This window comes from Desulfohalovibrio reitneri (assembly GCF_000711295.1).
In the GTDB taxonomy this organism is placed as follows: Bacteria; Desulfobacterota; Desulfovibrionia; order Desulfovibrionales; family Desulfovibrionaceae; genus Desulfohalovibrio; species Desulfohalovibrio reitneri.
Genome location: NZ_JOMJ01000003.1, coordinates 2,480,309 through 2,531,670, shown reverse-complemented (window position 1 = coordinate 2,531,670; position 51,362 = coordinate 2,480,309). Strand labels below are relative to the sequence as shown.

At 67.3% G+C, this 51,362-nt stretch carries 40 protein-coding genes and 3 pseudogenes (1 of these 43 cut by a window edge); 23 read left to right on the top strand and 20 right to left on the bottom strand.

Annotated features, from left to right (window positions below):
* From N911_RS18900 to N911_RS0112515, 12 genes and pseudogenes are all read left to right on the top strand, one after another.
* A pseudogene (locus N911_RS18900) lies at positions 1-147 on the top strand (hydrogenase iron-sulfur subunit); the annotation flags it as partial.
* 12 nt (positions 148-159) lie between these two features.
* Positions 160-1,099, top strand: a pseudogene (locus N911_RS17035) (ferredoxin family protein).
* Positions 1,099-2,145 (top strand): annotated as a pseudogene (locus N911_RS19205) (4Fe-4S dicluster domain-containing protein). Before N911_RS17035 ends, N911_RS19205 begins: the two co-directional pseudogenes overlap by 1 nt.
* Positions 2,146-2,166: 21 nt before the next feature.
* Complete coding sequence (locus tag N911_RS0112555; protein ID WP_029893258.1) at positions 2,167-2,997, top strand: FAD/NAD(P)-binding protein; 831 nt, start codon at positions 2,167-2,169, stop codon at positions 2,995-2,997.
* Positions 2,998-3,039: 42 nt separating this feature from the next.
* Positions 3,040-3,528 carry a ferritin-like domain-containing protein gene (locus N911_RS0112550; protein ID WP_029893257.1) on the top strand — a complete coding sequence of 163 codons (489 nt, stop codon included), beginning with the start codon at positions 3,040-3,042 and terminating at the stop codon, positions 3,526-3,528.
* Positions 3,529-3,547: 19 nt separating this feature from the next.
* Positions 3,548-5,092 (top strand): aldehyde ferredoxin oxidoreductase N-terminal domain-containing protein, encoded by a 1,545-nt coding sequence (locus N911_RS0112545; protein WP_051694275.1) that lies wholly within the window; start codon positions 3,548-3,550, stop codon positions 5,090-5,092.
* A gap of 96 nt (positions 5,093-5,188) precedes the next feature.
* Positions 5,189-6,838 carry an L-aspartate oxidase gene (locus N911_RS0112540; RefSeq protein ID WP_138774420.1) on the top strand — a complete coding sequence of 550 codons (1,650 nt, stop codon included), beginning with the start codon at positions 5,189-5,191 and terminating at the stop codon, positions 6,836-6,838.
* A 488-nt stretch (positions 6,839-7,326) separates the two neighbouring features.
* The gene (locus N911_RS0112535; protein WP_051694273.1) at positions 7,327-8,310 is read left to right on the top strand and encodes a sensor histidine kinase; all 984 of its coding nucleotides are present in this window, start codon (positions 7,327-7,329) and stop codon (positions 8,308-8,310) included.
* Positions 8,310-9,767 carry a TolC family protein gene (locus N911_RS0112530; RefSeq protein ID WP_051694272.1) on the top strand — a complete coding sequence of 486 codons (1,458 nt, stop codon included), beginning with the start codon at positions 8,310-8,312 and terminating at the stop codon, positions 9,765-9,767. The genes N911_RS0112535 and N911_RS0112530 overlap by 1 nt, the downstream gene beginning before the upstream one ends.
* A 43-nt stretch (positions 9,768-9,810) precedes the next feature.
* Positions 9,811-10,083: a YHS domain-containing protein gene (locus tag N911_RS0112525; RefSeq protein ID WP_029897630.1), complete on the top strand. Its 273-nt coding sequence runs from the start codon at positions 9,811-9,813 to the stop codon at positions 10,081-10,083.
* A gap of 67 nt (positions 10,084-10,150) precedes the next feature.
* Entirely contained in the window at positions 10,151-12,838 is a 2,688-nt protein-coding gene (locus N911_RS0112520) for an efflux RND transporter periplasmic adaptor subunit (protein ID WP_081859198.1), read from the top strand.
* A 3-nt stretch (positions 12,839-12,841) separates the two neighbouring features.
* Positions 12,842-16,804 (top strand): efflux RND transporter permease subunit, encoded by a 3,963-nt coding sequence (locus tag N911_RS0112515; RefSeq protein WP_051694270.1) that lies wholly within the window; start codon positions 12,842-12,844, stop codon positions 16,802-16,804.
* Between the two features lie 101 nt (positions 16,805-16,905).
* On the opposite strand, the gene N911_RS0112510 is transcribed toward N911_RS0112515, so the two are convergent.
* Positions 16,906-18,801, bottom strand: coding sequence for a BCCT family transporter (locus tag N911_RS0112510; protein ID WP_081859197.1), 1,896 nt, complete (start codon positions 18,799-18,801; stop codon positions 16,906-16,908).
* A gap of 224 nt (positions 18,802-19,025) precedes the next feature.
* On the opposite strand from N911_RS0112510, the gene N911_RS0112505 reads away from it, so the two are divergent.
* Positions 19,026-22,739 (top strand): PAS domain S-box protein, encoded by a 3,714-nt coding sequence (locus N911_RS0112505; RefSeq protein WP_029897621.1) that lies wholly within the window; start codon positions 19,026-19,028, stop codon positions 22,737-22,739.
* 10 nt (positions 22,740-22,749) lie between these two features.
* On the opposite strand, the gene N911_RS0112500 is transcribed toward N911_RS0112505, so the two are convergent.
* From N911_RS0112500 to N911_RS0112455, 10 genes are all read right to left on the bottom strand, one after another.
* Positions 22,750-25,110 carry a putative bifunctional diguanylate cyclase/phosphodiesterase gene (locus N911_RS0112500; RefSeq protein ID WP_051694269.1) on the bottom strand — a complete coding sequence of 787 codons (2,361 nt, stop codon included), beginning with the start codon at positions 25,108-25,110 and terminating at the stop codon, positions 22,750-22,752.
* Positions 25,100-26,323, bottom strand: coding sequence for an HDOD domain-containing protein (locus N911_RS0112495; RefSeq protein WP_029897616.1), 1,224 nt, complete (start codon positions 26,321-26,323; stop codon positions 25,100-25,102). The genes N911_RS0112500 and N911_RS0112495 overlap by 11 nt, the downstream gene beginning before the upstream one ends.
* A gap of 101 nt (positions 26,324-26,424) precedes the next feature.
* Positions 26,425-26,793 carry a hypothetical protein gene (locus N911_RS18505; RefSeq protein WP_161781631.1) on the bottom strand — a complete coding sequence of 123 codons (369 nt, stop codon included), beginning with the start codon at positions 26,791-26,793 and terminating at the stop codon, positions 26,425-26,427.
* Positions 26,790-28,235 carry a tetratricopeptide repeat protein gene (locus tag N911_RS17025; protein WP_029897612.1) on the bottom strand — a complete coding sequence of 482 codons (1,446 nt, stop codon included), beginning with the start codon at positions 28,233-28,235 and terminating at the stop codon, positions 26,790-26,792. Before N911_RS17025 ends, N911_RS18505 begins: the two co-directional genes overlap by 4 nt.
* A gap of 367 nt (positions 28,236-28,602) precedes the next feature.
* Positions 28,603-29,526, bottom strand: a complete 924-nt coding sequence (locus N911_RS0112480; protein WP_029897609.1) for a YitT family protein — start codon at positions 29,524-29,526, stop codon at positions 28,603-28,605.
* Between the two features lie 185 nt (positions 29,527-29,711).
* Positions 29,712-30,752: an ABC transporter ATP-binding protein gene (locus tag N911_RS17020; RefSeq protein WP_035104789.1), complete on the bottom strand. Its 1,041-nt coding sequence runs from the start codon at positions 30,750-30,752 to the stop codon at positions 29,712-29,714.
* Positions 30,749-31,531, bottom strand: coding sequence for an ABC transporter permease (locus N911_RS0112470; RefSeq protein ID WP_029897606.1), 783 nt, complete (start codon positions 31,529-31,531; stop codon positions 30,749-30,751). The genes N911_RS17020 and N911_RS0112470 overlap by 4 nt, the downstream gene beginning before the upstream one ends.
* A 66-nt stretch (positions 31,532-31,597) precedes the next feature.
* A complete protein-coding gene (gene wtpA / locus N911_RS0112465) occupies positions 31,598-32,584 on the bottom strand; it encodes a tungstate ABC transporter substrate-binding protein WtpA (RefSeq protein ID WP_029897604.1) in 987 nt (328 codons plus the stop codon).
* A complete protein-coding gene (locus N911_RS0112460) occupies positions 32,560-33,867 on the bottom strand; it encodes a hypothetical protein (protein ID WP_029897602.1) in 1,308 nt (435 codons plus the stop codon). The genes wtpA and N911_RS0112460 overlap by 25 nt, the downstream gene beginning before the upstream one ends.
* A gap of 271 nt (positions 33,868-34,138) precedes the next feature.
* Positions 34,139-34,738, bottom strand: a complete 600-nt coding sequence (locus tag N911_RS0112455; protein ID WP_029897600.1) for a flavodoxin family protein — start codon at positions 34,736-34,738, stop codon at positions 34,139-34,141.
* Between the two features lie 120 nt (positions 34,739-34,858).
* On the opposite strand from N911_RS0112455, the gene N911_RS0112450 reads away from it, so the two are divergent.
* On the top strand, positions 34,859-35,308 hold the full coding sequence (locus N911_RS0112450) for a winged helix-turn-helix transcriptional regulator (RefSeq protein ID WP_051694268.1): 450 nt from the start codon (positions 34,859-34,861) through the stop codon (positions 35,306-35,308).
* Between the two features lie 6 nt (positions 35,309-35,314).
* Here N911_RS0112450 and N911_RS0112445 read toward each other — a convergent pair whose 3' ends face one another.
* From N911_RS0112445 to N911_RS0112430, 4 genes are all read right to left on the bottom strand, one after another.
* On the bottom strand, positions 35,315-36,649 hold the full coding sequence (locus tag N911_RS0112445; RefSeq protein WP_051694266.1) for an amidohydrolase family protein: 1,335 nt from the start codon (positions 36,647-36,649) through the stop codon (positions 35,315-35,317).
* 151 nt (positions 36,650-36,800) lie between these two features.
* Positions 36,801-39,956 carry a multidrug efflux RND transporter permease subunit gene (locus tag N911_RS0112440; RefSeq protein WP_029897594.1) on the bottom strand — a complete coding sequence of 1,052 codons (3,156 nt, stop codon included), beginning with the start codon at positions 39,954-39,956 and terminating at the stop codon, positions 36,801-36,803.
* A 2-nt stretch (positions 39,957-39,958) separates the two neighbouring features.
* The gene (locus N911_RS0112435) at positions 39,959-41,218 is read right to left on the bottom strand and encodes an efflux RND transporter periplasmic adaptor subunit (protein WP_081859195.1); all 1,260 of its coding nucleotides are present in this window, start codon (positions 41,216-41,218) and stop codon (positions 39,959-39,961) included.
* Between the two features lie 120 nt (positions 41,219-41,338).
* A complete protein-coding gene (locus N911_RS0112430) occupies positions 41,339-41,977 on the bottom strand; it encodes a TetR/AcrR family transcriptional regulator (RefSeq protein ID WP_029897591.1) in 639 nt (212 codons plus the stop codon).
* Between the two features lie 268 nt (positions 41,978-42,245).
* On the opposite strand from N911_RS0112430, the gene N911_RS0112425 reads away from it, so the two are divergent.
* Both N911_RS0112425 and arsB read left to right on the top strand, forming a co-directional pair.
* Positions 42,246-42,593: an ArsR/SmtB family transcription factor gene (locus N911_RS0112425; RefSeq protein ID WP_029897590.1), complete on the top strand. Its 348-nt coding sequence runs from the start codon at positions 42,246-42,248 to the stop codon at positions 42,591-42,593.
* A 22-nt stretch (positions 42,594-42,615) separates the two neighbouring features.
* A complete protein-coding gene (gene arsB / locus N911_RS0112420; protein WP_029897589.1) occupies positions 42,616-43,728 on the top strand; it encodes an ACR3 family arsenite efflux transporter in 1,113 nt (370 codons plus the stop codon).
* Positions 43,729-43,731: 3 nt separating this feature from the next.
* On the opposite strand, the gene N911_RS0112415 is transcribed toward arsB, so the two are convergent.
* The 3 genes from N911_RS0112415 to N911_RS0112405 form a co-directional block, all read right to left on the bottom strand.
* Positions 43,732-44,589, bottom strand: coding sequence for a carbon-nitrogen hydrolase family protein (locus N911_RS0112415; RefSeq protein WP_029897587.1), 858 nt, complete (start codon positions 44,587-44,589; stop codon positions 43,732-43,734).
* Between the two features lie 220 nt (positions 44,590-44,809).
* Entirely contained in the window at positions 44,810-45,511 is a 702-nt protein-coding gene (locus tag N911_RS0112410) for a PP2C family protein-serine/threonine phosphatase (protein ID WP_029897585.1), read from the bottom strand.
* Between the two features lie 79 nt (positions 45,512-45,590).
* A complete protein-coding gene (locus N911_RS0112405; RefSeq protein WP_029897584.1) occupies positions 45,591-45,773 on the bottom strand; it encodes a ferredoxin in 183 nt (60 codons plus the stop codon).
* A gap of 249 nt (positions 45,774-46,022) precedes the next feature.
* Here N911_RS0112405 and N911_RS0112400 point away from each other — a divergent pair, with 249 nt between their 5' ends.
* The 5 genes from N911_RS0112400 (at position 46,023) to N911_RS0112380 (ending at position 49,622) form a co-directional block, all read left to right on the top strand.
* A complete protein-coding gene (locus tag N911_RS0112400) occupies positions 46,023-46,658 on the top strand; it encodes a dimethylsulfonioproprionate lyase family protein (protein WP_029897582.1) in 636 nt (211 codons plus the stop codon).
* 104 nt (positions 46,659-46,762) lie between these two features.
* Positions 46,763-47,929, top strand: a complete 1,167-nt coding sequence (locus N911_RS0112395; RefSeq protein WP_029897580.1) for a multidrug effflux MFS transporter — start codon at positions 46,763-46,765, stop codon at positions 47,927-47,929.
* Positions 47,930-47,996: 67 nt separating this feature from the next.
* The gene (locus tag N911_RS0112390) at positions 47,997-48,482 is read left to right on the top strand and encodes a DUF302 domain-containing protein (protein WP_029897578.1); all 486 of its coding nucleotides are present in this window, start codon (positions 47,997-47,999) and stop codon (positions 48,480-48,482) included.
* A 1-nt stretch (position 48,483) separates the two neighbouring features.
* Positions 48,484-49,305: a nitroreductase family protein gene (locus N911_RS0112385; protein ID WP_029897576.1), complete on the top strand. Its 822-nt coding sequence runs from the start codon at positions 48,484-48,486 to the stop codon at positions 49,303-49,305.
* Positions 49,302-49,622, top strand: a complete 321-nt coding sequence (locus N911_RS0112380; protein ID WP_029897574.1) for a transcriptional regulator — start codon at positions 49,302-49,304, stop codon at positions 49,620-49,622. Before N911_RS0112385 ends, N911_RS0112380 begins: the two co-directional genes overlap by 4 nt.
* Positions 49,623-49,695: 73 nt before the next feature.
* Here N911_RS0112380 and N911_RS0112375 read toward each other — a convergent pair whose 3' ends face one another.
* Complete coding sequence (locus tag N911_RS0112375; protein WP_029897572.1) at positions 49,696-50,109, bottom strand: hypothetical protein; 414 nt, start codon at positions 50,107-50,109, stop codon at positions 49,696-49,698.
* Positions 50,110-50,446: 337 nt separating this feature from the next.
* Here N911_RS0112375 and N911_RS0112370 point away from each other — a divergent pair, with 337 nt between their 5' ends.
* Together N911_RS0112370 and infA are read left to right on the top strand one after the other, a co-directional pair.
* Positions 50,447-50,710: an RNA recognition motif domain-containing protein gene (locus N911_RS0112370; RefSeq protein ID WP_029897570.1), complete on the top strand. Its 264-nt coding sequence runs from the start codon at positions 50,447-50,449 to the stop codon at positions 50,708-50,710.
* Between the two features lie 68 nt (positions 50,711-50,778).
* The gene (gene infA / locus N911_RS0112365; protein ID WP_029897568.1) at positions 50,779-50,997 is read left to right on the top strand and encodes a translation initiation factor IF-1; all 219 of its coding nucleotides are present in this window, start codon (positions 50,779-50,781) and stop codon (positions 50,995-50,997) included.
* Between the two features lie 104 nt (positions 50,998-51,101).
* On the opposite strand, the gene N911_RS17660 is transcribed toward infA, so the two are convergent.
* Positions 51,102-51,362, bottom strand: partial view of a PP2C family protein-serine/threonine phosphatase gene (locus N911_RS17660; protein WP_138774400.1) — the 3' end only. The gene runs 1,056 nt beyond the window's last position; the window shows 261 of its 1,317 coding nt (coding positions 1,057-1,317); the start codon falls outside the window, past its right edge; the stop codon is at positions 51,102-51,104.

The following is a 51,362-nucleotide window of genomic DNA, read 5'->3' as shown; positions in this document are numbered from 1 at the left end:
CGAGTACACCTGGGTCTCGGCCTCGGAAGGCAAGAAATGGCAGACGGTGGTGCACAAGTTCACCGAGCCATCCACGAACTCGGCCCGCCCCGCCCTGAGCGAAGCGCAGGTGGCCCGGCGCAAGCCGTGGCGGCGGACGCCCGCTGACCCGGAGGAAGCATGTCCCTTCTGGATGAGATGAAAGGCCGCATCAAAGAGCGGCTGCCCGAGCTGGACGTGGTCATCGGCTGCAGCGGGATTCGATCCCCTGCACGCCACGCCGCTGTTCATGCGCGGCGAGGAGGACGTGGACCGGCTGTGCTGGATCCCTGTGCGTGCACAACCTGGCCACCTACCTCACCGGCCTGCGGGACAAGAAGGTGGGCGTGGTGGTCAAGGGCTGCGACAGCCGCTCGGTCATCGAGCTCTTGCAGGAAAAGCTTCTGGACGCGAAAAACATCACGGTATTCGGCTTTCCCTGCGAGGGGGTGGTCAGCCTGAAGAAGATCGCCCGCGAGGTCGACCTGGACCTGGTGGAGGACGCCCGGGTCGAGGGCGACACCGTAAAAGTGACCGTGGACGGCGGGGAGAAATCGTTCCCCCTGGCCGAGGTGGCCGCGGACAAGTCGGCCGCTGCCGCTACCACAACGCCCTGCTCTCGGACGAGTTCGTGGGCGAGCCGGTGACCGAGCCGGAGGCGGACGAGTACGCCGACGTGGCCGAGTTCGAGTCCAGGCCGCTGGAAGAGCGGGCCGGCACTGGCGTGAGGCCATGCAGCGCTGCATCCGCTGCTACGCCTGCCGCAACGCCTGCCCCCTGTGCGTCTGCCGCGACCACTGCGTGGCCACTGCCGCGACCCGCACTGGATCACCGAGCAGGACACGGTGGACGAGAAGTGGTTCTTCCAGGTCATCCACGCCATGCACCTGGCCGGGCGCTGCACGAGTGCGGCGAGTGCGAGCGGCCTGCCCGTGGGCATTCCCTCCTGCTGCTCAAGCGCAAGCTGAACAAGGAAGTCGAGGAGCTGTTCGACTACCGCGCTGGCACCAAGGTGGAGGCCACGCCGCCGCTGATGGCCTTCCAGGTGGAAGAGGAAAACATCAACGAGAGGGGGTGGTGATGGAAGCCAAGTTCATCCCCGGCGACAAGGTCCCGGCCTGGCTGGCGGAGCTGGCCAAAGAGCGCCGGACCGCCGTCCCCCGCCGCGAGGGCGAGGCCGTGGTCTTTCGGCCCTTCGCCCGGACCAGCCGGTTCCCTGGGCCGCCAAGCCACCACGCCGCCCAAGGGCTCGGTCTTTCCCCAGTGCGAGCCGCTGATGGTCTTTCGCTACGAGAAGGACCCGGCCAGCCCGGACACAAGCCAGGTGCGGGTCAAGGAGACCATCGACGAGACGCCGAGGCTGGTGTGGGCGGCCGCCCTTGCGACGCGCGCGGCTTCGCCACCTTCGACCGGGTGTACGACGCCGAGGACGTCAAGGACCTCAACTACCTGGCGCGGCGCGAGCACACCGCCTTCATCACCATGGCCTGCCCCAGGCCCTCCTCCACCTGCTTCTGCCACTGGTGGGCTCCGGCCGGCGGACACCGAGTGTTCCGACGTGCTCATGACCCCGGTGAGGCGGCTACGTGCTGGAGCCGGTGACCGAAACCGGCGGGGAGCTTCTGGCAGCGGCCTGCTGGAGGACGCCGGGAAGCGGCTGGACGAGGCGCACGTCGTGCACAAGCGGGCGGCCGAGGGCCTGGGCGAGGCCCCGGATCTTTCGGAGACGCCCGGCAAGCTGCTGGAGCTGTTCGACGACATGGGCTTCTGGGAGGAGGTCTCGGCCAAATGCATCAGCTGCGGGGCCTGCACCTACCTCTGCCCACCTGCTACTGCTTCAACATCACCGACGAGGCGTGCGGGGCGGAAGGGGCCAGGCTGCGCACCTGGGACAACTGCATGTCCTACCAGTTCACCATGGAGGCCAGCGGCCACAACCCCCGCCCCACCAAGGCCCACAGGCTGAAGAACCGCGTGGGGCACAAGTTCAGCTACTACCCCACCATCCACGGCGGGGCCATCGCCTGCTGCGGCTGCGGCCGCTGCATAAAGCACTGCCCCGTGTCCGTGGACATCCGCGAAATCGTTCTCAAAGCCACGGCCGCCGAGCCGGCCGAGCAGGAGTAGCCCGTGCTCAAGGAACGCGAAATGCAGCCGCTCAACCCCTACCTGCCGGACGTGGCCACCATCACCGAAATCATCGACGAGACCCCGGCCATCAAGACCTTCCGCGTGGTGCTGGGCGAGAAGCGCATGAAGGAGTTCTCCTTCAAGCCCGGCCAGGTGGGGCAGCTGTCCGTGTTCGGCACGGGCGAGTCCACCTTCGTCATCAACTCCCCGCCCTCCCGCATGGACTACCTGCAGTTCAGCGTCATGCGCGCCGGGGAGGTGACCTCCAAGCTGCACTCCATGTCACCGGGCGACCAGATCGGCGTGCGCGCCCCCCTGGGCAACTGGTTCCCCTACGAGGATCTCAAGGGCAAGAACATCGTCTTCGTAGGCGGCGGCATCGGCATGGCGCCGCTGCGCACCCTGCTGCTCTACATGCTGGACAACCGGGGCGACTACGGCGACATCTCTCTGCTCTACGGCGCGCGCACCCCGCAGGACATGGCCTTCCAGTACGAGTTGCCGGACTGGCTGGGCCGCGACGACCTGAAAACCCAGCTCACCGTGGACGTGGAGTCCGAGGGCTGGGAACACTCCGTGGGCCTGATCCCCAACGTGCTCCTGGAGATGGAGCCCTCGCCGGAGAACACCGTGGCCGTCACCTGCGGCCCCCCCATCATGATCAAATTCACCATCCAGGCCTTGCATAAACTCGGCTTTCAAGACAATCAGATCATAACAACCCTGGAAAAACGCATGAAATGCGGCGTGGGCATCTGCGGCCGGTGCAACATCGGCACCAAATACGTCTGCAAGGACGGACCCGTCTTCACCTACGAAGAACTCAAGCAGCTGCCCAACGAACTGTAGGCGGGACCGGGGGAGACGAAAAGACAGCAAACGGGAGAAACCATGGCTCACTTCTTCCACGCCAACGAGGTCGCCAAGGCGGCCGTTGAGATCGAACAGAAGGGACGGGAGTTCTACCTGCGGGTGGCGGACAAGGCCCAGAACGAGGAACTGCGCGACTTCTTCCGCTACCTGGCGGACGAGGAGAGCAAGCACGAGGAGATATTCGCCAACCTGCTGGAACGGCTCGGCAGCGTCGAGCTGCCCGCCTGGTCCACCAAGGAGGAGTACGCCGACTACCTGCGCTCGCTCATCGAATCCCATTCCCTGTTCAACGGCGGCCTGGCCGAGAAGTACATGAGCGACGCGGATGACGCGGACACCGCCATCCGGATGGCCATGGGCTTCGAGAAGGACACCATCCTGTTCTTCATGGAGATGCGGGACATGGTCCCGGCCAAGGAGCGCGGCGCGGTGGAGCGCTGCATAGACGAGGAGCGCCTGCACCTGCGCAGGCTCGACGAGATGCTGACACGCATGCGCCAAAGCTGACCGACCGCCTGGAGCCGTGGTGGAGACGATCCTGCGCATCGACTTGTCCGCCGAGGGCGGCCCCCGGGCCGTCCGGCACCCCTTGGGCAAGTACGCCGGCCTCGCCGGACGCGCCCTGACCACGGCCATCATCGCCAACGAAGTGCCGCCGGACTGCGAGGCCCTGGGCCCCGCGAACAAGCTGGTCATCGCGCCGGGCCTCATGTCCGGCACGGCCGCCAGCAACTGCGGCCGCCTCTCCGTGGGCTGCAAGAACCCCTGGACCGGATTGCTGGAGGAAGCCAACCCCGGCGGCCGGGCAGCCCAATATCTCGGACGGCTCGGCGTTGCGGCCGTGGTGCTTGAAGGCGCGCCGCCGGGTGGCGCCCTGTACGCCGTGACCATCGGCGAGGACGGCGTTGGGGTGGCCGGGGCCGATGACTTGCGCGGGGTGACCAACCACACCCTGTGCCGTTGGGTCGGGGAACGGCGGAGCGGCGCGGCCTGCCTCTGCATCGGCCCCGTGGGAGAGATGCGCCTGGCTGGGGCCACCATCGCCTCCACCGACCGCGAACTCCGCCCCGTTCACCACGTCAGCCGGGGCGGCGTGGGCGCGGTAATGGGCCGCAAGGGCGTCAAGTGCGTGGTCATCGACCCGGGCGAGGCGGAAACGCGCCCCCCCGCCGAGCCAGAGGCGTTCCGGGAGGCCAGCGCGCTCTTCCTGCAGGGGCTGGCGGTCTACGCCGCCACCGGGCGGGCGGATTCGCCCCACGCCGCCGGCCCGGGCGGGGCGGGCCATGCCTGCGCCCAGGAATGCGGCGCGGTCTCCTGCGCCACCTTTTCCGCCGGAAACGGCCGCCTGGCCGCCCGGCACGAGACCGCCTGGTCCCACAGCGCCGAATGCGGCATCAGCGACCCCGACGCCCTGGCCGAACTGGACCACCTGGAAGCGGACTTCGGCCTGGACCCGGTGGAAACGGGCCGCGCGCTGGGTCTGGCCATGCGAGCCGGGGTCATCGACTTCGGCGACGCCGAAGGGGCGGCGCGGCTGGTGCGCGAGGCGGGCGAGGGCACGCACCTGGGCCGCATCCTGGCTTCCGGCCCGTCCACCATGGCCGCCTGTTTCGGGCTGGAGCCGCCCAGCCCCCATCCGGCCTGGCCCCGCAGCGACCAAGCCCTCCGCGAGGACGCGGACGGGAGGGAGGCCGCCGAGCGCCTCCGGTCCTCGAACGACGGTTCCCACCTGCTTTCACCCAAGAGCCGGGAGCAAGTCTCCCGGAACCTGCGCATCGCCTCCGCGGCTATGGACTCCACCGGCTTCTGCCGCTTCGTGGTGCTGGCCATCCTGGAACAGGGGCGGACCTTCGAGGCCATGGTGGACACCATAAACGCCATGCACGGCCTGCGCCTCACCCCTGACGACCTGGTGGAGCTGGGCAGAAACATTCTGGAGACCGAGCACAACTTCAACCAGCGTGTCCGCTCGCCCGCGCCCGACGTCCGGCCCCGTGGCCCCCTGGCCGGGGCCTTCTGCCGGCCTTCGGGCGCCGAGCCGGAGCGCCGGGAGGAAACCGGCCATGCCTGATCGGCCAGCGGCTCACGCCAGCCCCGGAAACGACGCCCCGCACCGTTCCCCGAGCCGGAGGCCGTCTTGACCGGCCCCAGGCGGACCACAAGGGCCATGGTCATTGGCGCGGGCGTGGCCGGAGCAACCTGCGCCCTGACCCTGGCCGCGCGCGGCGTGGAGGTCTGCCTGCTGAGCGCGGGCAAGGACGTGGACGACGGCAACACGGCCCGCGCCCAGGGCGGCATCGTGCATCGCGGTCCGGACGACTCCCCGGCCAAGCTGGCGGATGACATCCTCACCGCCGGCTGGCGGCGCAACGACGCCGAAGCCGTGCGGCTGCTGGCCGAGGCCGGGCCCCGCGCGGTGGAGGAAATCCTGTTGGAGCGGCTGCGGATTCCCTTCGCCACCCGTCCGGACAACAGTCTGGACCTGACCCGGGAAGGCGGGCACAGCGTCAAGCGCATCCTGCACTGCGCCGACTACACGGGCCGGGCCATCATGGACGGGCTCAAAAAGGCCCTGGCGGACGACCCGCTCATCCAGACGCTGACCAGCCGCACCGCCATGGAGCTGCTGACCAGCACCCGCCACTCCCGCCTGCACGCCCACCCGGCGTGGCAGGGCAACCAGTGCCTGGGCGCTTACGTCCTGGACCGGACAACCGGGCGGGTGGAAACCATCCTGGCCGATCTCACCGTACTGGCCACCGGCGGCATCGGCGGCCTCTACCCCCACTCCACCAACGCCCCCTGCTCGGTGGGCTCCGGGCTGGCCCTGGCCCACGCCGCGGGCGCGCGGCTGCGCCATGCGGAGTTCGTGCAATTCCACCCCACGGCCATGTACCACCCCTCGGGCCAGCGCTTCCTCATCACCGAGGCCATGCGCGGCGAGGGGGCACACCTGCGCAACAGCCGGGGCGAGCGGTTCATGCTCCGCCACGACGAACGGGCCGAGCTGGCCCCGCGCGACATCGTCTCCCAGGCCATCGTCAAGGAGCTGCACCACAGCGGCGACACCTGCGCCTACCTGGACTGCCGCTCCATCGAGCACGACCTGTACCAGCGCTTTCCCACCATCGCGGCGCGGTGCGGCGAAATAGGCCTGGATATCCAGGCCGACCCCATCCCCGTGGTTCCGGCGGCGCACTACCACTGCGGCGGCGTGCAAAGCGACCGGCGCGGCCGCACCGACATGCCGCGCCTGTACGCCATCGGCGAGTGCAGTTGCACCGGCGTGCACGGGGCCAACCGGCTGGCCTCCACCTCCCTGCTGGAGGGACTGCTGTGGGGCAAAAGCGCCGGGGAGGACATCGTCCACCGCCTCCGCGAGGGCGACACGGCCCCAGCGCGGCTGCTGGAGTCCGTGCCCGACCGGCCCTCGTCCGGCGGCGGCGAGGCCGACCCCGATGGCATCCAGCGGGAATGGCGTTCCCTGCGCCGCGCCATGTGGGAGCATGTGGGCATCGTCCGCGACCGGCGGGACCTGGCCAGGGCGGAGTGGGAACTGCGCGGGCTGGCGGAGCGGCTGCGCAAAACTGTGGCGGACACCCGGCCGACCAAGCCGCTGGTGGACCTCGTGCACGCAGGCGAGGCGGCCCTTCTGCTGACCCGGGCCGCGCTGCGCAACACCCAGAGCATAGGCTGCCACGCCATCCGCCAGGACGTGCCCGCGGCGGTCAACCTGGAGGCGGCCCACGGCCGACACCATTACGGCTTGCGCCGGGAGCACCTGCGCGCGTTGCGGCAACACGGCTCCATTTCCTGAACCCCACGGGCACCGTGCCGCCAGCGCGGAATGAATCGCGTCATGGGACGCGCCAATTCCAATACCCGCCCCGGGATGCCCTCTTCGCCGTGATGAGCGGCGGCGGGCCAAGTCCGGCGGCGCGGGCAACCGGGTGTATTCCGTGCCGATCCCGTACCGGCCGCCGCTTGGGTGCACATCCATTCGCCGACGCTGCACATCTTGCACATTTATTGTGCAATAAACGGCACTCCCCCGGTCCCGCACCTGCTTGAAACGACGGCGGCCAAAGCTTGCCGGTCCCGTCCGGGCAGCTCTTTTCAGACTTTTTTAATCCAAAATGCTCGCCTTGGCCTGCCGCTTGCTTTATAAAGCCTGAATTGGCTGGGGTCATGCCGTTTGCCGCGGAATCGGGCCAACCTTCCCATCGATCAGCCGCTCATGATATCCAATGGTGGAAACTCCGGCTGCTTCCTCTGGAGCCGCACCGGAACGACAAGGGGGATCACATGGCGCACACGACCTTCAAGGGCTCCCTGATCATCATCCTCACGGCTGCGGTGACAGCGCTGCACTTCGCCGGGGGGGACATGGAACTGCACGTGGTGCACAGGGAGTTGTACTTCGTCCCGATCCTCCTGGCCGCCTACTGGTACGGCCTGAAGTGGGGGCTGATAACCGCGGGCGCGGCCGGGGTCCTCTACCTGGCCGGGATGCTCTTCGCGCCCATGGACCACGCCGTCTTGGTCATGGTCTCCCAAATCGCGGTCTTTGTGCTGGTGGCCCTGGTGCTGGGCTGGCTCACGGACCATAACCGCCGCAGGCAGGAACGTCTCATCCAGGCCGAAAAACTGGGCGCCCTGGGCAGCGCCTCCTCCGTCATCGGCCACGAAATGCGCGACATCATGGGCGCGCTGAATTCCCTGTTCCAGCGCTCCGGCGGACTGGCCGACTCCGGCCTGAACGACGACTTCCAGAAGGAGATGTCCCGCATGGGAAGCCTGGTGGAAACCCTGGCGGGATACGTGCCGGAGCGCGAACTGAAACTCCGCACGGCCAACCTCAACGAGGTGGTCGAGGAGGCGGTGCGCCGCAACCAGGAACAGATCGACGCCAAGGAAGTCCGCCTGGACGTCCAGCGGGACGAGGTGGGCTGCCCCACCAAGGTGGACCCCGAGGCCGTGCGCTGGGTGGTCGCCAGGCTCGTCGAGAACGCCCTGGACTTCACACCGCGCGGCTCCACCGTGACCGTGACCTCAACCCGCTCCGGGGACGACTGCACCATCCGCGTGGCCGACCAGGGCCCCGGCATCAAGCCGGAGCACAGGGAGAAGATGTTCTCCCCCTTCTTCACCACCCGCCGGGGCGGCACCGGGCTGACCCTGCCCAGCTGCCGCAAGACGGTGCGCAACTTCGGCGGCGACCTCACCTTCGAGAGCGAGCCGGGGCAGGGCGCGACCTTCATCGTGCGCATCCCCAGGGGGGAAGGCTGATGCGACGTCCTCCCAACGCCCTCTCCATCGCGCCGCCACGCCGTCCCGAACGCTCCGCCGCCTTTTTCCTGGCCTGGATCACGGGATTCATGCTCTGCCTGTGGGCGCTGCTGGCGCCGCCCGCCAACGCGCAGGAGCCCGAGACCACCGCCGTGGTCGGCAACGCCACCATGGCCGCGGAGGAACTGGCCGACCTCAACGCCTACCTGGCCGAAGCCGCCGAAAAGAACCCCGAGCTGCGGGCCGCCTTCGAGCAGTGGAAGTCGGAGCTGGAAAACGTGCCCCAGGTGGGCAGCCTGCCCGACCCCACCTTCAAGTACGGCTACTACGTCCAGCCGGTGGAAACCCGCACCGGCCCCCAGCGCCACCGCTTCGGGCTGACCCAGTCCTTCCCCTGGTTCGGCACCCTCTCCACCCGGGAACGGCAGGCCGCCCTCAAGGCGGACGCGGCCTACGCCCGGCTGGAGTCCCAGCGGCTGGAGGTCTACCGCCGGGTCAAGGACGCGTACTACGAGTACGCCTACCTGGCCCAGGCCATCGCCATCACCGGCGAGAACATCGAGCTGTTGCGCTACCTGGAGGAGGTGGTCACCACACGCTACCAGGCCGGGCTGAGCAGCTACTCCGAGGTCATCCGCCTGCAGGTGGAGCTGGGCAAGCTGCGTGACCGCTTGAATTCCCTTCGGGACCTGCGCGGTCCGGTTGCAGCCCGGCTCAACGAGGCCATGAACCGCCCCAGCTCCCGGAACATCCCCCTGCCCGAGTCCATCCCGGTGATGATCACCTCCATGAGCGACGAGGAGCTGCTGGAGGGCATCACCGACAACAACCCCGCACTGGACGAGTACCGCGCCCTGGCCGAGGCCAGCGACGTGAAGCGGGAGCTGGCCGAGCTGGACTACCTGCCGGACTTCGCCATGGGCGTGGAGACCATCGTGCAGGATCGCGCCAGGCAGGGCGACCCGATCAACAACGGCGACAACCCCGTCATCGCCACCGCCCAGGTGAAAATCCCCCTGTGGCGGGCCAAGCGAGACGCGGCCGTGCGACAGGCCAAGCTGGACAAAAGCGCCTACCGCCGCAAGCTGGTGGGCAAGGGCAATTCCCTGGCCAGCTCCATGCAGGTGGCCCTGTATGACTACCGCGACGCCCAGCGCCGCATCGAGCTGTACCGCGACAGCCTTGTGCCCAAGGCCGAGCAGGGGCTGGGGGCGACCCTGGAGGCATTCCAGACCGGGGCCGACTCCGCCCTGGACCTCGTCGAGGCGGAGCGCACCCTGCTGGAGTTCGAACTGGCCCACCTGCGCGCCCTGGCCGACCAAGCCCAGGCCATGGCGGACATGGAGGCCATTCTGGGCCGCGACATCCCCTGCGAGGTGCACTGCGTGACCGTCAGCGCGCCCGAGCCCGAGGACATGCGGCGGCCCGGGGAACAGCCCGGCGCCGAGGCCGAATAACTTTCCCGTTCAACCCAACAACCAACCCGAGGGAGTTCCCGGCATGAAAAAGAAGCTGCTGACCATACTGGCCGTCATCTGCCTGGCCGCCGCCTTCACCGGAACAGCCATGGCCAAGGAGATGGTGCAGGAGAAGTGCCCCATCATGGGCTACCAGCCCAACGAAAAGCTCTACACCGACTACAAGGGCAAGCGCATCTACTTCTGCTGCCCCAGCTGCCCGGAACAGTTCAAGAAGGACCCCGAAAAGTACATGCAGAAGCTCAAGGAGCAGGGCGTCGAGCTACAGGACGCCCCCGACTCCGATTCCGAGTAGCCACACGCTGAACCGGGCCCCCGGCCGGGGGCCCGGCCGTTTTTCCATCAGCGGGAGAGAGGATTCCATGACGCGGAAAAGCAAACCCTTCGGCCGCCGGACGCTGCTCGTTGTCGTCGCCGCCCTGGCGCTGTTCGGCCTGGGGTACATGCTCGGCGGCTCAGGTGATTCGGACATGCCGCCCCAGAGCCGGGAAGCCGCCCAGGACGAGGCGCACGACCACGCCGCCGATACCACGGCCGCGACCGAGGACGGCGAGACCGTCTGGACCTGCTCAATGCATCCGCAGATCCAGCTTCCCGAGCCGGGGCAGTGCCCCATCTGCTTCATGGACCTCATTCCCCTGGAAGAAGAGCAGGACGGAGCCGAGAAGGTCAGCCTGCGCCAGATTTCCCTCTCCCCCACGGCCCGCAAGCTGGCCCAGGTGCAAACCACCGAGGTGCGCCGCCGCGAGGTGCCGGTGAGCACCCGCATGGTGGGCACCATCGAGTACGACGAGACGCGCCAGGGGGTCATCACCGCCTGGGTGGGCGGCCGCATCGACAAGCTGTACGTGGATTTCACCGGCAGCTTCGTGAAGAAGGGCCAGCGCATGGCCGAGATATACAGCCCCGAGTTGTACGCGGCCCAGGCCGAGCTTATCCAGGCCCACCGCTCCCTGCCCAAGTTGGAGGAGAGCAAGCTGGACATCGTGCGCGAGACGGCCGAGCGCACCCGCAAGGCCGCCCGCGAGAAGCTGCGCCTGCTGGGCCTGACCAAACGCCAGATCGACAACATCATCGAGCGCGGCGAGCCCTCCGACCACGTGGCCCTGCACGCCCCCCTGTCCGGCGTGGTGGTGGACAAGAAGGTGGACGAGGGCGAGTACGTGGACACCGGCACCCCCATCTACACCATCGCCGACATCTCCCGCGTGTGGGTCATGCTGGAGGTCTACGAGTCGGACCTGCCCTGGATCAAGATGGGCCGCGAGGTGAAGTTCTCCACCGAGGCCTACCCGGGCGAGGTGTTCAGCGGCGAGGTGGTCTACATCGACCCCTTCCTCAACCCCAAGACCCGCACCCTGAGCGTGCGCCTGGAGGCGGAGAACCCCGACTACATGCTCAAGCCGGGCATGTTCGTCCGCGCCGAGCAGCGCGGCCGCATCGAGGCCGCCACGGAGAAGGACAGCAAGAACCCGCTGGTCATCCCCGCCTCCGCCCCCCTCGTCACCGGCAAGCGGGCCGTGGTCTACGTGGCCGTGCCCGGCGAGGAGGGCGTCTACGAGGGCCGCGAGATCGTGCTCGGGCCCAAGGCGGGCGACTGGTATGTGGTTCGCCAGGGCCTCAGCGAGGGGGAGATGGTCGTCTCCCGGGGCAGCTTCAAGATCGACTCGGCCGTGCAGATCATGGCCAAGCCCAGCATGATGACCCCGTCCGCCGGTCCCAAGACCGATGGGGAAACCTTCCAGTCCCCGCCCGAGGTGCGCGACGAGCTGGCCTCCATGGCAGACGAGTTCCTGGCCCTCTCCCAGGCCGTCTCCTCCGGCGACCTAGCCGCCAGCCAAACGGCCTTCCAGGCCATGCACGAGGCCGTCTCGCGGGTGGAGCCGAGCCAGCTTGACGGCGACGCCGCCCTGCTGTGGCGCGAGCTGGACATGCTGCTGTCCAACGACACCCTCATCGGCTCCGAGGCCGAGGGAATGGGCGAGGCGCGGCGGATTTTCGGCGACGTGTCCGAACACTGGTCCCGGGCCGACACCGCCTTCGGGGTCTCCGACATGGTGGCCCGCCGCGACGCCAAGGCCGACGTTCCCGAGGACTTCAAGCGCGAGCTGGGCGCGGTATTCTCGGCCTACCTGCCCATGTCCGAGGCCCTGGCCAGGGACGACGGCGCCACCGCCCGGGCCGCCGCCCCGGCCGTGTCCGAGGCGCTGGGCCAAGTGGACATGGGCCGGCTGCACCCCTCGGCCCACGACATCTGGATGGCCGCCCTGGGCAAGATCCAGCGCGGCCTGACGGCCATGGACGAAGCTGAGACCATGGACGAAACCCGGTCCGCCTTCGGGACCATTTCCACTGGACTGGCCTCGGCCATGAAGGACCTGGGCGTGGCCGCCGAGGGCCCGGTGGTTGAGATGTACTGCTCCATGGCCTTCGAGGGCGAGGGCGGCGCTTGGCTGCAGGCGGACGAGGACGTGCGCAACCCCTACTTCGGCCCGGCCATGCTGGCCTGCGGCGAGGTCTCGGGACGGCTGGACCAGGCCGAGGCCGCCGAGGGCGAAACCGGCCAGGACGAGCCCGCGCCCGAGGCGGCCGCCCCCAAGGAGTTCCAGAAGCAGTTGGCCGGCGTCGTCCGGGCCTATGCCGACATCTCCGACGCCCTGGCCGCGGACGCACCGGACAAAGCCCGCGCCGAGGCCGAACGCATGGACGAGGCCCTGGCGGCCACGGACATGGGCCTGCTGGCCTCCGGGCCGCACGACGAGTGGATGGGGGCCCTGCGGGACATGCGCAAGGGGCTGGACGCCATTGGCGAGGCCGAGAACCTGGTGGAGATGCGGGTGGGCTTCGAGCCGGTCTCCGAGGGGCTGGCCCGGGCCGTGCGCCGCCTCGGCGTCTCCGGCCTGGAGACCGTGCACGTCATGTTCTGCCCCATGGCCTTCGAGAACAAGGGCGCCATCTGGCTGCAGCTCGATTCCGAACTGCGCAACCCCTACTTCGGGGAAGTCATGCTGCGCTGCGGCGAAATCCGGCAAATCATCCGGGGCGGATAGGCCATGGCGGAAGAGAATCTCAACACCCCCCGCGAGGGCGGGGACCAGCCGCGCGTCCCCTCCATCGACCATCCCCAGGGGTTCGTGGAACGGATCATCGCCTTCTGCCTGAAGCAGAAGCTGGTGGTCGCCCTGCTGGTCCTCATGACCATCGGCTGGGGTGTCATGGTCGCGCCCTTCGACTGGGACCTGGGCGGTCTGCCGCGCGACCCGGTGCCCGTGGACGCCATCCCGGACATCGGCGAGAACCAGCAGATCGTTTTCACCGAATGGCCTGGCCGCTCGCCCCAGGACGTGGAGGACCAGGTCACCTACCCCCTCACCGTGTCCCTGCTGGGCATCCCCGGGGTGAAGACCGTCCGCAGCTTCTCCATGTTCGGCTTCTCCTCGGTCTACGTCATCTTCGAGGAGGACATCGACTTCTACTGGTCGCGGTCGCGCGTGCTGGAAAAACTCTCCAGCCTGCCGCCCAACACCCTGCCCGAGGGGGTGCAGCCGGTGCTGGGGCCGGACGCCACCGCCCTGGGCCAGATTTACTGGTACACGCTGGAGGGGCGCGACCCCGAAGGCAACCCCACCGGGGGCTGGGACCTGGACGAGCTGCGCTCCATACAGGACTGGTACGTCCGCTATGGCCTGCTCTCCGCCGGCGGAGTCAGCGAGGTGGCCTCGGTGGGCGGTTTCGTGCGCGAGTACCAGATCGACGCCAACCCCGACGCCCTGCGCGTCTACGACGTGAGCCTGCAGGACCTCTTCAGGGCCGTGAAGATGTCCAACCTGGACGTGGGCGCGCGGACCATCGAGATCAACAACGCCGAGTACCTGGTGCGGGGCATCGGCTTCATCGAGAATCTGGAGGACATTGAGAACGCGGTGGTGGCCGTGCGCGACAACCTGCCCATCCGGGTGCGCGACGTGGCCGAGGTCTCCGTGGGACCGGCCCAGCGGCGCGGCCTGCTGGACAAGGAGGGCGCGGAGGTCGTTGGCGGCGTGGTGGTGGTCCGCTACGGCGAAAACCCCATGCAGGCCATCAAGAACGTCAAGGCCAAGATCGAGGAAATCTCTCCCGGCCTGCCCTCCAAGGTGTTGGATGACGGCACCAAGAGCAAGGTCGAGATCGTGCCCTTCTACGACCGGGCGGAGCTCATCGGCGAGACCCTGGGCACCCTGAACACCGCGCTCATTGAGGAAATCCTGGTGACCATCATCGTGGTGCTCATCGTCCTCATGCACCTCAAGAGCTCGCTCATCGTCTCCTCGCTGCTGCCCATGGCCGTGCTCATGTGCTTCATCGCCATGAAGCAGTTCGGCGTGGACGCCAACATCGTGGCCCTGTCCGGCATCGCCATCGCCATCGGCACCATGGTGGACATGGGCATCGTCATCACGGAAAACATCATCAGCCACCTGCATAAGGCCAAGGCCGACGAGCGGCGCACGGACGTCATCTTCCGGGCCACCAGCGAGGTGGGCGGCGCGGTCATGACCGCCGTGGCCACCACCATCGTCAGCTTCCTGCCGGTTTTCGCCATGACCGGGGCCGAGGGCAAGCTCTTCAAGCCCCTGGCCTACACCAAGACCTTCGCCCTCATGGCCTCCATCGTGGTGGCCGTGACCGTGCTGCCCGTCATGGCCCGGCTGCTGCTCACCCGGGTGCGGCGGAAGAAGCCGGGCATCAAGAGCCTGATCAAGCCCGGCCTGGTCATCCTGGCTGGCGCGGCGGCCATGGTCCTGACCACCTGGTGGCTGGGACTCATCCCGATCTGGTGGGGCTGCCGCATGATCGCCGCCGGGCGCGTCCCCCCCAGGCTGGACGCCGTCATCACCCGGCTGGAGAACTGGGTGGTCATCCTGGTGGTGAGCTGGTTCCTGGCCACCCGCTGGCTGCCACTGGGGCCGGAGTTGGGCGACCTGCGCAACTTCGTCTTCGTATTCGGCCTGATCGCCGGGCTGCTGGCCGTGTTCACGCTGTTCCAGCGCTACTACACCCGCATCCTGGCGGTCCTTCTGGACCACAAGGCCCTTTTCCTCACCCTGCCGACGCTGGTGGTTCTGCTGGGGCTCATGATCTGGCTGGGCGCACCCAGGCTGACCTCCTGGCTGCCGCAGTCCGTGCGATCCTCCGAAGCCATGGTCTCCCTGGCCGAGACCTTCCCCGGACTGGGCAAGGAATTCATGCCCCCGCTGGACGAGGGATCCTTTTTGTACATGCCCACCACCATGCCCCACGCCTCCATCGGCGAGGTGCGCGAAGTGCTGGCCCAACAGGACATGGCCATCACGGCCATCCCCGAGGTGGAGAGCGCCGTGGGCAAGCTGGGCCGGGCCGAAACCCCCCTGGACCCCGCCCCGGTGTCCATGATCGAGACCGTCATCAACTACCACTCGGAGTACCTCACCGACGAGTCCGGCGAGCGGCTGCGGTTCAAGTTCCTGCCCGGCAGCCAGGACCTCTTCCGCACCCCGGACGGGGAGCCGGTACGCGCCCCGGACGGCCTGCCCTACAAGGTGCGCGGCCGCTTCCCGCGCGACGAGGACGGCCACCTCATCCCCGACCCCGACGGCGCGCCCTTCCGCATCTGGCGGTCCAGGCTGGACCCGGACCTCAACCCCGGCCGCGAGCCCTGGCCGGGCGTCACCTCGCCGGACGACATCTGGGACCGCATCGTGGACGCGGCCCAGGTGCCGGGCGTGACCAGCGCGCCCAAGCTGCAGCCCATCGCGGCCCGCATCGTCATGCTCCAGTCGGGCATGCGCGCGCCCATGGGCATCAAGGTCAAGGGGCCGGACCTGCGCACCATCGAGCGGGTGGGCCTGGACCTGGAACGGCTGCTCAAGGAGGTGCCCTCGGTCAAAAAGGAAGCGGTCATCGCCGACCGCATCGTGGGCAAGCCCTACCTGGAAATCGTCATCGACCGCGAGGCCATCGCCCGCTACGGCATCATGCTCTCCCAGGTGCAGGAAGTCATCGAGGTGGCCGTGGGCGGCAAGAAGCTGACCACCACCGTGGAGGGCCGCGAGCGCTACCCCGTGCGGGTGCGCTACATGCGCGAGCTGCGCGACAGCCCCGACGCCCTGCGTGACATCCTGGTGGCCTCGCCGGCCACTGGGCAGCAGATCCCCCTGTCGCAGCTGGCGGACATCGAGTATGTGCGCGGCCCGCAGGCCATCAAGAGCGAGGACACCTTCCTGGTGGGCTACGTGCTCTTCGACAAGAAGGACGGCTTCGCCGAGGTGGACGTGGTGGAGCAGGCCCAGGCGTACCTGAAGCACAAGATCGATTCCGGCGAGCTGGTGCTCCCCGCGGGCGTCTCCTACGAGTTCGCGGGCAGCTACAAGAACCAGGTGCGGGCGCAGAAGAAGCTGGCCCTCATCCTGCCCTTGGCGCTGCTGGTCATCACCATCATCCTCTACCTGCAGTTCCAGTCCCTGCCCACCACGCTGATGGTATTCTCCGGCATCATGGTGGCCTGGTCGGGCGGCTTCGTCATGATATGGCTCTACGGCCAGGACTGGTTCATGCACTTCGAGGTCTTCGGCGTGCTCATGCGCGACCTCTTCCAGGTGCAGCCCATCAATCTCTCGGTGGCCATCTGGGTGGGCTTTCTGGCCCTCTTCGGCATCGCCACGGACGACGGCGTAATCATGGCCACCTACCTGGACGAGTCCAAGGGAGCCAGGCCCATGGACTCCGTGGCCAACATCCGCAAGGCCATCGTGGCCGGGGCGGCCCGGCGGATCCGCCCCGCGCTCATGACCTCGGCCACCACCATCCTGGCCCTGCTGCCCATCCTTACCTCCACCGGCCGGGGGGCGGACATCATGGTGCCCATGGCCATCCCCTCCTTCGGCGGCATGACCTTCGCCCTACTCACCGTCTTCGTGGTTCCGGTGCTGTACTGCTGGGTGGAGGAAGCGAAGTTCAAGGCCGCCAAGCGCGGGGAGGAGGGTGGCGGCGAAAGCTAGGCGGAAGCACCCGCTTCCGGTGTGAAGCGCCCTCCGAACGTGAAACGGGCCGTCCTTTCAGAAGGGCGGCCCGTTTCGCGTCTTGCCCGGCAGCCGGCTTCTCAGGACCCGCCCTTCTTCTCGGCGGCTCCTTTCCCCTCGCTGGACCGTACCTTTTCGCCGTGCCCCTTCTTCGCTTCTTTCAGAATCTCCTCGGGGTTGTCGGTGGGGAGCACGGGGATCTCGAACCGCCGGACCTCGGGGCGCATGGTTTCGATGAGCTGGGCGTGGAAGTGTTCCTCCTGCAACCCCTTGTAGAGGCTGTAGCACATGACCAGCAGCACCAGGGTGAACGGCAGGCCCGTGGCGATGGAGGCGCTCTGCAGGGCCACCAGGCCGCCGCCGAGAAGCAGCACCGCCGCGCACAACCCCTCCATGATGGCCCAGAACACCCGCTGCGGCACAGGGGAGTCCAGCTTGCCGCCCGAGGTGAGGTGGTCCACGACCAGGGAGCCCGAGTCCGAGGAAGTGACGAAGAAGACCGTGACCAGCACCACGCCGATGAAGGAGGAAACCCGGGCCAGGGGGAAGTTCTCCAGCATGGCGAAGAGGGCGGTGGACACGTCCGCCTCCACCGCCGCGGCGATGTCCGCCACGCCGGTGGATTCCAGCCACAGGGCCGAGCCGCCGAAAGTGGACATCCACAGGAAGGAGAGCAAACTGGGAATGATCATGACGCCCAGGATGAACTCGCGCACGGTGCGCCCCTTGGACACCCGGGCGATGAACATGCCCACGAAGGGCGACCAGGATATCCACCAGCCCCAGTAGAACAGGGTCCACGGGGTCTGCCAGGACGAGCCCATGGAGCCGTAGAAGGTCTCCACCCAGAAGCTCAGCCGGGGCAGGTTCTGGATGTAGAAGCCGATGTTCTGGGTGAAGGCCTGCAGCACGTACACCGTCGGCCCGGCCGCCAGCAGAAACAGCAGGAAAGCAGCGGCCAGATAGAGGTTGATGCTGCTGAGCAGCTTGACCCCCTTGTCCAGCCCGGCGATCACCGACAGGGTGGCGAATCCGGTGATGATGGCGATGAGCAGCACCGCGGAGTTGGTGGTGGAGGGCAGCCCGAACAGGAAATTGAGGCCGGAGGCCACCTGCGTGACGCCCAGCCCCAGCGAGGTGGCCAGCCCGAACAGGGTGGCCAGCACGGAAAGGATGTCGATGAGGTTGCCCCAGAAGCCGTAGATGCGGTCGCCCAGAAGGGGATGGAAAATGGAGCGGATGGTCAGCGGCAGCCCCCGGTTGTAGGCGAAAAAGGCCAGCGACAGCCCCACCAGGGCGTAGATGCCCCACGGGTGCAGGCCCCAGTGGAAGTAGGTCTGCCCCATGGCCACCTGGGCGGCCTGCGGGGTGTTGGGGGCCACGTCGAACATGGGCGAGGGATTGGAGTAATGGAAGATGGGCTCGGCCACGCTCCAGAAGAGCAGCCCGATGCCCATGCCCGCGCTGATGAGCATGGCGTACCAGCTGAAGGTGGAGAACTCCGGCAGGGCGTCCGGCCCCCCGATGCGGAGGCCGCCGAAGCGGCTGGCGGCCAGGATGAACATGATCAGCACGAATACGTTGGCCGAGAAGATGTAGAACCAGCCGAAGATGTTGCCGATGGAGTCGAGCAGGTTCTGAAAAAACGCCTCGGCCTGGGGGCCGAAATAGAGGGTGAGGCTGATGAAGGCCAGCAGCAGCACCCCCGCCACCACGGTCACCTGCGGATGCAGGTCGAACCCGTATCCCATCCAGTTGGACTCGCCCGGCTTGTGGCCGTGGGACTCGTCGTAGAACGAGGAGGTGGGCACGATCTGCAGGCCGCGGAACATGCGGCGTTCCTTGATGGCCTTTCTCTCCTGCCGCTCCCAGTGCTCCTGGGCGATCTGGATCGCCTTCTCCTCGTAACTGGGCTCCGGCTGCTCTTGGGGCTCCCCGTTTTCCGTCACGCCGCCTGGTTCGTTTTCCTGACTCATGCGTTCTCCGTGGTGTCGCCGCGAATCGTGCGTTCCGGGTTCAGGATCTTGCATCCAACTCGAGCACAGCCTCGATTATCTGTCCACGCCATGCTCCATTTCCTCACTTTTTCAAGCGACGCGGCCTCCGCCCGCGTGCATATCATAATTGGCATGGGCGGCGGATCCTGCTACCTGTGGAACTCAAGTCCAACCTGTTTTCAGCCCCATGAGGCGGTTATTTCGTGACCTCCGGTTCCGACAGCACGGAAGCAGAACTCAGGCGCGAGCTGGCCGAGGCCCGGCGACGGGTGGCCGAGCTGGAATCCAGGCTTGCCGGAGCGGAATCCCCGCAGCCTTCCGAATCGGACGACGCCGCCCGGGTCGCCCTGCGCTCCCGCATCCACTTCATCCACTTTCCCGTGCCCATCTTCACTTGGCTGAGGCGGGGTGACGACCTGGTGCTGGTGGACTGGAACCTGGCCGCTGACGAAGCCAGCGGACATGGCATGAAGAGCTACGAGGGCGTCACCGCCGGCGAGTTCTACGCCGCGCCGGAGCACCGCCATCTGGAAAAATCCCTCCGGGAGTGCCTGCTGGAAGGCGGCGTCATCCAGCGCGAGTTCCCCCACCGCACCCTGACCACCGGCGAGGACAAGTGGTTCCGGGGCACCTGGATACGGGCGGACGGGGACACGGTGCTGCTGCACCTGGAGGACATCACCCAGCGCAAGTTGGCCGAGGAGCGGCTGCTGGAGTCCAGGCTGCGCTACCAGGACCTCTTCGAGCACGCCACGCAGGGCGTGGTCCTGCACGAGCTGGTCCGCGACGAGGACGGCCGGGCGGTGGATTACCGCCTGACCGACGTCAACCCCGCCTTCAGCCGCATCACCGGCATCCCGAGGGAGACGGCGGTGGGCGGCCTGGCCGGGGACATCTTCGGCGCGGAGGAGGCGCCCTACCTGGACGAGTACGTCCACGTGGTGAAAACCGGGGAAGCCCGGAGCTTCGAAACCTACTTCCCCCCGCTGGACAAACACTTCCGCGTAACAGCCTTTTGCACCGGCCCCGAATCCTTCGCCACCACCTTCGAGGACATCAGCGAGGCCAAGCTGGCTCTGCGCGCCCTGCACCAGAGCGAGGAGCGCTTCCGCACGCTGCTGGAAAAGGCCCCGGTGGGCATCTTCCAGTCCACCCCGGACGGGGTCTACATCATGGCCAACACCTACCTGGCCAAGATGTACGGCTACGGGTCCCAGGAACGCCTGCTGCGAGAGATCGAGTCCATCCAGGACCAGATCTACGCCGACCCGGCCGACCGCGCGCGCCTCCTGGAAATGCTGCGGCGGCGGGACGAGGTGTTGGACTTCGAGTCCAGGCGGCGCAGACGCGACGGGGAGATCATCTGGACCTCCACCAACATCCGGGTGGCCCGCGACGCCTTGGGCAACGTCACCCACTACGACGGCTTCACCGTGGACATCACCGCCCGCAAGCGCATGGAGCGGGGCCTGCGGGAGAGCGAGGAGCGGTTCCGCCTGCTCTACACCGACGCCCCCGTGCCGTACCAGTCCCTGGACGAGATGGGGAACTTCCTGGAGGTCAACAAGGCCTTCTGCGAGACCCTGGGCTACACCCGGGAAGAGGTGCTGGGCCGCAACTTCGCCGACTTGCTCACCCCGGAATGGCGGGACCATTTCCGTGAAAACTTCCCTCGCTTCAAGGCAGTGGGAGAGATTCTCGGGGTGGAATTCGGGATGGTGCGCAAGGACGGCACGACCATCCTGGTCACGTTCAACGGGCGCATCGGCCGCAAGCCGGACGGCGGTTTTTTGCAGACCCACTGCGTGTTCCGCGACATCACCGGCGAGCGCCGCGCCCAGGAGGCCCTGCGGGAGAGCGAGGAGCGGTTCAAGAACGCCATGGAGGCCAGCAAGGACGGCGTCTGGGACTGGAACATCGAGACCGGCGAGGTCTACTACAGCCCGGGCTACGCCGCCATGCTGGGCTACACCCCGGACGAGGCGCCCCAGACCGCCGATTTCTGGCTGGACCACATCCACCCCGAGGACAAGGAAGCCGCCCTTGCCGCCAACAAGGACTGCATCGAGAACCGCGTGGAGAGCTTCGAGGCGGAATACCGCATGCTCACCAAGGACGGCAACTGGCGCTGGATCTACGGCCGGGGCAAGGCCGTGGAGCGGGACGGGACGGGACGGGCCACCCGCATGGTGGGGGCGCACACGGACATCACCCAGCGCAAGCTGGCCCAGGAGCGGGTGGAGCGGCAGCGGCGTGTGGACGCCTGTTTGGCGGAACTGGGGCAGGCCATGCTCACTCCGACCAGCATCGAGGACATTTCCAGGATGATTCTGGACGCTGGCAAGGCGCTCACCACCAGCCGTTTCGGGTACGTGGGCACGGTGGAGCGGGAGAGCGGCCACCTGGTCAGCCACACCATGACCAAGGACGTCTGGGAAGAGTGCCAGATCCCGGACAAGGACATCGTTTTCAAGAAATACTGCGGTTTGTGGGGCTGGGTATTGCGTGAAGGCAAGCCAATCCTCACCAACGCCCCCTCTGGCGACCCGCGCGGCGAGGGAACGCCCGAAGGCCACATCCCCATCGAATCCTTTCTGGCCGTGCCCGCCCACATCGGCGAGGAACTGGCCGGGCAGATCGCCCTGGCCAACGCCGAACGGCCTTACACGGACGAGGACGCGCAGGTCCTCGAGCGGCTGGCCAGCCTCTTTTCCCTGGCCATCCTGCGGCGCGAGCACGAGCGCGACCTGCTGGCCGCCAAGGAACAGGCCGAGACGGCCAACAAGGCCAAGTCGCAATTTCTGGCCAACATGAGCCACGAGATCCGCACCCCCCTCAACGGCCTCATCGGCATGCTCCACCTTCTGCGGAACACGGGGCTGGAAGGCGAGCAGGAGGAGTACGTCCGGGCCGCTGAGGAGTCCTCCCAGCGGCTGACCGGGCTTCTCTCGGACATTCTGGACCTCTCCCGGGTGGAGGCGGGCAAGATGATCATCCGCGAGGAGCCCCTGAACCTGCCCGATGTGGTGGAGCAGGTGGCCAGCCTCTTTCTGCCGGTGTCCAGGCAGTCCGGCGTGCCCCTGAGCGTGCGCATTGACCCCGGCCTGCCCTCCGTGGTCAGGGGCGACGCGGCCAGGCTGCAACAGGTGCTGACCAACTTGGTGGGCAACGCCCTCAAGTTCACCAGCCAGGGGGAAGTAACCCTGGAGGTCTCCCCCCTGCCCGCGCCCGGCCCGGACAAGGTCAGGGCGCTCTTCACCGTGACCGACACCGGCATCGGCATGCCCGATGACCTGCTTGACGAACTGTTCGAGCCCTTCACCCAAGGTGGGGAGGAATTCACCCGCACCCACCAGGGAGCCGGGCTGGGCCTGACCATCTGTAGACGGCTGGTGAATCTCATGGGCGGCAACATCTCCGTGGAGACCACGGAGGGCGAGGGGACCTCCGTGCACTTCAGCCTCCTGTTCGGACGCGCCGAGCACGGGGCCGCCGTTGCCGGGACCAAGGAAAAGGACGCGGCCGTTCCGCAAACACCTCTGCGCATCCTGCTGGCGGAGGACGACAGGATATCCAGCCTCATGGCCCAGAAGATGTTCACCAAGCTGGGACACGAGTCCACGGCAGTGGGGGACGGGCGCAGCGCCCTGGAGGAGCTGCGCCGGGGCGCCTACGACTTGGTTGTCATGGACATCCAGATGCCGGTCATGGACGGGATGGAGGCCACCCGGGCCATTCGACGAGGCGAGGCCGGAGAGGGGAACAGGAACGTCCCGGTCATCGCCATGACCGCCTACGCCATGGAGGGGGACAGGGAGCGGTTCCTGGAGGCTGGGGTGGACGGCTACCTGGCCAAGCCGGTACGCGCGGGCCCGCTGCGGGAGGCCCTTGCTGGAATAGCCCCCCGGGGGGAATGAGCCGGCAGCCTCAGCCCGGGGAACGCCCGGTGGCCTTGGCCAGTTCCAGCGCCTCCCCGCGCGGCAGGGGCATGGCGAAGAGGTAGCCCTGGGCCGCGCGGCAGTCGATGGACCGCAGGGTGTCCAGCTGACCCGTTGTCTCCACCCCCTCGGCGATGACCTCCAGCCCCAGCGTGGTGGACAGGGCCATGATGCTCTTGACGATCTCCAGCTTTTCCCGGCTGGTGTCGATGCTGTTGATGAAGAAGCGGTCGATTTTGACCGTGTCCACCGGCAGCCGCTGCAAATAGCTGAACGAAGAGTAGCCCGTTCCGAAGTCGTCGATGGCCAGCCGCAGCCCCATCTCCCGCAGTTGCAGCAGAATGCCCATGGCCACCTCGGCCCGCTCCATGATGGCCGTCTCGGTCATCTCCAGCCGCAACGAATCCGCGGGCAGGCCGTACACGTCCAGCGTATCCCGCATCCTGTCCACGAACTCCGGGTGCATGAGCTGCCTTGCGGAGATGTTCACGGCCACGTAGGGCTGTATCCCGCCGAGGTCCCGCAGTCTGCCGGCGAAAGCCGAGGCCTCCCCCAGGATGAAATGTCCCAGCTCCTCGATGAAGGTGGACTTCTCCGCCAGCGGGATGAACGACTCCGGCGAGACAACCCCGCGCTGGGGATGCCGCCACCGCAGCAGGGCCTCGAAGCCCGCCAGATTTCCATCCGCCAGGCTGTGTATGGGCTGGTAGAGCATGAAGAACTCATTGCGCCGGATGCCCAGCTGCATGTCGTTCTCCAGGGTGGCCCGGTAGACCGCCTGGTCCTGCAACTCCTGCTTGAAGTGCTTGATGGCGTCGCCGCCCTGGCGCTTAGCGTGGTACATGGCGATGTCCGCGTCGCGCAGTATCTCCGAGGATTCCCGATAATCCCCCCGGACCTCCACGATGCCGATGCTGCCGGTGGTGAACTGCATGGTGCCCTGGATGTTGAAGGGCTTGCGCAGGGCCTCCATGATGCGGGAGGCGATGCACTCCGACTCGTCCGAGCGCTCCACGTCCTCCAGCAGGATGGCGAACTCGTCCCCGCCCAGCCGGGCCACGGTGTCCATCTCCCGCACGCAGCCGGCCAGGCGCCCGGCCAGCTCCACCAGCAGCTGGTCTCCGGCCATGTGCCCCAGGGTGTCGTTGACGTTCTTGAAGCGGTCCAGGTCCAGCATGAGCAGGCAGAAGGCACGGTCGCGGCGGCGCTGCTGGCGGCTCAGGGCGCGCTCCATGCGCTCCATCAGCAGGCTGCGGTTGGGCAGGCCCGTCTGGGGGTCGTAGAAGGCCTGGTAGGCCAGCCGCTCCTCGTAGTTCTTGCGTTCGGTGACGTCCTGAAACGTCCCCAGCACGCCCATGACGCATCCCTCCTGGTTCACCAGCGGAACGCGGTTGGACTCGATGAACCGCTCTCTGCCGTCGGCCATGCGGATGGTTTCCAGCCTGCCCTGCACCGCCTCGCGCTCCCGCATGACCCTGGCGTCCTTCTCGCGGCAGATGTCCGCCCACTCCCCGGCCCACGGCAGGTCGTGGTCGGTGAGTCCGGACATAGCCTCCACGGACTCCTTGCCCGCGGCCCGCAGGAAGTTGCGGTTGCAGCCCAGGTAGCGGTTGTCCCGGTCCTTCCAGAATACGTACTGCGGGATGTTCTCCAGCACCATGTCCAGCATCTGCCGCGAGCGGATGAGATCCTGCTCCGCCTGCAGGCGGCGGGCCACCTCACGCTCCAGCTCCTCCTTGGAGGCGGTCAGGTCCGCCACCCGCTGTTCCAGGTCCTGATTGATGGAATGAATGAGGCGGTACAGCTCCACGCTTTCCAGCAGATGCGCGGTGTTGGCGCAGACGATGCTGACCATGCGCAGGGAGGTGTCCGGCACGTACTTGGTCTGCCCGTCCACCAGCCCGAGAAACAGGCCCCGGATGCGCGAGGGGGTGCTCAGGGAATGGAGAACGCACTCCCCCGCGTCCTCCAGGTCGATGGTCACGGGCCTGCTGCCGTGCAGGGCGCGGGAGATGAAATGGCTCTCCAGGAGGTGATCGAACACGCCCTCCACCTCGGCCTCGGCCCCATTGGGCCCCACGTGCGCCCGGCTCAGCCCGGAGTCCTCCTCCCGCACCAGATAGAAGGCCACGGCCTTGAAAGGCATGAGCGACTGCATGCTCTCCTCGGCCTTGTCCAGCACCGCGTCCAGGCTCTTGACCTGGCGCAGGCTGACCTTGAGCTGGCTGAGGCCCGCGATATGGTCCAGGGCGTCCAGGGCCTGCTGGTGCACCTTCTCCAGGTGCTCCACCCGCTCGCGGAGGTAGGACTCGGAGCCGATGACCCGTTCCCGCTCGCGGCTACTGGTCATGGAAGAACACCTTCATGATCTCGGCGAACTGGGTGTCCACCTGCGTGACCACGCGGTCCAGCACACTCTCCTGCAGCCCCAGGGACGCCCAGGCACCCTTGTCCAGTGGCGGCACGGCGCGAACCGGGGCCAGCCTCCTGTCCATGGCGTGGGCCACCACATCGGCCACGTGGATGACCGAGGCCTCCGCCCCCAGGCCGGAGTCCCGTGGCGTGTGGTGGTCCTCAACGGCGATGCGAAGGGGCTCGGGCAGATTCCACTGGCGCAGCATCTCCCCGCCCAGATCGGCGTGGGTGACACCCCAGCAACGCAGCTCCATTTGGGCGCAGGTGATGGAGGCGCCGGGAACGCGCCGCAGGACCTCCTCTGCCGCGCCCGGCTCCAGCTTGATGAGCGCCAGCCTGCCGATGTCGTGCAGCAGCCCGGCCACGAAAAAGGACTCCTCGTCCTCCCGCCCCAGTTCGGCCGCCAGGGCGCTGGCCGCCAAGCCGCAGCCCACGCTGTGCTGCCAGAAAACATACGGGTCGAAGCCCTCGCAGGAGACATCCTTGTAGGCCTCCACGGCCGAGATGCCGATGACCAGTTGCACCAGCTTCTCCGTGCCCACCAGGGCCAGGGCGCGGCTGAGGGTGCTCACCCGCTCGGCGAAGCCGTAGTAGGGGCTGTTGACCACCCGCAGCAGCCTGGAGGAAAGGTTGGTGTCCTTGCTCACCAGCCCGGCCACGTGGGTGGCGGAAACCAGGGGGTCGTTGATGGCCTCCAGAATCTTGTGGAAAACCTCGGGCAGGGAAACCAGCTCCACGTTGCGCTCGGCCAGCTCCACCGGGTCCAGGGGCATGGGGGGCGGGGCGGAGCGGTCCCCCCCGGGCGTCTTGAAGGCGGGGATGGAGGCGTTGGCGCGGCAGGCGCGCCTGGCGTACAGGCGGGCCAGGTTGCGGACCGGGGGCAAACCGAGGTTGTTGAAGCGGAAATGCGCTTTGGCGTAGGGCTTGATGGCCTCGATCTCCTCCGGGGTGAGGCTGCGGGCGGACTCGTCCTCCTCCTCGCCGTGGCCCTCGATGTCCGCCGCGGCGATGCCCCATATCTTCAGGGTGCGGATATGCTTCTCCGTCAGCTCCGCGCCTTGCGGCAGCAGGGCCCGCCCCTGGCGGGAACGCAGTTCCGAGGCCAGCCGCATGCCGGGCTTGAGCCTGTCCAGGCCGATTACGCCCACACGTCTCCCTTGAGTTGACCGCCTGGCGTATCGCGCCGGGGCCGCAGGTTCGCTCGACGCCGGACCGCCGCCGGTCCGGGCGGACGCTCGGCGTCCGCCGCTCAACACAGTCCATTGCCGCGCAGCCAGGCGGAGAGCTCCTCCGTGTCCCCGGCCAGCGGCTCGCTCGCTTCCACCCCCAGGTGGCACCCGGCTTTCCAGGCCACGCTGCCCCGCAGGGAGGCGAACAGGCCCGCGGGCTGCCCCGGGGCGGGCTCCAGAACGCACTCCTCCCCCACCTCCGCCCCGGTGGGACGGGCCAGGGGGGAGAACTCCAGCATTACCCCGCGCGGGCTGAGGTTGCGGACCAGGCAGGGCAGCCCGTCGTGGTCCGCGTGGCGAAACACCAGAAACAGCGGGGCATAGACTTCCAGCCGGGCGTGGTACCTGCGCTCCCCGGCCGCCGCTTCGGCTCCCCGCGCCATTGTCATTTCGGTTCCTCCCCGCGCCGCAGTTTGGCCGCCAGGGCGCGCGTCTCCTTGTAGCCCCCATGGATGTCGAGGATTCTATTCAGGCACTCCAGCGCCCGATCCTTCCGCCGCGCCTTCATATAAATGTGGGCGACGCTGTAGAGGATGGAGGCGTCGTCGCCGTGGAAGTCCGGGTTGATCCGCAGCGCCTTTTCCAGCCGCTCCAGCGCCTTGGCGTACTCTCCGCCGTCGTAATAGGCGAGGCAGATGTTGTACTGGATGTTCTCGTCGTCCGGAGCGATCTCCTCCGCCTCCAGGTAGGCCTCAACCGATTCCTCCCACATGCCCTTCTGGCGCAGGGCGATGCCGATGCGGTTGAAGGTGGCCATCTGGTAGCTTCGGCTGGAGCCCTTGGACAGCCGCAGGCTGTTGCGGAAGTACTTCAGGGCCAAGTCGGGCCGTTCATCCAGCAGCATGGCGCCGATGGACATGCTCATCTCGCAGGCCACCGAGGAAGCGCCCTCCATGCCCGCGAAGGAGACCGCCTTGTCGAAGTAGCGCTGCGCCTTCTCCTCCTCGCCGTGACGCAGGTGGATGCCGCCGATCTCCACCTTGCGGTCCAGGTTGAGTGGCGAGAGGTGGTCCAGCTTGACCAGATAGGTCAGCATTTCCCGCTCGTTGTTGTCCTCCAGGTGGAACTGCACGATGCGCTTCAGCGGCTCCAGGAACAGCTTGGCGTTGTCCGAGGCCGTCTTGTAGGCGCGCAGGGCCTCCTCGCGCTTGCGCATGCCCTTCAGCGCGTCGCCCATGATAAGCAGGCCCGCCGGACTGCCCGGCTTGCGGGCCAAAACCGCCCGGGCCACGTTGATGGCCGCCTCGAACTCCTCCTTCCCGATGAGCCGCTTGCCTTCGGCGATGAGCTCCTCCAGCTCGCTCTGGGGATTGAGCACGAAGGCCGCCTTCTGGATGATGGCGTTGGGTCCCGCCGGCTTGAGCACCAGGCCGTCGGCCCCCTTCTCGTGGAAGAGGAAAAGCTGGCTCTGGTTCACCTCCGCGGCCAGTACGGCCACCTTGGCGCCCGTCACGCCGCTTTGCACCTCGCGCATGAACTCCAGGGGCGATTCCTCGTCCAGCCGTGTCTCCAGAAAAATGAAGGGGGTTCCGCCCTCCCGGCGCAGTTGCTCCACCCGCTCCCTGGCCTGGCCGATGGTGGGGCAGCAGCATACGTCGGCGTGGCGCAGGCCCAGTTCGTTGACCAGGGCGATCTTGCAGTTGCGGTAGAACAGCCTGTCGTCGCTGACCACAAGGAAGAGCCCGCCGTCCTCCACGAACTCCTCGATGGGACGGGCGTGCTTGTGCACGATCTCGTCGTCCGTGCGGATGACGTAGAGGCTTTTGGTCTCCGCCCGGCCGGAGTCCTTGTACTGGAAGGAATCGTTTTCACCGGCGGCGATGAAGAACATATCACCGCGGCTCTTCCGCTTCCTTCCGCTGCTTGTTCCCGCTTCCATGGACACCCCCACGCCTTTCCCGCCGGATACCGCTCCGCCTTCGTCGGCCATGAATGCCGTTTTGGCGCGGCAATTCGGATACCATCCGCTCCGCCGGCGAATCCCACGTGAACATCACATGCCAGGGGGAGGCAAGTCTGCCAATAGGGGTTTATATGTACTTTCGCGTTGGCCTGCCGCCCTCTCGGTACGATCCCCCGCGGCGGTCCTCCCACCAGGGCTGACCCAGCCCCGCCTAGAGAGGGTGAACCCCGGACCCCGGGGAAGTGTTTTGACTCGATCAAGCTGAAGGAGGAATCGGGCCGAATGCCCGCGCCCCCTACTCCAGGTGGCCGATCTTGGGGGCGTTGTAGCCGCCCCAGGTCTGCTGGGACAGGCCCACCACCATGAAGGCGGTGGGGTCCAGCCGACCCACGATGTGCTTTACGTCGTACACCTTGGAGCGCAGCACCGTGCAGTAGATGAGGGTCCGCTCGGTGCCGCTGTAGCCTCCCCGCACGTCCCAGGTGGTCACGCCGCGCTTCATCTTTTGCACCAGGGCGGACTGGATGGGCCGGGGGTGCTCGGTGACGATCATGATGGTCCGCACCTGGCTGGTGCCCTCCAGCACGAAATCCGAGGCCATGCCGATAAGCAGCAGGGTCAGGAAGGCCAGCAGGGCCGTTTCCCAGCTAAAGACCAGTCCCGCCAGCAGGATGATGAGGCCGTCCGTGAAGAGGTAGGACTGGGAGAGCGGAAAGCCCGTGACGTTGTAGATGATGCGGGCCGGGATGGACGTGCCGCCGATGGTGCCGCCGTAGCGGTAGATGATGCCGGTGCCGATGCCGTAGAGCAGCCCGGCGTAGATCGAGGACAGCAGCTTGTCCTTGGTGAGGGGAAACGTCTCGAAGATGACGGGCGCCTGCATGGAGATGAAGTCTGTGGCCAGGGAGAAAACCACCACGGCCAGGGCCGAGGACCAGACGAACCGCCATTTGCCCAGAAAGAAGTAGCCCACGGCGAAGAGCGGTACGTTGGACAGCAGAAAGAACAGCCCCGGGGGGAAGCCGCTGTAGTGGTTGACGATGATGCCCAGGCCGGACATGCCGCCCGCGGCCAGATTGAAGGGAAGCTGGAAGAGCACGTAGCCAAGCGCGGCCAGCGCCGCGCCGAAGGCGATGCAGACCTGCTGGGCGATGGTCCGCGTCACCCGCCGCCATCTGGGCAGACTCAATTGCTTGCGCACGCTTCCGTACAGCCGCATGTTCCCTCCTTTCCCTCTCTGTTCGCGCCACAACCTCCCCTCGCCGGAAGGCCGAAAAAAACCGCCCCCACGGCTGGAGGCGGCCAGCGCCTAGCACAAATACTGATTGAAAACCCCTTGCGGGGAAAATGCAAGGGGAGTGGAACGCGCGCCGGCCGCGCGTGTTTCCTGGGCGCTGCATTCCCTCAGCGGCTGAAGATATGCACTCGGTCCGCCTCGAACCCCACGAGCACCTCTCTGCCGGGTTCAAGGGACTGATCCATGAGGCGGTGCTGATCCACCTGGGCGGCGAAGACGTGTCCGTTTCGCCGCAGCAGGGCGGTGAAGGCGAAGCCTTCCGCGGACAGGCTGGCCACCGTGGCCCTGAATACATGCCAGCCATCCCCCCTCCGCCCCGGTTCCACGAGCATGTCCTCCGGCCGCAAGCCCGCGTATGCCGGTCCCGGCTCGTGGGCCGGTCCAACCCTGACCTCCAGCCCTGCGAACCGGCAGAGGCCGTCGCTGCACTCGGCCTCGAAAACGTTCCGCATGCCGACGAAGTCAGCCACGAAGGGAGTTGCGGGGCGGCGGAATATCTCCCGCACCGTACCCCGCTGCTCCAGCCTGCCGCCGCGCAGGACCCCGGCGCGCGAGGCCAGGGTGAGGGCGTCCGTAAAGTCGTGCGTGACCATCAGGAAGGTCACGCCGGACTCCCTGTGCAGTCCCCGCAGCGTCTGCCGCAACCCGTCGCGGAACTGCGGGTCGAGGGAGGACAGGGGCTCGTCGAGCAGCACCACCTTCGGCTTGCAGGCAAGGGCCCGGGCGAGGGACACGCGCTGCTTCTCGCCCCCGCTGAGGTTGACCGGCGAGCGGTGCGCCTGTCGCTCCATCCCCAGCCGCTCCAAAAGCTCCATGGCCAGGTCCCGCCCTTCCCGGCCATGGATGCCGTGATAGCGCTGGCCGTACCGGACGTTCCGCAGCACGCTGAGGTGCGGGAAGAGGGCGTGGTCCTGGTAGACTAGGCTCACCCCCCTTCTTTCCGGCGGCAACCGGGCCACGTCGCGCCCGGCCACGCGTATCACCCCGCCGCTTGGCCGGAGCAGCCCGGCGATAGTCTCCAGAATGAGCGTCTTGCCCGAGCCGGTGGGCCCCATGACGGCGAAGAACCCGCCCCGGGGCACCTCGAAGGAGACGTCGCGCAGGCTGAAGCCCGGCAGGTCGAGACACAGGCCGTCCACCCGTATCATGTCCGCCTCCCGCGCGGCAGGGAGACCATGCGCAGCAGCAGGAAGAAGGCCAGGCTGATGCAGATGAGCAGCACGGCGATGGGCTGGGAGTACTTCAGCCCGTAGGCGGTGAAGCGCTCGTACATCAGCACCGGCGCTATCATGGGATGGTAGGCCACGATGACCACCGCGCCGAACTCGCTGATGGCCCTGGCCATGCACATGATGACGCCCACGAGCATATGCCGCCAGGTAAGCGGCAGCGTTACCCGGAAGAAGGTCTCGGCGGGCCCGGCCCCAAGAGAACGGGAAACCTTTTCCAGCCTCTCGGGCACCGCCTCCATGCCGGCCTTGACCGTGTTGATGTAGAACGGCAGTCCCACAAAGGCGAGCACGGCCACGATGCCCGTGACAGTGCCCATGAGGCGGATGCCGACGGCCTGCAGCACCTCCCCGGCCCATTGGCCCCGCCCCGCCACTGTAAGCAGGGCGATGCCCACCACGGGATGCGGGATCATGATGGGCAGGTCCACTAGGCTCTCCACCAGCCGCTTGCCCCGAAACTCTCTTCTGGCCAGCAGGAAGGCCAGCGGTGTGCCCAGCAGAACGGAAAAGGCCGCCGCCAGGCCCGCCGCGCCGATGGAAAGGCCGATGGAGCCCAGCACCTGGGAGTCGCGCAGGGTTTCCACAAAGACGGGCCACTCCGGCGAGGCCACGGTCTGGGCCAGCGGGCCGGCGATGAAGAGCACCACCAGCGCCACGGAACCGACCATCCAGCCGCCGAAGGCCAGTTTGCGCACGGAAGGGAGGAGCCCCGGCGCCTTGACGCCGACGGCCCCTCCCGTTTGGTCCGCCATGGAGCCGCCCTACTCGCTGACTTCGACCAGGGGCCGCAGCTGGCCGGGCATGGCCGCCTTCATATCACCTGTGGGCACACGCACGGGCACGAACGGCGGCTGCCCCATCTTCTCCAGAATGGCCAGCCCGCCGTCGGGATCGAAGAGGTAGCTCAAAAAGAGCTCGGCCGCTTCCGGATTGGGCGCGTCGTCGATCATGGTCAAGCCGTAGGTGATGGACTTGCCGGTGCGGGTCACGGTCTCACCGGGTTTTTTGCCCGCGACCTCGACCTTGGCCAGCTTGTAGAAGGGGTCCATCTTGTAATTGCCCAGATTGATGTGGTCGTCCAGCTCCACGAATCGCAGGTCGTGCTGCACGGCCACGGAGCGGTATTCCCAGGCGTAGTCCATGTTGCCGGACTGCAGCAGGGAGATCAGCTCGACAGATTTGGGGCGGATGTTCTTTTCCGGCCGGTTGGCCAGCAGGTCCCGGTACAGGCCGGGCTTGTCGTAGAACTTCTCGGCCAGTTGCAGGACCATCAGGCTGCGGTAGCCGCACGGGTCCAGGTCGGGGTCGGAGTGCCCCCAGCTCACATCGTCGCGCTGCAGGATCTCGTACCAGTTTTCGCCATTGATCTCATCGGCGTAGCGCGAGTCCGCCGTGTAGCACAGGACCATGCGGTTGGACGCGAAACGGGCGTTCCACGTCGCGAAGTCGGGGATGAGGTTCTTGTCGATGACGACGTAGTCGGCCGAGGCCATGATGTCCGCTGGTTTGCCCACCTCGGAGATCATGCGGGCCATCTTCGTGGAGCCGCCTCCCTCGCGCTGCACGTCGATACCCGGATGTTCGGCCTCGAACGCCTTTTCCATCTCTTCGAAGGGCACGCTGAGGCTGCCCGCGTGGAAGATCTTCAGTTCGCCCGAAGGCTCGGCCCCGGCCGCTCCCGCACCGGCCAGCACCATGCCGCACAGGCAGAATGCGATTGCCATCATAACGTGGATACGATGAACCATGTTCGTCTCCTTCTTATGCTGGACAGGATATATGCCACGCCATGCATACCCCGCGACGGCCAAGAGTTCAAGACGGTTCCGTACAATCGCCTCGGAAAAACGTATTCCGGCCGGGACACGCCAACCTGGAGCGAATCGAAATACGGGTTGTGCAGCGGGGACGGTGGGTGACTCCGAGTGTGGGAAAGCTGCCGGGGTGGACCTGGTACAGGCCAGCCCCTGGATGCTCCGGGCAAGCAGAGCCGAACCTGCTTCGACTGGCATTTCGAATGCGGCACGAGCATCAACCGCAAGCCTTCCCTGTTTACTATCCAGGCCATCTCCAAGCCCTGCCCCGTTTTGTCCAGAAACTCCTTGTCCGTGACTTCATCGCCGGTTCGCCGTACCGCCCTGGCCGCGCTCCGGGCGATTTCCTCACGGTTGTCGTACAACCCCTTGCCCGCGTCTTCAGCCGCCTCGACCGTGGCGGAGCCCGCTTTGTTCAGGGCCTGCCCGGTGGTGGATGCGATTTCATTCGAACGGTCTGCGAGTTCCGACCCCGCTTTGCCCAGAGCCTGGGGAACTTTCCGGCTCGCCTTTTCGGTCCCCGTGGAGACCGCGTCGCCCAGCTTGCCCCGGATTTCCCCGGCATCGGCGTCCTTGCTGTACATCGGATCGCTCTTGTTCCATTCCCAGAAGTCCTCGGTCAATTGCCCCAGGGCTCGCGGCGCGGTCTCCCCCACTTGCTCCAGGACGCGGCCGACGCCTTTTCGCGTCTCCTCCCCCATGAGCCAGTCCGCCGCATCCTTCGCCCTTTCGCGCAACCATGACGGTCCATCTCCCGCCTCGGCCGCGGGGCGTACCGCTGACGTGGTGGATGAGCCCTCCTCGCTCAAAGGACGAACGGATGGAGATTCGGTTTCGCTACCGTTGTGCCTGGTGGATGGATAACGCTGGTCGGCGAACTCCCGCTCCGGCCTCCGGGGCGGGGCCTCGGCATCCGGATCGAACAACGAGCCCACCCAGCGCAGTGGATTTTGCGAGCCCTGGGGACGCTCGGGGAAGAGATCCCCCCGGAGCGGCCCGTCCATCTTCACCGTCAAGTCCGATTCAAGCTCGGGCTTCTCCCAGTCCCACGGCCCGTCGTGCGGATACTTGAAGCGCCAGCCCAGGTACTCCTCCGTGGTCATGGGGCCGTCCACCGGCAGCCTCCCCGGTGACTCCTCGCGCGGGAAGCCCCCGTTGCCGTCCATTTCCGGGGCGAACAGCCCGGCCGTGTTCCTCCAGTCGTTTGCGCTCGGCATGCGTGCTCCACCTGTTGCAGGTTCCCTTCAACCGGTCAAGCCGACTCCGGTTCGGCTTTCCCGGTACGCCAGGTTCGAAATTCGACGAACTTTTCGAACCTCTATCCAACCTCATCAGGTGCATAATTATAGCCTGGCGTTACCGTAACCGGCAACCCAAAACTTCTCCTAAATCCAACAAAACGGGTATTGCACGACGAACACCCCGGCCGGAGCGGGCCGACCGGGGTGTTCGAGCGGATGGTGGACCGGCTGGACCGGCCTGGGGGAATCAGGTGGCGGGGAAGCTGTCCAGATTGGGCTTGATGGACTGGCCCAGCCAGGCGATGACCCGGCCCAGGTTGCCCATATTGGCCATGCCCTCCTCGTCTCCGGCCACGTCCTCCTTGGCCCAGCCGTAGCCCATGTTCCAGTAGGTGGAGCCGGGCACGATCATCTGCGACATGAGGAACATGTGGTTGATGGAGTCATAGGCGTGGGTGGCCCCGCCGCGCCGCACGGCCACCACGGCCGCGCCGATCTTTCCGCGCAGGGCGCGGCCGTTGGCCAGGCTGACCAGTCCGCTGCGGTCCAGCAGGGCCTTCATCTCCGCGGACACGTCCGTGAAGTAGGTGGGCGTGCCCAGGATGATGGCGTCCGCCTCCAACATCTTGGCCAGGTAGTCGTTGAGGGCGTCGTTCTTCACCGCGCAGCGGTGGTCCTTGTTCTCGAAGCACTTGTAGCAGGCGATGCAGCCGCGCACGTCCTTTCCGCCGACCTGCATAAGCTCCGTGTCCCAGCCCGCCTCTTTAATAGGCGCCAGGGCGGCCCGCAGCAGGGTCTCGGTGTTGCCGCCCTCACGGGGGCTGCCGTTGATGGCCAATGCGTACATGGTTGTCTCCTTGTCGTTCTTGACGGTTGCTTGAGACGGAGCGTACACACACAAGCGCGCAACGCAAGTACCGTCTTGAATGTATGGTACTTACATTTTGTATACTAATGGAGGGACGCCGTGCCCGAGCCGTGCAAGATCAAGGAACTGGCGGGCAAGAAATACCGCTGCTACTTCGAGCTGACCCTGCAGGTCATCGGCGGCAAGTGGAAGCCGGTCATCCTCTACCACCTCTCCCTGGAGGGGGTGCTGCGCTTCGGGGAGCTGCGCCGGGGCATCCCGGACGTGACCGAGCGCATGCTGACCCGGCAGCTGCGCGAACTGGAGGCGGACGGCCTGGTGCACCGCCGCGTCTACCGCGAGGTGCCGCCCCGCGTGGAATACTCCCTGACCGACCTGGGGTGCAGCCTCATCCCCATCCTGCGCGACATGCGCCAGTGGGGCGTGGCGTACGAGAAGGTCCTCGGCGGCGAGGGGCTGTTCGACGGCGAGGAGTACGAGTCCCCGGAGCCGCCGGAGGTGGCCGCCGGGCACGACGCCCGGGCGGAGGAACCGGAAGGCGCGGCCTGAGTCGCCTCACGCCCCGGGATCAATGCCGTACAGCCTGGCGGAATTGGCGCCCAGAATGGCCCGCTTGACCTCTCCGTCCGCCGGGCCCAGCGGCTGGAAGCCGTGCTCCCGCTGCATGTCCTCGGGGATTTCCAGGCGGCGGAAGGCCTCTATCTGCCACTGTGGCGAGCCGAACCAGACCGAGTCCGTGCCCCAGCAGACGCGGTCCGCGCCCAGGCCCCGGATGAGGGTGCCCAGCATGCCCGCGCACAGGCGGGGGTGGGCCACGCAGGTGTCGGCGAAGGCCGCGCCTATCTCCCCGTAGACGTTGTTTACGCCGTACTTCTCGGGAATCTCCGCCAGATCCGTCACCCAGTCGATGCGGCCGGTGCGGGCGAACGCTTCGGCGTCCGTCGCCGTGGGGATGACCTTCTCGATGGCCGAGTGGTAGATGACGAAGTCCAGCTCCGGCCAGTCCCTGGCCGCCCGGCCCACGTCGTCCACCGTGGCGTGGGCCACCTTGTCCTCGTCCATCCATCCGGCGTACCCCGTGGGCAAAAGCCCCTTATGGATGCACACCGTGGTCACGCCCGCCCGCTTCATGCGCTCGTAGACCGGGTACATGAGCTTTTCGTCGTCCAGCCGCCATTGGTATTGGGAGCCGCCGCCGGGGTCGCCCAAGGTGTAGCCCTTCCAGGCGTCGGGCTTCATTTCCAGCGTCTTTTCGAACTCCTCCAGCCACCCGGGCTGGCCCGGGATGATGAGGCCGTGGGCCAACAGGGAGCGCCTGCCCCTGCGGCGGTTGACCTTCTCCCGCGTAGCCAGGGCGCGCTCGTTGGTCAAAAACCACCCCCGGCGGTCGTCGGCCGGGGCGTTGCTGAGCACGGCCATGGAGGTCTGGCTCTGCTCGAACACCTCGCGGTAGAAGTTCTCGAAAAGCAGATCCTGGTGCGTGTGCTCCTCCATCCCTCCGCCGTTCCAGCGGTCGGCCACCCGGCGCAGGGAGAGAAGCCCGTCCGGCGAGGGAAAGTCCTCGTGCAGGTAGTGCACCTGCACGTCGAAGATGAACTGTTCCTCCAGCCGGGCGGAGGCCTCGGCGGCCGCGCCCTTCTCCGCCGCCTCGGCCGTGTCCACGGCGAAAAAAGTCCCCAGAACGGAGTTCATGGCCAGAAAGGTGGCGGCCATGCCCATCTGCGTCTTGAGGAATTGCCGCCTGGTCATGCCCATGCGGCCGCCGATTTCCTCCGCCAGCCGTCCCACTTCCAAGGCAACCTCCGGCGTGCCCCAGCCCGAAGGCGAGGTGTAGTCGCGCAGCTCCTCAGGTCTCTTGGGCGCGCAGCCCGTCCGCTTTTTCCTGGCCATGGTCCGCTCCCTGGTCCTGGTTTATTCCACCCTGCATAGTACAGGTACGCGAGGAAGAGGCAAGAACAGAGCGGCCCGGCCCGAGGCCACGAAAAAATGGCGCGGCCCGCCATGCGGACCGCGCCCTGTTCTTATCTTTGGTTTGCCCGGCTCAGCCGTGCTTGTCCGACTCCTCGTCCACGTGGGCCAGGTAGTCCTCCTCGCGCTTGACCAGGAACTCGCTGGCCTTTTGGATGATGACGAAGAAGACCGGCACGAAGAACACGGCCAGGAATGTGGCCGCCAGCATGCCGCCGATGACCCCGGTGCCGATGGAGTGGCGCGCGGCCGACCCCGCCCCGGTGGAGATGGCCAGCGGCACCACGCCCAGGATGAAGGCCATGGAGGTCATGACGATGGGCCGGAAGCGCAGCTTGGCCGCCTGCAGGGCGGACTCCCGGATGCCCATGCCCCGCCGGTGGCTGGCCACGCAGAACTCCACGATGAGGATGGCGTTCTTGGCCGACAGCCCCACCAGCGTGAGCAGGCCGATCTGGAAGTAGATGTCCTGGGCCAGCCCGCGCATCCAGACCGCGGCCAGCGCGCCAAGCACGGCGATGGGCAGGGCCCCGAGCACGGCGATGGGCAGGCTCCACTTCTCGTACTGGGCGGCCAGCACCAGAAAGACCACCACGATGCCGAAGGCCAGCACCAGCGGGGCCTGGTTGCCCGCCTTGACCTCCTGGTAGGAGGAGCCGCTCCACTCGAAGCCGTAGCCCCTGGGCAGCTGCTCCGAGGCCAGCTGGCGCACGGCCTCCATGGCCTCGCCGCTGCTGACGCCCGGTGTTGGCGAGCCGGTTATCTGCACCGAGGGGAAGCCGTTGAAGTGGGATACGGCGTTGGGCCCGGCCCGGTACTCCACCTCGGTCACGCCGGAGAGCGGCACCATGCCGCCCTGGTCGTTGCGCACGTGGATGGAGCCGATGTCCGAGGGGCTGTCGCGGAACTCCGACTCGGCCTGCAGCTGCACGCGCCAGATGCGGCCGAACTTGTTGAAGTCGTTGACGTAGAGGGAGCTGAGGTAGGCCTGCATGGCCTCGAACACGTCGGCCACCCGCACGCCCATCATCTTGGTCTTGTCCCGGTCCAGGTCCACGTACAGCTGCGGCTGGGTGACGCGCAGGGTGCCGCGCACCTTCTCCAGCCGCTGGTCCGCGTTGGCCGCGCCCACGAACTCGTTGCCCACCTGGATCAGCTCCTCCACACTGCCGCCGCCGCGCGCCTGCAGTTCCATCTGGAACCCGGAGCGCGCGCCCAGGCCGTGGATGGGCGGCGGGTTGAAGGCCAGCACCTTGCCCTGGCCGTTGTTCGCGAAGTGCATGATGGTCTGCCGAGCCACCGCCTGTGCGCCCAGGCCCGGCTTTTGCCGCTCCTCGAACGGCTTGAGCTTGACGAACATGGTGGCGGCGCTGGTGCTGGTGATGCCGCCGCTGAGGAAGTCCATACCGCCCAGCAGAATGGTGTTCTGCACCGCCGGATGGTCCAGGAGGTACGCCTCCACCTCGCGGGTCAGCTCGTCCGTGCGGTCCAGGGAGGCCCCGTCCGGCAACATGACGAAGCTGAGGATGTACCCCTTGTCCTCCGCCGGCAAAAAGCCGCCGGGAACCCGCTGCTGCAGCCCGTAGGCCGCCCAGCAGAGGATGCCGAAGACAGCCAGGGTGATGGGCACGTAGCGGATGGCCTTGCGCACCCCGGCGGTGTAGCCGGAGGTCATGGACTCGAAGAAGCGGTTGAACCAGCGGAAAACGACGAAAGGCTCGCCCCGGGAGGGACGCAGGATGAGGCGGCACAGCGCCGGGCTGAGGGTGAGCGCCACCAGCCCGGAGATGGCCACGGACACGGCGATGGTCACGGCGAACTGCTGGTAGAGCTGGCCGGTGAGCCCGCCCAGGAAGGCCACGGGCACGAATACCGCGGACAGCACCAGCACGATGGCCACCAGCGCCCCCGTGACCTGGTTCATGGCCTTGATGGTGGCGTCGCGCGGGGACAACCCCTCCTCGTGCATGATGCGCTCCACGTTCTCCACCACCACGATGGCGTCGTCCACCACGATGCCGATGGCCAGCACCAGACCGAACATGGTCAACGTGTTGATGGAGAAGCCCAGGGCCAGCATGCCGCCGAAAGTGCCCACAATGGCCACCGGCACGGCTAGCAGCGGAATGAGCGTGGCCCGCCAGGACTGCAGGAAGAGGAAGACCACCGCCAGCACCAGCACCACCGCTTCCAGCAGGGTGTGCACAACCTCCTCCATGGAGGCGTCGATGAAGGTGGTTGTGTCGTGGGGGAAGCGGTAGGAGACGCCTGGCGGGAAGCTCTCGGCCGCGCTGTCCATGGCCTCGCGCACACCCTCGATGGTCTCCAGGGCGTTGGCCCCCACCTGCAGGTAGACGGGCATGAGGGTGGTGGGGTTGCCCTCCACCCGGCCGAACATGTCGTAGCTCTGCGCGCCCATCTCCACCCGGGCCACGTCCTTCAGCCGCAGGGTGGAGCCGTCCGGGTTGGCCCGCAGGATGATGTCCTCGTACTCCGAGACCTTCTGCAGCCGCCCCCTGGTCAGCACGGGCACGGTCAATTCCGTCTCGCCGTCCGAGGGGCGTTGGCCGATGGTTCCCGCGGGGAAAACGGCGTTCTGCTCGCGAATGGCCGCGGCCACCTCGGAAACGGTCAGCCCGCGGGTGGCCAGCTGGTCCGGGTCCACCCAGATCCGCATGGAGTAGTCCTTGGTGCCAAAGACGGTCACGTCGCCCACGCCGGGCACGCGCTTGAGCCGGTCCACCAAGTTGATGGTGGCGTAGTTGCTCAAAAACACGTCGTCGTAGCGGCCGTCGGACTCCAGGGAGATGACGCCCAGCATGCTGGTGGAGGACTTGGTGACGGTGACGCCCTGGCGCACCACCTCCGAGGGCAGGCGCGGCTCGGCGATGGAGAGGCGGTTCTGCACCTCCACCGCGGCCATGTCCTGGTCCGTGCCGATCTCGAAGGTGGCCACGATCTTCACCGCGCCGTTGTTGGAGCACATGGAGCTGAAGTAGAGCAGGTTCTTCACCCCGCTCAACTCCTGCTCGATGGGCGAGGCCACGGACTTGGCCGCCGTCTTGGCGTCCGCGCCGGGGTACTTGGCGTTGATCTGGATGGTGGGCGGGGTGATCTGGGGATACTCCGCGATGGGCAGCACGAAGATGGAGACCGTCCCCGCCAGCATGATGAGGATGGACAGCACGCAGGCCAGCACCGGCCTGTCGATGAAAAAGCGGGAAAACATGGCTACATTTCCCCGGCGGTGCGCACCGCTTCGCCCTCGGCCAGATTACCGGGGGCCACCTCGGCGACATCGACGTCCGCGCCCGGCTTGAGCTGCATGAGCTTGTTGACGATGACCCGTTCGCCCGGCTTCAGCCCGGACTCCACGATCCATCCGTCCTCGTGCCACTCACCCAGCTTCACAGGCCGGATTTGCGCCTTGCCGTCCCCGTCCGCCACGTAGACCATGGCCCCGGTGGGGTTCTGGATGACCGCCTTCTTGGGCGCGAGCAACGCGTCCAGCCGTTTCACGCCCACCTGGCGCACATGCACGAACTGCCCGGGCATGAGATCGCCGTCCGGGTTGGGGATGGTGCCGCGCATGACAGCCGTGCCCGTCTCCGGGTCGATCTCCGGGTCGGCGTAGCTGATGCGCCCCTCGTGCGGGTACTGGCTGCCGTCTGCCAGGGTCACGCGCAGCCGCATGTTCTCCAGGGAGGGGCGGGAAACCTTGCCCTTTTCCGCCAGCCGCCGCGCCCGCAGGATGTCCTGCTCGCTGACGGTGTAGCGCACGTAGATGGGGTCCACCTTTTCCACCACGGCCAGCAGGCCGTTGGAGGCGTCGCCCACGTAGCTGCCCACGTCCTTTTGGGCCATGCCGATGAGGCCGGTGATGGGCGACTCCACGGTGGTGTAGCCCAAGTCCAGCTCGGCCTGGGTGATGCGCGCCTTCTCCATGCGGATGGTGGCCCGGGCCACGCTCTTTTCGGTCTGCCATTCCTCCAGTTCATCCTGGGTGGCGGCGTTGCTGGAAACCAGCCGGCTGTAGCGGCGCACCTTCTGGGTGGCGCGCTCGAACTGCGCCTGGGCGCTGGCCAGCCGCGACCGCGCCAGTTCAAGCTCCGCCTGGAAGGAGCGGGGATCGATGCGGAACAGCAGCTGGCCCTTCTCCACCCGGCTGCCCTCCTCGAAATGCTTGCTCTGCAGAAAGCCGCGCACCCGTGCGCGGATCTGCACGGTCTGGGAGGCCTCTGCCTGCCCCAGGTAGACCGGTTGCAGGGGCACGTCGCGCGGGGTGAGCGTGACCGCCTTGACCGGCACGGGCCCGCCCGCGCCACGGCTTTGCACCGCCTCGGGCTTGGGGTCGGCCTGGCGCATGTACATGATGCCGCCGGCCACCACGCCCAGCAGAACCATAATGACCACGGCGCGCTGGATGAGGCTGGCCAGGAAACGCCGCTTGCCGTTGGCCGCGCCGCCTGTCTCTTTTAAATTCGGGTCCATTTCCCTGTTCCCCCCGGATTTCGGGTCGTTTGTTCGTTCCCGCGGCCGCCTGCGAACGAAGCCACACCGCGACACCACGGACGGTGGCGCGGCAACGGCGGACGGCGGCCGGGCCGCTGGTCAGCCGGTCCGCGCTTCCGGCCGCAGCAGCCCGTGCAGCAGAATGTCGGCGATGTTGGCGGCCTGGCGCTCGAGGCCGGTGGTGCGACCGGCGAAATAGTTGGTGAAGATGGTGCCGTAGAGCAGGTCGCCCACCATATCCAGGGTCTGGTCGATGGGCACGCGGCGGAACAGGCCGGAGAGGATGGTGCGCTCCAGGCGGGCGCGCTTCTCCACGCGGTGCGCTTCCCGGTACTCCAGATAGGTTGGCTTCTTGCGGTCCCGGAACTCAGCCCGCTCCAAAATGAGCAGTTCGATGTACTCCGGGTGGGCGTCGAAAAACGCCAGAAACGCCTCGATGGACTGCTTGAAATGCTCCACCGGGTCGGCGTCCTCCACCGCGTCCAGGGTCTCCAGCAGGCTATTCATGACGTGGTCCACAACCTTCTGGAAGAGGTCGCGCTTGCTGCTGAAGTAGTTGTAGACCGTGCCCTTGGCGCAGCCCGCGTCCCTGGCGATGGCCGCGATGTCCGTCTTGGCGTACCCGTCGCGGGCGAAATGCAGGGCGGCCTGGCGCAACAAATCCCCGCGCCGCCTCCGCTTCATCTCCGGGTCGGGCGGACGGCCCGGCCGGCTGCGTCTGCTGTTCTTGGCTTTCATGACTTCCCTAATTATGTGACTGATGGGTCAGTCATTATATTCACCAAAGACGCCTGTCAACTCCCGGCGCATGCTAAAGAGCAAGCATGGAGACCGAGGTGAGCAAACCAGCGGCGTGAAACCCCGCGGAACGCGGTGAAGCCGCAAGGCGCCCGGCGGGAGAGGCGATCCGCCGGGAGGCCGGGGCGGCTCGTCAAGAGAGCTTTCGATCTGGCCCGGCCTGTCCGCCGACCATTGACATATCCGCATATCCGGATACAATGCCCGAATGAACGAACTGGCCCAACGCCTCAAGGCCCTGGCCGACCCCACCCGGCTGCGCGTCATGCGCCTGCTGCAGCACGGGGAGTTGTGTGTCTGCGACCTCATGGCCGCCCTGGACCTGCCGCAGTCCACCATCTCCCGGCACATGGCCGTGCTGCGCCACGGCGGCTGGGTGGACTCCCGGCGCGGCGGCAAATGGGTCTACTACTCCCTGTCCCAGCCGGGAAATCCCGCCCTGGCCGGAGTGCTGGACGCCCTTCTGGCCGGGCTGCCCGGCCAGGCCGGGGCGGACGAGGACCACGCCCGCCTGCTCGGCCACCTGGCCGCCAAGGCCCCCGATGCCTGCGACTAGTCCTTCATTTCAGGAGACCGCCATGAGCGACCCCGCCATCAAGAAACTCTCCTTCCTGGACCGCTTCCTGACCCTGTGGATATTCCTGGCCATGCTCGTGGGCGTGGGGCTGGGCTATCTCCATCCCGGAGTCAAGGAGACCATCAACGCCTTCAGCGTGGGCACCACCAACATCCCCATCGCCATCGGCCTCATCCTGATGATGTACCCGCCCCTGGCCAAGGTGAAGTACGAGCGGCTGGGGGAGGTGTTCCGCAACACGCGGGTGCTGGGGCTGTCGCTTATCCAGAACTGGCTCATCGGCCCGGTGCTCATGTTCGGCCTGGCCCTGGCCTTCCTTTCCGGCCACAACGAGTACATGGTGGGCCTCATCCTCATCGGCCTGGCCCGCTGCATCGCCATGGTCATCGTCTGGAACGACCTGGCCCGGGGCGACTGCGAGTACTGCGCCGGGCTGGTGGCCTTCAATTCCATCTTCCAGGTGCTTTTCTTCTCGGTCTACGCCTGGGTCTTTATCACCGTGCTGCCCGACTGGTTCGGCTTGGAGGGCATGGTGGTGGACATCTCCATGGGCCAGATCGCCCGCACCGTGTTCATCTACCTGGGCGTCCCCTTCCTGGCGGGCATGCTGACCCGCTTCATCGGGCTGCGCCTCAAGGGGGAGCGCTGGTACGACGACCAGTTCATCCCCCGCATCAGCCCCCTGACCCTGGTCTTTCTGCTCTTCACCATCCTGGTCATGTTCTCCCTCAAGGGGGACAAAGTGGTGGAGCTGCCCCTGGACGTGGTGCGGGTGGCCATTCCCCTGACCATCTACTTCCTGGCCATGTTCCTGGTTTCCTTCTACCTTTCCCACCGCGCCAAGGCCACGTACGAGCAGGCCACAACCCTCAGCTTCACCGCGGCCTCCAACAACTTCGAGCTGGCCATCGCCGTGGCCATCGCGGTCTTCGGGCTGGATTCGGGGCAGGCTTTCGCCGCGGTCATCGGGCCGCTGGTGGAGGTGCCGGTGCTCATCGCCCTGGTCAACGTGGCCCTGTTCTTCAAGCGACGCTACTTCCCCCATGCGGTGGAGACCCCGGCCGGGGTCTGCCACGTCAGCTGCCGGACGGCTCCGGACACGCCCGGGTCGTGAGCCCTACTCGGGCCAGTACTCGGTGAAAAGCGGGCTCTCCAGCTCGCGCCCGGCGAAGGGCTGCTCCGGGGCGTTCTGGCGCAGGGCGTCCAGCTGGGCGACCTGGTGCCAGGAGCCGCGCCTTCGGGCGTTGGCCACCCGGCCCAGCTCCAGGGTGATCAGGCTGGTGGTGGCGGCCTCCCCCGCCTCGAACACGGTGTCGCCCTCCGGGCCGACCACCAGGGAGCGGCCGCGCAGGTGCATGGAGCCGTAGTCCCCGGCCCCGCAGGTATAGACGTAGAAGGCTTGGTTCTCGATAGCCCGGGCCACCTTCACGTCGCGGTACTGCGGCGGGATGGAATCGGGGTCCATGGAAAGCTGGATCAGCACCTCGGACCCCATCAGGGTCAGGGTGCGGGCTATCTCGGGGAAGTCGGCGTCGAAGCAGATGAGCACCCCGATGCGCGCGCCGGAGCCGGGCAGCTCCACCATGAGGTACTCGTCGCCGGGGATGGTGCCCGCCTCCAGGGCCGTGTCCCAGGGCACCATCTTGTCGTAAACGCCCAAAAGCGAGCCGTCCGGGCCGAAGAAGGGGGCGGCGTTGCGGAAGCCCTCCTCGCCGGGGGCGACCATTTTCATGGAGCCGGGCAAAAGCGCCACCTGATGTTTGGCGGCCAGTTCCCCCAGCCGCCGCATGATCTCCCCGTCCACTGGCTCCGGCTTCTGCGGGGCGATGCCGTATTCCACCCCCACCACCAGGTCCGGCCTGCGGACCTCGTCCTCCAGCGCCTCCAAGCGCTCGGCCAGAAAATCCACGTTCTCCCCGGCATCCGGGCTGATGGGCATCTGCACGATGGCCAGATTGAGCAGGCGTTCGTTCATCGGGTCGTCTCCTTGGCTGTTTCGAGGCGATGAATTTAGTACAGATTCGCCATCTTGGCGACAGTTGTGCCCCTGGCCCGCCGCCGGGTACCCTCTCCACCGTGCCCTGCCCAGGCGGCACCGGGACGCACGGTGCACCATTCGTCCGCGCGCGGCGCGGCGAGTCAGACGCCATCGTAAAGGGGATGCAACCCCGGTCCATCGGGGCGGGGAGAAGGAGCTACTCGGCCACGGCCACCACCACGGTGGCGTTGTCCGTGCCGCCAGCCGCCAGGGCCTTGTCCACCAGGGCTCGGGCCAGGTCCTCCGGCTGGCCGCCTTGGGCCAGTTCCCGGGCCAGGCCTTCGTCACCCAGCGGGGCGGACAGGCCGTCCGAACACAACAGCAGAACGCCGCCGGAGTTCACGGCCTCGGAACCTGTCTCCGGCTCCATGGCCGGGCAGCCCACGCACTGCTCCAGCACGTTTCGCATGGGGTGGTGCTCCGCCTCGGCCTTGCTCAATTCCCCCGCAGCCACCAGTTCCCCGGCGTAGTTGTGGTCGCGGGTGAGTTGGCGCAGGTTGCCTTGGGAGAAGATATACAGGCGGCTGTCCCCGGCGTGGGCCCAGTGGACCGTGCCGCCCGCGACCCAGGCGGCGGTGAGGGTGGTGCCCATGCGGGTCAGGGAGGGATCGGCCTCGGCGCGGGCGTGGATGTCGCGATCGGCCCGGCGGATGGCCTCGGCCAGGGCAGCCGGGGCGTCGGGGCCGGGCGAAAAATCCTCCAGCGCGGCCACGGCCAGTTCGGCGGCCAGGCCGCCTCCGGCCTCGCCGCCCATGCCGTCGGCCACGGCCAGCAGCCAGCCATCCTCGACGGCCCTGGCCACGGCCCGGTCCTGGTTCTCGTCGCGGAGGCCCTTGCGGCTGTATGTCGCGGCTCGCATGTGTCCTCCGAACGGGGACATTCTGCGGCCGCCCCGGTCGGCGGGACCGGCCGGGGCGGCGGGATTCGGGTTTCGCCGGTCAGCTTCTGGAAATCGCCTCGGACGGGCAGGAGTCGATGGCCTCCTCCACGCAGTCGGCATCGGAGTCAGCGGCCAAAACCACGGCCTTCTCCCCGTCGTCGTCCATGGCGAAAACATCCGGGCACAGTTCAACGCACGATTCGCAGCCCACGCATTCCTCTTCGTCGATGACGATGGCCATGTAAAACCTCCATGCGAAAAAGGGTGAACCCGGTCCCGGGCCCACTCCCGGAACCCTGGTTTTCCCCTTAGCACCAATCGGGCCATATGCAAACGGCTCGGGCGATACGGGCAAACCGGGGGACGCGGGACGGCGCGGCCTTCCCCGGCCTCCTTGGGCCGGGCGCGTGGTGAGCCGCGCCAAGCTCCGACCGGCGCGATTTGAGCCCGGTCTTGCCCGTAAGCCGTCAGACCGTGTACGATGGAAGGCATGTCTTTTGCGCGGAGGGACCTGTTTTTCGCCTTCCTGCGTGAATTGCTGCGCTTTCACCGGGAGGCCCCGGCCGGAGGTTCCGAGCCGGTGCGCGACCACATGCGGGCCGTGGCGCGGGAATTGGAATCCGTCCTGCGTTCCGACCCGGCCCACCATCCCCCCGAGCCCCGCGCCAAGCCGGTCTGCCGCCACCTGCCCCGCCTTCTGGAATGCGATCACGGCGGCCCCACGGCGGACGCGCTGCGCGCCTTCGGGCGGCTGGCCCCGCTGTTGCGCTGGCGGTGGGGCTACGCGGACACCCCGGAGCACCTCAAGCCAGCCTTCGCCTACGCCGAGGTCCTGGGCCCGCACGGCCCGGTGGCGGCGGAACACATGGTGGCCGGAGTGGTGCTTCTGGCTCCGGACACCCTCTACCCGGACCACTTCCACCAGGGCATCACCGAGTCCTACATTTGCCTGGGCGGCGCGGTCTCCCGCAACGACGACGGCGCCTGCGCCCCCGGCTCCCTGCTTTTCATCCCCCCGGACATGGTCCACCGGCTGGCCACCGGCCCGGAGGCCCCCTGCCTGCTGGCCTACGCCTGGACCGGCCCTCCGCAGGATCTGGCCAGCCCGCGCATGGCCTTCGCGTGAGCCACGGCCTTGCCCCTCCCCCGGGCGCGTGCTAGGTATCCGCCTTTCCGACGCCCGGGTTCCCGCCCGCGACGCCGACAAGATACCCGTTCCAGGAGCTTTCCATGCGCGCCATTGTGCCATTTCTGGCCCTGTTGGCGGCTTTTCCGCCGTTGTCCACCGACATGATCCTGCCCGCCCTGCCCACCCTGGCGGCTGAATGGAACCAGCCCATGGCGGTCATCAACCTGGTGCTGGTGGTCTTCTTCGCCGCCTTCGCCCTGGGCCTTCTCTGCTACGGCCCCATTTCCGACCGGGTGGGGCGCAGGCCGCCCCTGTTCGCCGGGCTGGCCATCTACATCCTGGCCTCCCTGGGCTGCGCCTCGGCCCAGGGGGCGTACTGGCTGGTGGCCATGCGCGGGCTGCAGGCCTTCGGCGCGGCCGCCGGGGCCTCCATGTCCATGGCCATGGCCAAGGACCTCTTCACCGGCAGCGACCGCCAGCGCGCCTTGGCCCTCATCGCGGTCATCATCGCCATCGCCCCCATGCTGGCCCCGGTGCTGGGCGGCTGGACCCTGGCCTTCCTCACATGGCGCTGGACCTTCCTCTTCCAGGCGGCCGTGGGCCTCATCGCCCTCGGCGGGGTCTTCCGCCTGAGCGAACCCCTCACCGAGCGCTCCGAGGAGTCGGCTTGGCGGGTGCTGCACGCCTACGGGCGGCTCCTGCGCAACCCCGCCTACCTGGCCATGGCCGGGGTCATGACCGCCTCACTGCTGCCCATCTACACCTTCATCGCCGGGTCCTCGGAAATCTACATCACCGGCTTCGGCCTGTCGGAGCAGGTATTCGGCTACTTCTTCGGGCTCAACGCCCTGGCCTTCATGGCCGGATCCTTTTCCTGCATGCGGCTGACCAAGGCGGTGGACTCCACCAAGCTGATGACCCTGGGCTTCGCCGGCATCCTGCTGGGCGGCGGCCTGATTCTGGCCAACCTCGTCAGCGGTCCCTGGGGCTTCGCCCTGCCCATGGCCCTGATCACCTTCTGCCTGGGCATGAGCCGCCCGGCCAGTAACCACCTGGTGCTGGAGCAGGTGGACCGCGACGCGGGCTCCGCCTCCTCCCTGCTGGTTTTCAGCTATTTCATGCTGGGCGCTGTGGTCATGTGGCTCATCTCCTTGGACTGGGGGGACAAGGTACCTGTTCTGGGGGCCTTCGGCGCCGTCTGCGGCGCGGCCGCCCTGCTGGGCTGGCTGGCCCTGCGCCGCTCCGGGCTGGTGCGCCTGCACGGCTGACCTTTTTCACTGGACTGTTGTCCGCGCTCGAATGGGCGTGGTAGGCTGGCTGAAACCAGGAGGACCCATGTCCAGGATTCCCCGCCTGCTCGCCGCCGCCTTGCTGACCGCGCTTCTGCTCGCGCCCGGGCAATCGCACGCCGCCGCCGGGCTGGTGCCGGTAAAAAGCGGCCACTCCGTGAAAAAGACCGTGAAACGCCTGACCAGCGACCTCGAAAAGCGGGGCATGACCGTATTCGCGGTCATCGACCATGCCGACGGGGCAAAGCGTGCGGGCCTGGAGCTGCCGCCCACCACCGTGGTCCTCTTCGGCAACCCCGGTGCGGGAACCCCGCTGATGCAGTGCGCCCGCACCATGGCCATCGACCTGCCCCAGAAGATGCTGGTATTCAGCGGACCGTCGGAGTTCGGCCAGGGGCACGGCCAGACCTGGATCGTCTACAACGACCCCGATTACCTGGCCCGCCGCCACGGCATCACCGGCTGCGGCGAGAGCCTGCGCAAGATCGAAGAAGCCCTGGCGGGGTTCGCCCGCCGGGCCGCGGGAGAATGACATGCCGACGCTCAAGATCGATTACGACCGATGCAGCGGCGACGGGGCCTGCGTGCGGGTCTGTCCCGCCAAGCTCTACGTCATGGGGGATGACGGCTTCCCACGCACAGTGGAGGGGGCCGAATCCAGTTGCATCGCCTGCGGGCACTGCCTGGCGGCCTGCCCGGAAGGAGCCATCGGCGTTGGCCGCTGGACGGCCGCAGACTGCCCCCCAGCCACCCCGTTGGACCTGCCCGAGCCCAAGGCCGTGGACCGCCTGCTCCACTCCCGCCGCTCGGTGCGCGCCTACGCGCCCAAACCGCTGTCCAGGGAGGAGATCGCCGAACTGCTGCACGCCGCCAGGGCCGCGCCCACGGCGGTGAACCGCCGCGCCGTGCGCTGGATCGCCTTCACCGAACGCACCTCGGTGGCGGACGTGGCCCGGCTGTGCGCGGGCTGGCTGGGCAACGTCATGGAACAGGCCGAGGACGAGGGCCGCCGCGCCTTCGCCCGTTTCTTCCTGGAGCGCTGGCAAGAGGGCGAGGACCTCATCTGCCGGGGCGCGCCCAACCTGGTGCTGGCCCACGCGCCGTCCGACCAGGCGCACATGGCCCAGGATGCGGCCATCGCCCTGACCCACCTGGACCTGGCCGCCCAGGCCCGGGGCCTGGGCACCTGCTGGGCCGGGCTGGTGACAAGCGCGGCCTCGGAGTTTCCGGAGCTGGCCGCCTACCTGGAGCTGCCCGAGGGCCATGCGGTGTACGGCGGGCTCATGCTGGGCCGCCCCGCCCTGCGCTACCACCGCCTGCCACCCCGGCCGGACCTCCCGGTGCGCTGGCGATGAGCCGGGAACAGCCGCCCCGCAAACCGCCCGAGCGGGAGGCCACCGCCAGGCAGCGCATGGAGTCCGTGCTGCGCCACGGCATTTTTCCGGCCAAGGAAATTTCCGTCCTGGCCGGGGTTTCGGAGAAGCGGGTGGCCTCGGAGCTGGAACACCTGGCCAAGAGCCTCAGAGCGCGCGGGGAGCGTTTGGTGGTGGAGCCCGCGGCCTGCCGCGACTGCGGCCACGTCTTCGCCAAGCGCGAGCGGCTGTCCGCGCCCTCCCGCTGTCCGGTCTGCAAGTCGGGACGCGTCCGCCCGCCGGAATTCACCATCGGCTGACAGGCGGACATGGCCGAAAAAAAGCCCCCGGCCGTCGCGCGGAGGGGGCTTTGGCTCAAACAAGGGGAACGGGCTACTTTCGCTCCAGCACCATGCAGATGGCCAGGCGGTTGTCCTCGCCCGGCTCCACCGGGCACAACTCCATCTTGCCCTGGTACATGGAGCCGAAGAAAGTGGTGTCCTCGTCGGCCATGAGCAGGGAGCCGTCCATGCGCACCACGCCCACCAGATCCTCGCACTTTTTGGGGCTACACCACTCGCCGTGCAGGGCGCTCCCCTTCTGGGAGTCGATGCGCAGGGTCATCATGTCGCCGCCGATGACGATGTCGTCCCCTTTGACCATCCCGTGGTCGGAGCCGCCCTGGGCGGCACCCCAGCTTTTGCCGGAAGCGGTCCACGTTCCGGTGAGGTCTTCGGCCTGGGCCAGGGAAAAGGACAGCAGAAGGCAGGCGGACACGGCCAAGGGAAGGAAGAGGCGGCGGATCATGGAAACTCCCTGTGTTTTAAGGTATCTGGAACCGCCGATTTTACATCCGCCGCAGCCCCGGGGCAACCTCGGGGTACGTCCCCTGCCGTGCCATTGCTATCCGCCGAATCCCGCACGATTCCGTAAAATCACCGCTTCATCCCCCTGGACAACCCCCGGACGCTGCGCTACATAAGCGCTGTCCCGGGGTGGAAGTGCGTCCACAGGGGCGGGTTCGGCGCACGGGCGCCGGGTCCTGATACGAAGACTTGGGTTCGGAGACGGTGTTCCTGCTTTGCGCGTTGACCCGGCTCGACTCGGCTTCTTTACTAACAACGCATCGCTAGGAGCATCGACAATGGCCAAGAACATCTACGTGGGCAACCTGCCCTGGTCCACCACCGACGAAGAACTGAACGACATGTTCGCCGAGTACGGCAACGTCTCCTCCGCCAAGATCATCTATGACCGCGAGACCGGCCGCTCCCGTGGCTTCGGCTTCGTGGAAATGGACAACGGCGCCGAGGAGGCCATCTCCTCCCTCAACGGCAGCATGATTGGCGGCCGCAGCCTCAAGGTTAACGAGGCGCGCCCCCGCGAAGAGAAGCCCCGCCGCTGGTAGGACTGACTCGCATGTTCCCCCGCCCGGCCTCGGCCGGGCGGGTTTTTTCAATAGATCAAGGAGGATAGATGGCCAAAGAAGAAGGAATCAACGTCACCGGCACCGTGGAGGAGGCCCTGCCCAACGCCATGTTCCGGGTGGTGCTCGAGAACGGCCACGAAGTGCTGGCCCACATTTCCGGCAAAATGCGCAAGTTCCGCATCCGCGTCATGCCCGGCGACAAGGTCGTGGTCGAAATGAGCCCCTACGACCTCACCCGCGGCCGCATAACCTACCGCCCGCGCTAGTTCGCCGCGCCCGGGTCCCCCGGGTTACGGCGGCCCCCGCCCCTTTTCCCAGAGCCTCCGCCGCCCGCTCGACGCGGGACGCGCCACCGGTCCATTTGGCGTTTCTATTCCGACGTCCGCCTGAACACCGCCAGCGTCACATCGTCCTCCAGGGCCCTGTCCTCGGTGAATTCCTCCAGACTGGAAAGCACGGCCTGGACAATGTCTTGGGCCCGCTTGCCCGCGTGAGCCCGCACCTCCGCCTTGACCCGCTCGATGCCGAACATCTCACCGGCCGTGTCGCGCGCCTCCCAAAGCCCGTCCGAACACAGAATGACCACCGCCCCGGGCGGCAGTCCGCAGGTGTTGAACCCTTGAAAATCCTT

What these genes read in the sequence shown, in the direction of transcription:
- N911_RS0112555 (WP_029893258.1), top strand. Translation starts at nt 2,167, where the DNA reads ATGCAGCCGCTCAACCCCTACCTGCCGGACGTGGCCACCATCACCGAA.
- N911_RS0112550 (WP_029893257.1), top strand. Translation starts at nt 3,040, where the DNA reads ATGGCTCACTTCTTCCACGCCAACGAGGTCGCCAAGGCGGCCGTTGAG.
- N911_RS0112540 (WP_138774420.1), top strand. Translation starts at nt 5,189, where the DNA reads ATGGTCATTGGCGCGGGCGTGGCCGGAGCAACCTGCGCCCTGACCCTG.
- N911_RS0112535 (WP_051694273.1), top strand. Translation starts at nt 7,327, where the DNA reads ATGGCGCACACGACCTTCAAGGGCTCCCTGATCATCATCCTCACGGCT.
- N911_RS0112530 (WP_051694272.1), top strand. Translation starts at nt 8,310, where the DNA reads ATGCGACGTCCTCCCAACGCCCTCTCCATCGCGCCGCCACGCCGTCCC.
- N911_RS0112525 (WP_029897630.1), top strand. Translation starts at nt 9,811, where the DNA reads ATGAAAAAGAAGCTGCTGACCATACTGGCCGTCATCTGCCTGGCCGCC.
- N911_RS0112520 (WP_081859198.1), top strand. Translation starts at nt 10,151, where the DNA reads ATGACGCGGAAAAGCAAACCCTTCGGCCGCCGGACGCTGCTCGTTGTC.
- N911_RS0112515 (WP_051694270.1), top strand. Translation starts at nt 12,842, where the DNA reads ATGGCGGAAGAGAATCTCAACACCCCCCGCGAGGGCGGGGACCAGCCG.
- N911_RS0112510 (WP_081859197.1), bottom strand. Translation starts at nt 18,801, where the DNA reads ATGAGTCAGGAAAACGAACCAGGCGGCGTGACGGAAAACGGGGAGCCC.
- N911_RS0112500 (WP_051694269.1), bottom strand. Translation starts at nt 25,110, where the DNA reads ATGACCAGTAGCCGCGAGCGGGAACGGGTCATCGGCTCCGAGTCCTAC.
- N911_RS18505 (WP_161781631.1), bottom strand. Translation starts at nt 26,793, where the DNA reads ATGACAATGGCGCGGGGAGCCGAAGCGGCGGCCGGGGAGCGCAGGTAC.
- N911_RS17025 (WP_029897612.1), bottom strand. Translation starts at nt 28,235, where the DNA reads ATGTTCTTCATCGCCGCCGGTGAAAACGATTCCTTCCAGTACAAGGAC.
- N911_RS0112480 (WP_029897609.1), bottom strand. Translation starts at nt 29,526, where the DNA reads ATGCGGCTGTACGGAAGCGTGCGCAAGCAATTGAGTCTGCCCAGATGG.
- N911_RS17020 (WP_035104789.1), bottom strand. Translation starts at nt 30,752, where the DNA reads ATGATACGGGTGGACGGCCTGTGTCTCGACCTGCCGGGCTTCAGCCTG.
- wtpA (WP_029897604.1), bottom strand. Translation starts at nt 32,584, where the DNA reads ATGGTTCATCGTATCCACGTTATGATGGCAATCGCATTCTGCCTGTGC.
- N911_RS0112460 (WP_029897602.1), bottom strand. Translation starts at nt 33,867, where the DNA reads ATGCCGAGCGCAAACGACTGGAGGAACACGGCCGGGCTGTTCGCCCCG.
- N911_RS0112455 (WP_029897600.1), bottom strand. Translation starts at nt 34,738, where the DNA reads ATGTACGCATTGGCCATCAACGGCAGCCCCCGTGAGGGCGGCAACACC.
- N911_RS0112445 (WP_051694266.1), bottom strand. Translation starts at nt 36,649, where the DNA reads ATGGCCAGGAAAAAGCGGACGGGCTGCGCGCCCAAGAGACCTGAGGAG.
- N911_RS0112440 (WP_029897594.1), bottom strand. Translation starts at nt 39,956, where the DNA reads ATGTTTTCCCGCTTTTTCATCGACAGGCCGGTGCTGGCCTGCGTGCTG.
- N911_RS0112435 (WP_081859195.1), bottom strand. Translation starts at nt 41,218, where the DNA reads ATGGACCCGAATTTAAAAGAGACAGGCGGCGCGGCCAACGGCAAGCGG.
- N911_RS0112430 (WP_029897591.1), bottom strand. Translation starts at nt 41,977, where the DNA reads ATGAAAGCCAAGAACAGCAGACGCAGCCGGCCGGGCCGTCCGCCCGAC.
- N911_RS0112425 (WP_029897590.1), top strand. Translation starts at nt 42,246, where the DNA reads ATGAACGAACTGGCCCAACGCCTCAAGGCCCTGGCCGACCCCACCCGG.
- arsB (WP_029897589.1), top strand. Translation starts at nt 42,616, where the DNA reads ATGAGCGACCCCGCCATCAAGAAACTCTCCTTCCTGGACCGCTTCCTG.
- N911_RS0112415 (WP_029897587.1), bottom strand. Translation starts at nt 44,589, where the DNA reads ATGAACGAACGCCTGCTCAATCTGGCCATCGTGCAGATGCCCATCAGC.
- N911_RS0112410 (WP_029897585.1), bottom strand. Translation starts at nt 45,511, where the DNA reads ATGCGAGCCGCGACATACAGCCGCAAGGGCCTCCGCGACGAGAACCAG.
- N911_RS0112405 (WP_029897584.1), bottom strand. Translation starts at nt 45,773, where the DNA reads ATGGCCATCGTCATCGACGAAGAGGAATGCGTGGGCTGCGAATCGTGC.
- N911_RS0112400 (WP_029897582.1), top strand. Translation starts at nt 46,023, where the DNA reads ATGTCTTTTGCGCGGAGGGACCTGTTTTTCGCCTTCCTGCGTGAATTG.
- N911_RS0112395 (WP_029897580.1), top strand. Translation starts at nt 46,763, where the DNA reads ATGCGCGCCATTGTGCCATTTCTGGCCCTGTTGGCGGCTTTTCCGCCG.
- N911_RS0112390 (WP_029897578.1), top strand. Translation starts at nt 47,997, where the DNA reads ATGTCCAGGATTCCCCGCCTGCTCGCCGCCGCCTTGCTGACCGCGCTT.
- N911_RS0112385 (WP_029897576.1), top strand. Translation starts at nt 48,484, where the DNA reads ATGCCGACGCTCAAGATCGATTACGACCGATGCAGCGGCGACGGGGCC.
- N911_RS0112380 (WP_029897574.1), top strand. Translation starts at nt 49,302, where the DNA reads ATGAGCCGGGAACAGCCGCCCCGCAAACCGCCCGAGCGGGAGGCCACC.
- N911_RS0112375 (WP_029897572.1), bottom strand. Translation starts at nt 50,109, where the DNA reads ATGATCCGCCGCCTCTTCCTTCCCTTGGCCGTGTCCGCCTGCCTTCTG.
- N911_RS0112370 (WP_029897570.1), top strand. Translation starts at nt 50,447, where the DNA reads ATGGCCAAGAACATCTACGTGGGCAACCTGCCCTGGTCCACCACCGAC.
- infA (WP_029897568.1), top strand. Translation starts at nt 50,779, where the DNA reads ATGGCCAAAGAAGAAGGAATCAACGTCACCGGCACCGTGGAGGAGGCC.